The organism is Bacillus sp. CCB-MMP212 (assembly GCF_022748145.1).
Lineage (GTDB): Bacteria > Bacillota > Bacilli > Bacillales > Bacillaceae_G > Bacillus_A > Bacillus_A cereus.
This window is the reverse complement of record NZ_JALDQE010000015.1, coordinates 57,672-100,309: the sequence shown is the minus strand read 5'-3', so window position 1 is coordinate 100,309 and position 42,638 is coordinate 57,672. Positions and strand designations below refer to the sequence as shown.

The window sequence follows — 42,638 nt, the reverse complement described above, 5'->3', positions numbered from 1 at the left end:
CCAAATATGCCTGGTGCCACCCCACGTACTTCAACTATGGCGTTGGCAAATGGAAATATTGAGTATTTACTAGAAATAGCTAAAAATGGATTAGAGAATGCAATCCAAAATAAACCGGCTTTAGCAACGGGGATAAATATTTACAAGGGTACGATAACTTATGAGAATTTAGGCGCAACACTAGAGTTAGATTATAAGCCATTGAAAGAAGTGTTAATATGAGTAATGAAATTTTACCACTCAACATTGGGAATATAAAAAATGCACAAAAAATTTTAGATGGAAATGCTAGAAAAACGCCTTTGGTTAAATCTTTCTATTTAACCAGTAAAACCGGTGGAGAAATTTATTTAAAGTTGGAAAACATGCAGTTAACAGGTTCATTCAAGTTTCGTGGTGCATTTAATAAAATTTCTCAACTTACAAATGAAGAAAAAGAACGTGGTGTAATCGCCTGCTCAGCTGGAAACCATGCACAAGGTGTCGCATTATCTTCTCATTTACTTGGTATCAAAAGTAAAATTGTGATGCCAACCTCTGCACCGCAAGCTAAAGTGGATGCGACGAGAGGATATGGTTCTGAAGTTATTTTATACGGTGATACATTTGATGATGCAAAAGCAAAATGTGAAGAGATTATAAAAGAAACAGGCGAAACATACCTACATCCATATGATGATGTAGAAGTAATGGCTGGCCAAGGGACAATTGGGTTAGATATTCTGGATGATATGTGGGATGTTGATACTGTTATTGTACCTATTGGTGGAGGAGGAATTATTTCAGGGATTGCTGTAGCACTGAAATCATTTAATCCCTCCATTAATATTATTGGAGTTCAAGCTGAAAACGTACACGGTATGAAAGCTTCTTATGATGCTGGAGAAATTGTATCACATTATAAAGCTCCAACAATAGCGGATGGTTGTGCAGTAAAAATACCTGGAAATTTAACCTTTGAAATTGTAAAAAACCTAGTAGATGACATTGTAACTGTATCGGAAGAAGAATTAGAAGTAGCGATGAAAGACTTATTGCAACGCGGAAAGGCTGTCGTAGAAGGAGCAGGAGCGTTAGCTACAGCCGCTCTTCTTGCAAGAAAAGTTGATAAATATGTACAGGGTAAAAAAGTAGTAGCGGTTATTTCAGGTGGCAATGTGGATTTAAAACGTATTTCAAGTGTATGTGAGCATTTCTTTATTGCCAATGAGGTAAAATAATGATTGAGGAATGTATATAATAAGTTGATATTGCTAAAAAAGAGCTAGGATGAAACATCTTAGTTCTTTTTTGTAATATCAGGATACTCTTAAGGGGTACAGCCACACATCCATCAAGATAAGACAAACAAATACCCCAAAACGAGAAAATTGACATCTTCAGGCGAAAATGGGCAATTTTTTTGTTTTGGGGTATTATAAAAATCTTAAGTTGATGGGCATGGGGTAGCGTCAGGAAAATGCGGATTTACAACGTTAAGGAAATTTCAATATTAAAAAGCCTAATTTCTCAATTTAATGTGAAGAAATTAGGCTTTTTTTCTTACTCAATTAAAGCTCCCTATTGTTGAATAATGTTCAATTTCAAACAAATAAAGCCATTAATATTAAATCTTGATAGCCGCCATCCAATTTTACACCCTTTGCTTTTCTACCCTCTTCAAAAAAGCCTAGATTCTTATATAACTGGATTGCACCTAGATTATCTTCCATTACCTCAAGACAGACTTTCTCAATCTTACTGTTATTTTTAGCCCAATTGATTAACGTTTCTAGAAGAGATCTTCCAATACCATAATTTCGATATTCAGGTAGTATGTTCATCGCAAAAGCCCCTTGATGACTAATTTTTTCTTTGTTTCCGTTCTTAAAATCTATTGCACCGACTAACTTACCATCAACTTCAGCAATAAACTGTACATAATTTGGATTTTCATGATAAGTTTTTAACGTTTTTTGAATAACATCAATACTCACCTTTTTTATATCCTCAACCGTACTTAGCATATATGGAGCGTTTATTAAAGCTTTTGAAGCAGAATCTAGCATTCTTTCCGCATCCTGTTCTTTAGCTTCTCTAATTATTATTGTTTTTCCATCCTTAGATTTATAAGTAAAAACATTAGTTGATAAGATTTTACACACACCCTTTCGGAATATAATTAATCGGATTTTTTAATTATTCCACAATTCTTAAGTAAGAGAAAGTCGTATCACTTTTTTCTGCAATCGCTCACCTTCAACTTAATAACGATTATTTCAAAAAATTCTAATTTTGACAATAATTTATTCTGTTATATAGTCCTTTAACGGAATAAGGAATGATTATTGTTTCCCTTCTGATAGCTTTCTATATAATGAAGCCTTAGACACCTTTACCATTAGTACGGCAATCAAGAGTCCAGTCATGAAAAATAACAAAATTATTATCTTTAGTTGGTTGAACATCAAACTCTACTAGATCAGCCCCAGCTTTAAATGCTGCTTCCATAGATGGAATTGTATTTTCTAAATAAGGATATTCAGGTTTATTTATACGTTCAGCTGTACATGTATCACCCTCAATCCCTTCCATGCTAAATGTTTGCGAAAGCCCTCGGTGAGCAAGAAGAAGAGGAGTCCCATCGGCCCTCTCAGCAAAAAAAGAACTGTTATTTACATAAACAAATACAAATAGAATAAGAATTATCCAAGTCGTTTTACGTTTTAGTAACCTTTTTATTTTATTCATTGTATGTTCCTCTTAAATATTAGTTGAAATGATTTAAACAATGTTCGTTAATTAAATACTGGTAGATGTTACAACCTATCATATTTTATTGCAATGGATAGATTGGTAATTGAAGGTTAGTACTTATATATCAATATAGCTCTTCAGCGAATAAAGATATTTCTTTTTTTATCCAGATTCATAAAAAGCAGTTCACATCCTTAAGTTGATGGATGTGAACTGCTTCTATAGGGGCGTAAAGTACTCAAAACTATGAACGTTTCCGCAACATTCTCCTTTGCCTCTTTCGAATAAAATTTATGCCAAGATATAATAAAAGTATAACGATATAAGGGGCGTCTTTTATGAGAAAAGAGAAAAGACAAAGGCTAATTAAACAAGCGGTGAGAGAGCATGAAATAGATACACAAGAAAAGTTAGTAGAGCTGTTAGCAAAAAAGGGGGAAATTGTAACACAAGCTACTATTTCGCGAGATATTCGCGAATTAAATATAATAAAGACAGTTTCTTCAAACGGTTTAACAATATATAAAAACTTCACAGGAGATAATATACAAACTGATATGATGTTAAAGAAAAAGTTGGGAGAAGTTGTCGTAAAGATTGATTATATAAATCAATTAACCATTATTAAAACTTTACCGGGTAATGCACATGTTATAGGTGTGTTATTAGACTCTGTAGAATGGAAAGAAAAAGTAGGGTGTATTTGTGGAAATGATACATGTCTTGTAATTTCAAAATCACAATCAGATAGGGAGATTCTAGAAGAGAGATTAAAATTAATTATGTAGATAAAAAAACTACTAATACAGGATTTTATTTCGGTACAGAAATAAAGCAGCTTTTCCGGAGCCTTGGTAATAAATTAAACTTTTAATTGGGATAATTTACGGTATATTGAAATTAATTGTCTTCTTAGTTGCTGAAGATACTTAATATAGAAACGATGTTGGAGTATCGAGAAAAATAATTAATTCTAAATAAGAATTTTTAACGTAAGGTAACTAAAATTTGAAAATGAGTATAATTAATTGAAATTGCTAGTTATAAGAGAGGGTAAAAGTATCTTGTAAAGTAATGCATATAACATAGAAAGATATAAGAGATAGGTGAAATTTATGAATACAAGACAAAAAGAAATTTTATTTCTACTATTATCTGAATCTAACGACTATTCATTAGTACAAGACCTTGCTGATAAGGTGAATTGCTCTGAAAAAACAATTCGTAATGACTTTAAAATAATTGAGGAGCACCTTGCGAATTATTCAAGTGCGATTCTTGTTAGGAAACCGGGATTAGGTGTGTACTTAGAGATTGAGGAATATGAGAAGGTGGACTTGTTTAATAAACTTTATTGTATTAATAATCGCACAAAGTATGAATCAGATGAAGAAAGAATTCTACAAATTGCATACAACTTATTAATGAATGTAAAGGCAGTTACTGCACAGGATATGGCATCCCAACATTTTGTAAGTCGAACGACTATAAAAAAAGATCTAGATAGAATTGAAAAATGGTTACATCATTTTGATTTAACCATTGTTTCAAAACAGCGAGTTGGACTTATTATTGATGGAAATGAAAAAAAAAAGAAGAGCATTGGCTAGATTATCAGATTTGATTCGTAATTCTGATCTTACGAATCAATTTATTAAAGAACAATTTCAATATCATGAGGTTGAATTTGTTACGAACGAATTGAAAGCGTTACAAAAACGAAATGCATTGTTTTTTACAGATGATACATTTGAAAGTTTATTAGTGCATACATTGCTCATGGTACGGAGAATGAAACTTAAACAACCTATTTTAAATGCTGAAAAGGAAATTAAAATACTGAAAGAAACAAAAGAATATATATGGACATTGGAATTTTTAAAACAGTTGGAATGTGTTTTTTCAGTTCATTTTACAGAAGAAGAAGTTACGTATTTAACAGCTCATATTTTAGGTGGGAAAATCCGTTATCAAGATAAACCAATGCAGGATAGCACACTTACTGAAAGTAATCCAATCCTTTCTATGGTTATTCAGCAATTAGTTAAACGTATGTCGCAGTTGTATGAAATTGATTTCAGTAAAGACAAAATTTTAATTGAAGGGTTAACGATTCATCTATATACCGCATTGAATCGCCTAAGCTATGATCTTTCTGTCTCTAATCCGATGTTACACGATATAAAGAGAATGTATCCCTATGTGTTTAATGTATTGATACAAGTATTAGAAGAGATAAATGAATCTCAAAATATATATATTCCAGAAGAAGAAGCGGCTTATCTTACTCTACACTTTGAAGCATCTGTTGAACGGTTAAATTACCAGGAAAAATCTAAAAATGTAATTATTGTTTGCCATATGGGCATTGGCATGTCGCAGTTGTTACGTACAAAAATTGAGCGTAAATTTCGTCATATCCATGTGATGGACTGTATTTCAAAAGCAGATTTACAAAGTTATATAATGAAACATCGTGATGTGGATCTCGTTATTTCAACTACTAGTCTTTCAAGATTAGACATTCCTCATATAGTAGTATCCCCATTATTAGAAGGGCCAGAAGAAAAGAAGCTAGGGGATTTTATACAAAATTATGATGAGCCAAGTTATAAAGAACAAAAAGACTTTGTTATGTTCAACTATACATCTCCATTTTTAGTGTTTTTACAACAGGATATACAGCACCCATATGAGCTAATTGAAAAGTTAGCGTATGCTTTGCATAGTAAGGGGTATGTAGATAAAGAGTATGCAGAAAATGCAATCATAAGAGAAAAAATGTCAGCAACAACGATTGGGGCAGGAATCGCGATTCCTCATGGCAATCCAAAATTTATTCAAGAATCAGTAATTGCAATTGCTACATTAAAGGAACCAATTGATTGGGGAGAAGAGAAGGTATCACTTGTATTTATGCTAGCAGTTAAAAGTGATGGACAAGAGGTAACGAAACAATTGTTTCAGGAACTATCCTTTATAAGTGAGCAACCATCCTTTATTCAAAAGCTTACGAAAGAAACAAACGTAATGAAATTTTTGTCCTTTTTACATAATTAACCGAAAAGTGGAGAATCAAATAACCCGTTTTTCGCTTGGGTAAAAGGTTTATTTTTCCGGAAGTTACGGTAAAAAATGAAACTTTTGACGTCGTAATATTAATTTATAGTAAGTGTAGGCGCTTAGTAAAAAGTGTGAGGAGGATTAAGAATGAAATTGTTAGCGGTTACATCATGTCCGAATGGGATTGCCCATACTTATATGGCAGCTGAAAATTTGCAAAAAACAGCGGATAAATTAGGAGTCCAAATGAAAATTGAAACCCAAGGTGGAATAGGGGTAGAAAATGAGTTGACGGAACAAGATATTCGCGAAGCAGACGGCATTATTATAGCTGCAGATAGAGTCGTAAATAAAGATAGATTTGTAGGGAAAAAATTGTTGGTTGTTGGGGTACAAGATGGTATTCGTAAACCAGGAGAATTAATTCAGAAAATAATCAGCGGGAATGTACCTCTTTATCATTCACAGTCAAAAATAGTAGAAAGTAACCAACAGGAAAGAAAGCAAAATCCGATATATCGTCATTTAATGAATGGTGTATCTTTTATGGTCCCATTTATCGTAGTCGGGGGATTATTAATTGCTATTGCGTTAACACTTGGGGGAGAAAAAACTCCTGGGGGTTTAGTGATTCCGGAGGGTTCTTTCTGGAAAACTATTGAACAAATTGGTGGTGCATCATTTACGTTCATGGTTCCAATACTAGCTGGATATATTGCATATAGTATAGCGGATAAGCCTGGACTTGTTCCTGGTATGATTGGTGGGTATATTGCAGCAACAGGAAGCTTTTACGGAAGTGAAAGTGGTGCTGGTTTTCTTGGTGGTATTATCGCTGGTTTCTTAGCTGGTTACATAGCGTTAGGAATCAAAAAATTAAAAGTTCCAAAAGCGATTCAACCAATTATGCCGATTATTATTATTCCGGTATTTACTTCTCTTATTGTAGGTTTAGCATTTGTATTTATTATTGGTGCCCCTGTCGCACAAGTTTTCGTATCATTAACAGCTTGGTTAGCAGGTATGCAAGGGTCAAGTTCAATTCTCTTAGCATTAATTTTAGGGGCAATGATTTCATTTGATATGGGTGGTCCGGTCAATAAAGTAGCATTCTTATTTGGTTCAGCAATGATTGGAGAAGGAAACTATGAAATTATGGGTCCAATTGCTGCAGCAATTTGTATTCCACCAATCGGGATGGGACTTGCTACTTTCATAGGTAAGGGGAAATTCCAAGATTCAGAGAGAGAAATGGGTAAAGCATCATTCACAATGGGGCTATTTGGTATTACGGAAGGTGCGATTCCCTTTGCAGCACAAGATCCACTTCGGGTTATTCCAAGTATAATGGCTGGTTCGATGATGGGTGCTGTGATTGCGATGATCGGTCATGTAGGAGACAGAGTAGCACATGGTGGTCCAATTGTTGCAGTGTTAGGGGCAGTAGATAATGTGTTTATGTTTTTTGTAGCTGTAATTGTAGGCTCTATTGTGACAGCTGTTGTAGTAAATGTATTGAAAAAAGACGTTTCAAAGTTAGAAAAACAAGAAAATGAACAAATAAAAGAAGTATCAGCAACAATAGAAGTGCAACAACTGGAACGAGAGACTCAAGTAAGAGGCGAACAAGTAGACAAGGTAGAAATTAAAAAATTAACAGATATTACAAGTTTAGAATTAATTGAAACGGACTTAAAAGGGGAAACACGAGATGACATCATTGATGAAATGATTCAAAAGTTAAAGCAGGTGGGTGCATTACATTCAGTGACAGAATTTAAACAGGCTATTATGAACCGTGAGCAAGAAAGTACTACAGGTATTGGTATAAACATTGCGATTCCACATGGGAAATCAGCTGCCGTTAGGAAACCGAGCGTGGTATTTGGAATTAAACAATCGGGTATAGATTGGAACAGCCTTGATGGAACGGAAGCAAAGTTAATATTTATGATTGCGGTACCAAAAGGAAATGAAGGAAATGAACATTTAAAAATCCTTCAAATGCTTTCTCGAAAACTAATGGATGATAGTTATAGAGAGCGGTTATTATCTGTTCAAACAAAAGCAGAAGCATACAAACTACTAGATGAAATTGCATAGAATGGAGGATTCAAATCATGACTGAACCATTATTTTTTGCACCTGTTTTTAAAGAAAGAATTTGGGGTGGAACACATTTAACTTCTTTTGGATATGAGATTCCATCAAATCAAACTGGAGAGTGTTGGGCTTTTGCTGCACATCAACATGGACAAAGTATTGTTAAGAACGGAAAGTATAAAGGGCTATCTTTGGGTGAATTGTGGGATAACCATCGAGATTTATTTGGAAATATGGAGGGGGAGCGTTTCCCTCTTCTTACAAAAATTTTGGATGCCAATCAAGATTTATCTGTTCAAGTTCATCCCAACGATGAGTATGCCAGCGTACATGAAAATGGAGAACTAGGAAAAACAGAATGCTGGTATGTAATCGATTCCATAAAAGACGCGGAAATTATTTATGGACATCATGCGAAAACAAAAGAAGAATTCATGGCTATGATTGAAAAGAAAGAGTGGAACCAACTGTTGCATCGCGTGAAGGTGAAACCTGGAGATTTCTTCTATGTGCCGAGTGGAACTGTTCATGCAATTGGTAAAGGGATTTTAGTATTAGAAACACAGCAAAACTCTGATACAACCTATAGATTGTATGATTATGATAGAAGAGATTCAGAAGGTAATTTACGTGATCTTCATCTTGAAAGCAGTATTGATGTAATAGAAACTCCATGTATTTCGAATCAGTTAACATTTAAAAATGAAAAAGTAGATGATTTGAGTATAACTAATTTTATTAAATGTCCGTATTTTTCAGTGGAAAAATGGGAGTTAGATGGATCAGCTAGTTTGGAACAACAAAAAGCCTTCCTTCTTGTTAGTGTAATACAGGGAGAAGGTGAGTTAATTAAAGAAGGTGAGCACTATTTCTTTAAAAAAGGAGACCACTTTATAATACCTAATTATTTTGGAGGATACGATTTGGTAGGTAACTCTATATGTATTGTTTCAAGTATATAATAAATTTTATAATTTTTATATAAAGATTATAGAAAATATTATTTAAACACAAATTAACCAGTTCCTGATTTTACGGATCTGGTTAATTTGTGTGAAGTGCATCAAGTTTTGAGGAAGTGCTTGTGAACCGTAGCATAAATAAATGAGGTTTTGTATGTTCGATTTTTAAATAATACCCAAGAAGGAGTGGATTGCAGTTATAGTAATACTCTATTTTTGTATTTCTATAATAGATAATCTTTAAAAAAAACAGAATTATCTTGACAGTCATTGAATGGATTGATAAGGTTATAAAAAAATATTTCTTATCCAGAGAGGTGGAGGGACTGGCCTTATGAAACCTCAGCAACAGGTCTGCTTAAGTAGACACTGTGCTAATTCCAGCGGGTGATAATCCTGATAGATGAGAGCTTCCGTTTTTATTTGTCAGTAGCGCCCTCTTTTTTAGAGTGCGTTTTTTGTTTTTTCTGGGTAATAACTAAAGGAGAGTAGAAATGGAGAACAAAAATGGGCAAGAATTTCAAAGGAAAATGCAAGCACGTCATTTAGTCATGCTATCACTTGGTGGGGTGATTGGAACTGGCTTATTCTTAAGTTCGGGTTACACTATTCAACAAGCTGGCCCATTTGGAACAGTTCTATCCTATCTGGTTGGTGCGCTAGTGGTTTATCTAGTTATGCTATGTTTAGGAGAACTTTCCGTACATATGCCTGAAACGGGCGCATTTCATAGTTATGCAGTTAAATACATTGGACCGGGTACAGGGTATACAGTAGCCTGGTTGTATTGGTTAACTTGGACTGTTGCTTTAGGTTCTGAATTTACAGCCGCAGGATTACTTATGAAGCGATGGTTTCCATCGATTAATGTTTGGGTATGGAGTGCTCTTTTTGCCATTTTGATCTTTGTATTAAATGTCCTGACTGTTAAATTTTTTGCCGAATCCGAATTTTGGTTTTCAACGATAAAGGTTATAGCTATTGCGATTTTTATTGTTTTAGGAGTAGCGGCAATGCTAGGGTTTCTTCCGATGACTCATTCAAAAGCTGCACCATTCTTTTCTAATTTTACAAGTGGAGGTTTATTTCCCCATGGTGCTACGGCCATTATGATGACCATGCTTGCGGTTAATTTTGCTTTTTCGGGAACAGAATTAATAGGTATTGCAGCTGGAGAAACAGCGAACCCGGAAAAAATGATACCGAAGGCAATTCGAACTACTCTGTGGAGATTAATCATCTTTTTTGTAGGAACGATTGTTGTTTTATCTGCGTTATTGCCTATTTCCGATGCGGGGGTATTAGAGAGCCCTTTTGTTGCAGTTCTAGAACGAATTGGGGTGCCATATTCAGCTGACATAATGAATTTCGTTATCTTAACAGCTATTTTATCTGCGGCAAACTCAGGCCTTTATGCCTCTTCTAGAATGCTTTGGTCGCTTGCTAATAAGAATATGATATCCCCAATTTTTAGGAAAATGACGAAGCAAGGTGTTCCAATCAACGCCGTCATTTTCAGCATGGTGGGTGGAGCTTTGGCTTTGCTCTCGAGTATTGTGGCACCAGATACTGTCTATATCGTACTTGTTTCCATTTCCGGTCTAGCAGTAGTTGTAGTTTGGATGAGTATTAGTGCTTCGCAGTTCCTATTTCGCAGACAATTTTTGAAAGAAGGAAATTCTGAGAAGGACTTGATTTATCGCACACCACTATATCCATTAGTACCAATTGCTTCTTTTATCCTTTGTCTGGCATCGTGTATTGGAATTGCATTCGATCCAACACAGAGAATTGCCTTATATTGCGGCATACCGTTTATTTTGTTTTGCTATGGAAGTTATTATCTAACAAAAAATCTAAAAAAGAGGGGCGTAGATTATGTCGAACAAAATCAACCCAATTGAAGCTATTTTATCCCAACATTCTATTATGATTCTTGACGGAGCATTAGCTACAGAATTGGAGGCGCATGGATGTAATTTGGACGATCCTCTTTGGTCGGCACGAGTGTTACTAGAAAATCCGGAACTAATTTATCAGGTTCACTCAGACTATTTTCGTGCTGGAGCGGACTGTGCCATAACAGCAAGCTATCAAGCTACTATTAGCGGTTTTTCCAAGCGTGGAATACAAGAACAGGAAGCTTTGGAATTAATTAAGAAAACGGTGTTACTTGCAAGAAGGGCAAGAGATGATTTTTGGAAGGAAAATACGCAAACGAATAGGCCTAAACCATTGGTTGTTGCATCAGTTGGGCCGTACGGGGCTTACCTTGCAGATGGTTCAGAGTATGTAGGCAACTATGGTGTGACAGATAAAACATTAGCAGACTTTCACCGTTCGAGAATGTCTGCGTTAATCGAAGCAGGTGCAGATCTATTGGCATTTGAAACGATCCCTTCCCTGCAAGAAGCAAGAGTATTAGATACATTATTGCGTGGGTTTCCAGAAACATATGCGTGGCTTTCCTTTTCGCTAAAAAATGAGAAAGAGATTAGTGAAGGTATGAAACTCGTGGAGTGTGCACGAGCTTTTGAGAAAAGTGAACAAATTGTAGCGATAGGCATCAATTGTGCGCCAGTAACCGTTGTGACTGGTGCAATCCAAGAGTTGAGGACAAACACCAAAAAACCGATTATTGTTTATCCAAACTCTGGTGAAACTTATAATCCAGAAACAAAAACATGGCATGGTCATGAACAATGTAACGCGTTGAATATTCAATCTGAAGAATGGTACCAAGCAGGTGCACGTTTAATAGGTGGATGCTGCAGGACGACACCTTATCACATTGAGGAGATATCGAACAAGTGGCGTTCTTCCGAGTTTTTCTATACAAACGAAGCAAAACAGTAATGTAATGGAAGATAATCTATCTTTGTGTGTATTTTCATGATTTAGCTTGTTCAGGAATCTACAGTTACGTCTAGTGGCACAAAATGTGGATGGTAGCCTTGGGAATCCAGTGGACTTTTGGGTACCTTAGGAATGGAAAGGAATCAGGGAAAATAAAAACCGCTAGTTTAATAGATATGGTAGATAACATGCTGAATCTTTTAATGAAGATGTATTTGATCCAATTTAAGGTGAAGGGAACCATTTATTTGTAATTAAAGTTAACGAAGAGGTTAATTTAGTTATTTAAAAAATAGTTCAATAACTATATGAAAATTTGTTGTGGTATAAATTCTTGTTGTAGTAGTAAATATGGTCATATTGTTGTAAAAAAGGATAGATGTAAACAGGTATACGCTCCTGTTCATCTATCCTTTCCTTTTAATAAAACCATAGGGTTTATTTGGTATGCGTATTATTAAGAGTATGCTTCTATTTTAGGAATGCTTTACCCCACAAAATGAAAGTACACCTTGTTTCCATTCTTAAGTTAATAGATGTGTGGTGCCCCCTGTAAGAATGTAATTGTATTGTAGAAAAATAAAATAGAAGGATTACTTACCTTTGGTAAATATGAGAAATTTACATTTTTATTATTTACGATTATATAATATCAGACCTCAGATATACATTCGCTCAGTTGTACATTAGGATATATAAAAATCACGCAAACTCCAGATGAACTTCACACTCGAATAGAAAATCCGTTATATAATAACTATAGAATTTATTAATGTTACATTAATTTTTATCTATTGAGATATATAAAATATAAAATTTTGATACGGAATACTAGGGTAAATAACTTCTTATAAGAAAGTAATAAAGGAGAATAGCTATGACAAGCACCGTACTGGAATCAAAAAAAACTAATATTACTGAAGAAGATGTTGAAATTTTAAAAATAATGGCGCATCCAATTCGTTTACGTATTGTAAACGAGCTAAGCAAACATAATACTTTTAATGTTTCGCAGCTAACAAAAATTTTAGAGATACCCCAATCATCTGTTTCACAACATTTATCGAAAATGAAGGGTAAAGTACTAAAAGCTGAACGTAAAGGCTTAGAAATTTATTATTCCATTCGTAATAACAAAGCAACTCAAATTGTCGGCATACTTGGATATTAAACCATATATACAATTGCGTAAAGATAGAGTAGTACCTAAAAAGGGTGCTACTCTTTTTGGACTCTATAAATACAACATGACAAATGTTACTTTTCCATAAAAGAACAAGAACAAACTAGGAATTATGTTTTCCTACATCGAATTTAAACGTACATGTCATTCAAAATAGATGCCAGACACCTGGATGTACATAGCTAAAAGCAACTCATCAAACGCTGGAGGGATATAATGCCTTATAAAACGATTCATACCGATTTTCGAAATGACTATACAAATGCTCGAGATGCCTTGTTAAATGAAGGGATTGTTGAAATTGGCCATGTTCAATATGAAAGTCAAAAAGGACTAATCATACGTCCTGCCTACGAAATAGAAGGAGAAATTTATTTTTTCTCGGGAATGAAAGCAGCGGGAGATACGATATACAGTGTACAATTACGCCCTTTTAATGAGCTAAAAGAGGCGGATTACATTCCGTTAGAAGAAAAATCTTGTATAACTGTGTAAATGAGAGAGGTATAGTTATCAGCTAGGAAAAGGAGGGCGAGATGGATCAAGATGATCGGTATTATCTTTTACAAGAACGTGTAAGTTTGCAAACATACTTACACTCCTTAAACCCGAACGTTTCTGACAACTACAACAAAGAACGAAGTATGAACGAGCTGCAAAATCAAAGTCTCATTCGATAACATAAATCAGTTCTTGGTAAAATACTACCTAATCAGTATTTGGAAGGGAAGCAGCATGTATCTTGATGTACTGACCTTAGAAGAATCTCGAACAGTATTAGATACGAAGGTACAAGCTCAGTTGACGATACTTAAACTACACGATATATCAATTTAATTCAGCATACATAAGAAATACATCTAAAAATATCAAATTTCATCTCATATCTCAAAATCCAAGAATACTTTTTATTTTGAGATATGAGACTTTTTATAAATAGATTACTAGAAGTACAGAACCTAGACTGATACGTAGATAAATCTTGTGTTAATCAGAGCATCATTCGGTCCAACATACTGTATTTACTCATATAATATGGAATATCTATATTTGATCAATACTATTCTATTTTTCGTCTCAATAACATAACAGAACTTTTGTTTTTGAGACATAGTATTTTTGTTTTTAATGACTACCTATAATAAAGGTTATGTAAACTAACTAAAAGTAAGTTTATAAAATGAACTTTATATTAGGGATTTTTCAGAGATATACCTTTCCCTACTTTGCTTCTTTACAGTACAAACTCATGCTATATTTTAAATTGATTCAAATTTGAAAGTTCACTAGATTGGAACATTTATTTGAATCCAACTATGCTAAAATTGTAAATGTAAGCGGTCAACCTTTCAGTAAATGCGTAACGAATTGTATTTCAATTTAGTGTTTGATCTTCATTACCCACAAAAAAGCCATTACTAAAGTAAGCGGCTTTTTTGTTTTGAAGTTAATAATTTGAAAAAGATAGAGTTAAAATAAATTAATATCTAACTAATTTAAATGATTATCTATTATTTTATTACTCAGTATTCTCTTTTATTTCATTTTCATATTTTAAAGGCTCATATTTTTATTAAGTTAAATAGAAAATGAGCCTCATCTATATATTTTAAAGCTGTAAATCTAGTTGTTTATGTTTTAGATTTTCTTTAATTAATACAGGTTGTACAAGATTATTATTTTTATCATATACTGAATAAGGTTCTTTAATAAGTACTTTGTTGAGTAACTCTACTGTATCAGATGAATACCTATGTTGAGGCTCGTTGTCTACTACGCTAATATCAAAATGATATCTATTACTATTTTCTTTAATATTAACACCAGTTTGTTGTGCCACAGTTTCTATAAGTTGGTTAGCATAAACCCAATGTGTTAAACCCAGTTGTTTTGCAACAGCAGAAAGCCTAAAAGGAAATTTCAATTTTATTTGTTCAGGGTCAGACATTACTCCAACACCAATAACGGACACATTTCTGGATTCTTCTTCGTAAGTTCTATCTGTTCTTTGAAAACCTAATGCTCTTGCTAATGATTCTTCATCATTAATGTGCTCCATTGTCAAATAATTTACTCTTAATTCCGATATTGATTTACTTTTGACAATATTGTAAATTCTATCTTTAAATTCCCCATAATATTAATAAAGCAAAAGGACTAAATTTTTTTATGCGCTAATGCAATTCTATATTAATTGGTCTTTACCTATTTAAACAGAAAAAATCAAAAATCATAGCTATTTTAAATATATGTATGCCAGTATCGTAGATAATCCACTACCAACTACTGCTCCTATTAACGCTGCAGATAAAGGAAACCAAAACGTCTGCCTAAATTCCTTTTTCTGCTCCCTCTGGTTTTGTATTTTTTCCCTTTGTTCCTTAAGCACTTCATCCCTTTCTCTCTTAAGGATTTTATAATTCTCTGAATTTATCATTGCATTCTTCAAACCTTCATATGATCTAAAGATATCTTGTCTTAAAAACTCCTTATCTTCATCTTTCAATTTAAATTCACTTGAAAGATCTTGTCTACTTGCAGCGTTCTCATTTTTCCCTTTTGTTGCAGGAGTATATAAATAACTAAGCATGATTGAAACAAATGTTTTTCCGATAGTAATATCTTTTGGCTCTTTGGTGTGATTATGAACAGCAATTAAAGATAACCCTAGCCATTGAGGATCTAATGTAGTAGAAATATGTCCTAAGCCTGTTGAAACTTGCGATACTTTAGAATGATAAGTTCCACCAATTCTTCTTGAGACCCAAAAAGATTCCTCAGTATAAATACAAACAGTTTCATTAGCCGGTATTATAATTTTATTATTTATTACAGCTGAATGGCCATCTGAAACCCTCCAAGCATATTTACTCGCTGTTAAATTTATAGAGCTGCCTTTGATATTTTCCAATTTCAAAGGATAAATCATTAAATTTTCACCATCTATAAGCTCATTCTTTATATCAACATCACTTAATAACACATTAGTCCCCCCTAATATATCATACCTAAAATTTACCACAAAATCCCGGTTATTAACAGCGCTTTCATGTCTGGATTTTTATCCTTTTTGTTTTTTCATCAAACTGAGTTTGAAAGTTCACTAGATTGGAACATTTATTTGAATGTAAATATGCTAAAATAGTAATTGTACTGTTAATCTTTCAGCGAATGTATAATGGCTTTTGTTACAATTTAATGTATAGTTGTAAAATAAAAAACCACTACTTTAAGTAGTGGTTTTTTATTTTACAGTTAATACTTTGTAATCGAAAAAATTTCTAAAAATTTAAGATGATTATCTACTATTAAATTGTTCCTTATACTCTTTTAATGCTTCTTTCCAATGTCTTAATGGTTTTAATCCATTCAGGATAATGCAATCTTTGCTTAACACTGAATATTTAGGTCTATTGGCTATTTGCGGGAATTCTTCCGTCGTTAAAGGAATTATATTGATGTCTTTATTAAAGTCTTTAAAAAATTCAACTGCAAACTCATACCATGAACACATTCCTTCGTTTGTCACATGATATAATCCGTATTGATCCGTCTCTATTAACTCTGCAATAAAATTTGCTAAATCTAGTGCATAGGTAGGTGAACCAAACTGGTCAGATACCACGCGGACTTCACCGTATAGATTTGCTATTTTTCTTATCTTAGCGATAAAGTGACCTTCTCCATTTCCAAATATCCACGAAGTTCTAATAATAAAATGATTATTCGTGTATTTTGTTACTAAATGTTCTCCAGCCAATTTTGTTTCTCCATATATATTTAATGGATTAGGACGATCCACAAGATTGTATGGTGTATGCTTTTCACCATTAAACACATAATCCGTACTAATATATACAAATTTACATTTTATTCTTTCTGCAGCTTGAGCAATATACTTGGTACCTAATACATTTACTTCATATGCCAGTCCTTTATTTTTCTCTGCCCCATCTACATTTGTAAATGCTGCACAGTGTACAATTACATCTGGCTTTAAACTATCAAGATAAGAGCTAACTCTTATTTTATTTGTAATATCTAACGTGGTTCGATTCACACCATATAGCTCATGATGTGTTCTGCTGAGAACTTGTATTAAAGTTTGTCCTAGTTGCCCCTCTACTCCCGTTATCAGTATCTTCATTTTAAAATTCCTCGTTTAACTTATGTAATTTTTAACTAATAAAATTCATTCCCACCACGTACGGTTATCTATATACCACTTAATTGTTTGAGTGAGTCCATCATCAAATAGATATTGTGGTTTCCAACCTATTTCTTCTTTCAACTTAGTAGCATCCATGGCGTAACGTCTATCATGTCCTAAGCGATCTGAGATAAATGTAATTTGCGATTGATCTTTATTTAGGAATTTGAGTATTTTTTGTACAATATCTAGATTTGTATATTCATTATCTCCTCCGATATTATAAATGTGCCCATCTGCTCCACCATGCAGAACTAAATCAATAGCTACACAGTGATCCTCTACATGAAGCCAATCTCTTATATGTAATCCATCACCGTATAGAGGAATATTTTTATTATTTAATGCATGAGTTATTGTTAATGGTATTAATTTTTCCGTGAACTGATAGGGACCATAATTATTGGAACAACGAGTTATATTCATAGGTAAACCGAATGTCTCATGATACGCTCGTACCATTAAGTCTGCACTAGCTTTACTTGCACTATAAGGACTATTAGGAGCTATTATTGTATGTTCTGTAAATGCACCCGTTTGAGATAATGTCCCATATACTTCATCTGTAGAAATTTGTACAAACTTTTTCACTTTTGTTTTATATGCTGAGTGTAATAAGGCTTGTGTACCTAATATGTTAGTTTGGACAAATATATGGGGAGTTTTAATACTTCTATCAACGTGAGATTCTGCTGCGAAATTTAATACATAATCAAATTTCTCTTTTTTAAATAACTTATCTATGAATATTTCATTTGAAATATCCCCTTTGATGAATTTATAATTTTGATTTAATGATACTTCCTTTAAATTAGATAAATTTCCTGCATATGTTAATAAATCTACATTTACAATTTGGTATTGAGGATATTTCTTTAACATATACCGAATAAAATTACTACCAATAAATCCTGCCCCACCCGTTATTAATAATTTCAATTAAAATCATCTCCATAAACAAAGTTGATATTAGTATCTTTTAAACTAGGTAGTTTTCTATCTTTTTCTGATAAAATTGGTTGATTAGTTGGCCAAAAAATCCCTATCGTTTCATCATTCCATAGAATTCCGCCTTCATGGTTAGGTGAATAATACTCATCTACTTTATACTGGACAATAGTATTAGGTTCTGTAGTACAAAAACCATGTGCAAACCCTTTAGGAACGGTAAGTAGACGGTTATTATACTCACTTAAAATTGTTCCGAACCATTGCCCATACGTTGGAGAGCCTTTTCGGATATCTACCACTACATCGTAAATAGAACCAGAAATGCAGCTCACTACCTTCATTTGGGCTTTAGGATTCAACTGATAATGCAGCCCACGTATCGTGCCTGTGTGAACAGATAATGATTGATTATCTTGTACAAAGTCTCCCTGTAAATCTAAAAGTTCAAATTTTTTCTTGTTACATGTTTCTATGAAGTAACCACGTTTGTCACTGCATTTATCAAGCTCTATAATAAAAACACCATCTAATGCTGTATGAATTTTACGCATTCTTCTCTCTCCATTCATTTAAATGCTATTGATGGGCAACACTTAGTAAATATCGGCTGTATTGATTTTCCTTTACCGAATTTGCTATTTTTAATAGTTGTTGCTTGGTTATATATTTCTTTTTAAATGCAATTTCTTCTAAACAAGCTACTTTTAAACTCTGTCTTTTCTCAATTGTTTCTATAAATTGTGCTGCTTCTAATAATGATTCGTGTGTACCTGTATCCAGCCATGCATAGCCTCTTCCCAATAATTCAACTTCTAATTCTCCCATTTCAAGATATTCTTTGTTTATATCTGTTATCTCTAATTCCCCACGATTAGATGGTTTAATGTTTTTTGCTATTTCTATCACACGTTTATCATAAAAATACAGACCAGTTACTGCATAGTTTGATTTTGGTTCCTTTGGCTTTTCCATGATATCAATCACATGCTTTTTAGAATCAAACTCTACTACCCCAAAGCGCTCTGGATCATTGACATAATAACCAAAAACTGTAGCTCCCCTAGTCTTCTTAACAGCCTTTTCTAGTAATTCTGTTAGTCCATGACCATAAAAGATATTATCGCCAAGGATTAAAGCTACATTATCATTTCCAATAAACTCCTCAGCTATAATAAATGCTTGTGCTATACCTTCTGGATAAGGCTGAACAGTATATGAAAGGGTAATTCCATATTTTGAACCATCACCTAACATTTGCTCAAATTTATTAATATCTTGTGGCGTTGAAATAATTAGTATCTCTCTTATACCCGCCAACATTAGTACTGATAAAGGATAATAAATCATGGGTTTATCATAGATAGGTAATAATTGCTTTGATACAATTTGGGTAAGGGGGTACAATCTAGTACCGCTCCCACCTGCAAGAATGATACCTTTCATGGCATTGTGCTCCTTCATAGTTTTTCTGATATGCTCAATTAAAAGCTTAAGCTTTAAAAACTATATAGCTTTTTATGCAGGAGACCGATACTTACTTGATAAAAGTGGCCTCCTACATAAATAATTAATTTAAATATTTTCCTATTACAACAGAATTATAATTACCACCATAAGAATATGTACTAATTAAGGCATTGCTCACCGGAGCCTTACGAGGATTTTCTGTGACGAGATCTATTCTTCCTCTATGACTCTTTACATTTTGCGTAGCTGGTATTTCACCATCAAATGCACATATTACACTAATGAGAGAAAGAAGCCCTGCAGTTGCATGAGTTTCCCCAAAGATAGATTTTGTGGCACTAACAGGAGCTCCGTTTCCGAATATACGTTCTATAACTCTCTCTTCAATACGGTCAAAATATTTATGACCATTGGCAGCTGCACAAATATATTCTATCTCTCCTGGAGAAATCATCGCCTCTTTCATTGCTAAACGCATAGATTCCTCCCATGCCTTTCCTAGATGATTTAAGTCCCCTATTTTACTATCATCAGATGTTAACCCAAAACCTTTAATTTCAGCTAAAATATTACCATTTCTTTTTAACGCTGCCTCCTCACTTTCTACAATAAAGGCAACGCTCCCTTCACCAAGTATGGTACCGCTATTATTACAATCAAAAGGACTTATATTCTCAGTTGTTAAGTATCTTTTTATTTTTGAGTGTCCCTCTATTATTGGATTATTTACTTCATCTGCCGTTACCACAATGAATGTGTCATAATCACTAGATTGAATCATGGCATAGGCATAGTATAGTGCACTAATACCAGAAACCCCGCCACATGAAATAGTTGAAGTAGGCCCTTTTATTTTAAAGTTTAATGAAATATGTCCAGCTGCTGCGTTCATAACTGTGTTTGGAAATAATTTAGCATTGGCGGCCTTAACACCCTCTTGGATAATAATTCGGTTAAATGATTCTACCGTTCCAACTGGTCCTGTACCAGTTGCAAAAATAATTCCTATCTTGTCCCTATTATTTTTATCTATCTTTAAGTTCCCGTTTTCTATAGCCATTTTCACTGACAATACTGCATGTTTGCTAATTGAATCCATCTTCCTTAATAAATTAGGATGTATTAGCCTTCGATAGTTTTGTTCTGGTATTTTCCCGGCTTGTATGCACTTAGCATTGTCTTTCCACTGTTTAATCTTTGAGGTACCACTCTTTCCCTTAAACATACAATCTTTAATTTCTTGAAGGTTTGAAGAATTCCCAGCAAGTCCCCCTACACCAGTAATTACGACTTTTTTTTCTTTAATTAGCTTTTCCTTTGCCGCTGATAACTCAAGGTTCTCATTGTACTTACAGAATAAGATACTTGCATTGTTTCCACCGAAAGCAAATGAATTTGATAGTACATAACTCAAATCACTTACCCTACCTATGTTAGGTACAAAATCTAGATTAAACTTTTGACTTTCAACTTCAAAGTTTATAGTTGGAGGTAAATATCCATGTTGAATAGCAAGAATACTTGTTACCGCTTCCGCCGCCCCTGCGGCTCCTAACATATGTCCTATCATTGATTTAGTTGAAGAAACTGGTGTCTTATTTTCAGTAATTAATGTGCGAATTGCTTTTGGCTCTGATACATCATTTGCTGGTGTACCTGTACCATGTCCATTGATATAGCTTACTTCCTTAGCATCTATATTGGCTTTCTTTAAAGCACCTCGCATGGATCTCAAAGCACCTTCCCCGCCCGGATCTGGTGCCGTCTGATGATATGCATCTGAAGATAAATCGTAATCCACTACTTCAGCTAGGATATTTGCACCTCTTTCAACCGCATGATCTAAGGATTCCAAAACAAGAATAGCTGCACCTTCTCCGATTACCACGCCATTACTCTTGCTATAGGGCGAAGGAGGCGTTGGTGCTAGTGCTTGTAAACTATTAAAACCACTCATTGACAATTTAGATAAGGGATCTACACCACCGGTTATCATGATATCTGCTTTGTTATTTCGAATTGTATCTAGCGCAAATCCAATTGAATTTGTACCAGCGGCACATGCATTCGAAATAATCATTTTTGGCCCTTTTATTTTTAAGTCTCGAGTAATATTGTCACAGGGAGTATGGATTGGATACTTAAAAAGTAACGTTCCATCTGCTTTTTCAATTCCATCTTTAATCCACTGATTATGAAATTCTTCCCCGCTCAACATGCCTCCTAAAGATGTGCCTAATGATATTCCAATTCGGTATGGATTAAAGTTTTCTATTTTTAATTTTGCGTTTTCTACCGCTTCTCTTGCCGCCATGACACCTAATTTTCCACAGCGATCCATATCCTTTATTTCATCCTTAAAGAAGTAATCATCTACCTGAAGGTTTTCAATCTCTCCACCATAATCTGTTACCATTTCAGCCATATCGATATTTTGGATTACTTTAATACCAGATTTCCCAGATTTGATATTATCCCAAAATTCTTTTACACTATTTCCGTTTGAACAAATAATTCCCATGCCAGTTACGACGATTCGTTGATTATTCATGTTCATATGCCATCACCTTTACAGTATTTTGATTGACCATGATTTAGGTAGAATATATGGTGAGGACTGAGTATGTGCCTCATATAAAGCATTTTCTTTATTTTTCACATAAAATCCAATTCCTGAAACAGCAAATGGTTCCTCTAATAAAGCAATCCCGAGTCTCATGTTTAATACAGGACTTTCTTTAAGTTCAATAACTTTACCAATTAATTGTTCTTCTATAAAAATCTCATCATTAACTGTAATTTGACTCTCTATTCCTGTCGTGAATCCCAAAATTCTTTTATTAACTCCAGCTTCCGATTGCTGTTCTAAGGATTCTCTACCATAAAATTCATCTTTATAAAAATCAATAAACCATTCTAAACTAGCTTCGAAAATATTTAGTTCTTCTAAATGTTTAAATTCAAAATATGGATGTCGAATTTCTAACATTAACGTCTCTAATGTTTCCCAATCCACTTTTTTTAAGTTAATATCGTCATCTTTAAAAGAATTTATGGTTTCAACCACTATTGGTTCCAAGTATTTTTCAAACAATAATTGATAACCATACTCTGCTGTTACACCTGTTCTTGCCAATAGAATTTCCTTTCCAAATAATTGATTTAACACAAATGATTGAAATGGTAGTGATGATATTTCGAAATCTAAAAATTGTTGAGCTAATCTCCATGCATAAGGGCCTTCAAATCCAAGGAGAGAATGTGTTTGACTTATATCTATAATCTCAATGCCGTTCGTCTTTTGATCTTCTAACCAAGCTAGTACAGTGTCCTTTTTATGCGGTGTAGTAATAACTGTAATAGAATCCTCATTTTTAAATAGATTAATTAAATCGATTACAGTCCCATCTTCTTGTAACAATAAGGTAAAGAGTGTAGTTTCTTCTTCCATAAACATAATATCTTTCGTAACTAAACGATCTAGGAACTCTACATGGTCCTCCCCTTTTACAACAATTCTTCCTGTTGCTGATAAATCTATTACACCAATTCCGTTACGTACTGCATCATATGCTTCATTAGTTTCTTCTTGTACATTAATTTGATTACTCATGATTAAGCGCCCCCAATTCTCTCTTTATCACATCTTTAATTGTCGGTAGATTACATACATTATTTATATACAGTTGTTGCATTTTCTTTAATTTATCAATCTCCGTTTTGCTATACAGCATATTAAATATGGTTTGACTAGTTTCTTTTAAATCAAACATTTCACAAGTATGCACACATTTAAAATAATCATTTTGCTCCATCAATGGTGCTAATTCTTTATGCCATCCATTTGGAAATACAAGAAATGGATAAAGTCCATTAGGTATTATATAATTCCATTTTTCTATAATGCTTCTTAAGGTAGGATTATGGCTATCTCTTTGAGTCTTTAATTCTTCATATTCCATATGGTTTACCAGACTAATTACAGGTATTTTTCCAAATACCGCTTTTCCCATTGAGCAGGATGTAATATTATCAGTGATAAATAAATCACATGATAATATTAGTTGCTCATATTCTTCCAAATGAAGAAATGGTAGTGAAACAAATTCTATTTTTCCTCCATTTTTCATAGAAACAAATTTGGTCTCATCTGAAACCCCAATTAATTTAATACATGTATCGCTTGGAAAGTCCTGAAGATATAGGCTTAATAGTTCTTGTAATATATATTCATAACTAAACCTTGCATCATTGTACTGTTTCTTCTCCATGAGCCTCATTTTTACTAATAGGTTGGCCCATGATGATTTCGCAATCATAATTAATTTATCTTGTTCCCTACAACCTAGTTGTGTTCTTATTTTCATTCTTATTTCTTCATCTATTTGTAAAGCCTCTTTATATAATTTGACAGAAATAATATTCTCACTATCTTGTTTATAACTATTCACTGGACATGTTCTAATTAGCTTAAATTGAGAAGGGATTTTAGGTAGTTCTATCAATGACCTTTTTTTTAAGCTATTGTAATTCGCATTTTTAAAAAGTTTATTTTCTAATAATCGATCCTCACTACCCCAAGCTAAAGAATCAATAGAGAAACAAGGTATGTGGAGGTTTAATAGATAATCAAGATCAATAATTGGAGACTCTAAAAACAAATTATGGTAATCAGCTAGAACAATAGCATCAGGCTGAAATGAATTATTGATTTGTTTAATAACCTCTTTTTGTCTTAGCCCCTTTGTTAGCGATGTAACATTGGCTACAGATTTACTGGCATACCATGAGAATTTTTCGCTTGTTAAAAAATAAACTTCCCCATCTTTTTGAATTTGTTTAGCTAGACATAAGGCATTATGCAACTCACCAATGCTAAAATGACTAGGTGCAATAAACAATACTTTCATGTCTTATTCCCCTCTACTAAAATTTGCGAAAAGTATTCACTATCAAGTAAAGTTTCTCCAACTGCAATATTAAAGCGAATATCTCCATCATTAAATTCATTCTGATTACCATATATTCCGATTTGTATCCCTTTTTTGGGCCATTCGTATATAAAACATTTTGTACTATGTGATAATGCTAAAATAGATACAAATAACCCATTAGATAATTCGAGAATTACCTTATTATCTAAATAAATCTTTCTTTGTTTGCCATTTGGTATTAATGTGTTTTGCTCTCCATTCTGCCAATAATACATCTTTTTAATTTTTGTTTTTCCTTTTTTCTCCCAGAATAAGTGAAAGACACTAGTTTTCATTTTATCTTTCTGTAGACTTTTCAATTGTATTTGTAAGACAGGTAGATCATATACAGTTGTATATTCAACTTTCCACTCATCAGATTGACAGAAAATCCGATTAATAAATTCCTTATATGTATTTTCCGTCGCTACTACTGATTGATTACTTTTATTGAGATATATTGAATTAATGCTCAAATCTTTCCTACAATCTGGAGTATAAGAATTAGCTGTTGGTATCATTACACCGGGTAAAAAATTATAAGAACTTAATACTGAGTTTTCTTTTAAAATCTCTTTATCTTTATACATAAATTCTGTTATTTTACTACTTTGGTTTACTTTAATCTTTAAATTTAGTACATTATTTTGAACTAGATATTCTTGTTTTTTTTCGCTATATGTTAATTTATTTCTTCCTTTAAGGAATAGATATATTTTTTTAGTTATCGCATTTCTATTTAATTCATCTTGATACGTGAGTACGGCATAATGTGCTTTTGACCAATTGACCTTTCCACTAAATTCAAAATTAAAATTGCTTATAGATTCTATGTCTTGTATAAACAATTGTTGTTCGTAAGATGTCTGAGGGAAAAACAATGTTAATTTCCCCTTTAATACGGAAGAAAATAAGTTTTTTAGACTTCCATGAATATGAAATTCCCCGTTTTCATCTATAATATGAAATTGGTCAGTCTCAATTGAGTACGGAATCTTATTAGATATAAATTTGGATGTATGATTAGTAATATCGTTATAGATTTCTTCCACTTCATCTTTGCTATCACGAGAACATAAAGTATAATAGTGCGTTTTTGTTATACATTTTTCTTTATCATTCCGTTTAAATATTACCGCTGGCATCCATCTTAATCCAAATAGGATACGCTCTATATTTCCTTTCCATATGAATCCAATATTAATATTTTGCGATTCAAACAATGTATAATTTCGCTCATACATGTTTGGATGACTAGGTAGATCGAATTGATTTACAAATTCATAGTCATGTAGTGCATATGGATACTCACCATATACCATAGGTTTAGAAACTAACCCACTTTTTAGTGGTACCGTCATCTTCGCATCATATAACATGCACCAAGGATATATCTTTAAATATTTTCCTTCCTGTGCGAAATCATTTATTTGAACTATCTTATCTGACAAAAAACAAATGCTTCTCTTTAATCTTGTGGCCTCATGAATAATTTCAAAACATGAATCAGATTTTATTTCCCATGACAGCTCATTTAATTTCGGTTCTTTTACTGCATTTAAAAATGGATAGTCTAAATCTGGCCATGCTTCTTTTACCAATAATTGCTGCTTTCTAAGGTCATATATATATAAACAACCAGTACTTTTACTTATTTGTACAGTTATATACAGATTTTCTAGAACTAAGTATCCTTTTGTTTCATAAACATGATTTTTCCCATGCGCATGAATCGGAATTATTTCCTTTAATTCCCCAATATTCTTATTTTGATGACTAACAGCCGAAAGTGTCATATTAGTGATACCAATTTTTTTAGGATTCAATACAATAGGATGATCCTTTATTTCACCCGGCTCTATGATACAGATTTGGTGTTTTTCTAGCGGTTTAAAATCTAGTATTTTCGAGTTTCCTTGTTGAATAAGTAGTTTGTAAATTAATCTATCTAAAGAATTATTTTTTACATTAACGATGCATGCAGATTCTTTTCCATTAATTAACTTAGGATAATTAGCAACATTTATTTCTAACGGATTTGCTATGGTTACTCCAAAATGAACAGTTAGTTCTAGTTCTTTTGTTTTTAACTTAGTAACAAGTTCTCCCTCAATTTCCTTAGTTACTGTTATAACTTCTTCCCACTCGTACTTTTTATTTGGGTAAAAAGTTTTCTTTAAATCAATTAAGTAATCTTCCCCTATCCTCGATGTAATACTAGCTTCAATGGGATTTGGAAAATGGTTTTCATATACATAACAGATGCGAATCTTTTCTCCAACAATTAAATTGTTTCCTTCTAAAATATAACTAGTAAATCGTACTTGTTCTGTTTCTACCTCAGTAATTTTTTCACTTTTTATATCAACCCAACAATTCACATCTTTTGCTCCAAGATTAATAGCATACTTTACAACTTCAATTCCATTTCTTGTTATGGCGTTACTCTGAATAGAACGTAGGGATTTCAATCCCCTAACTGTTTTCCAGCCTCTAGATAGCCATATATCTTGGTCACTTTTTGAAATAATTGGTTCAAATGCATTTAATAGATAAGTAATAACATAAGGTAAATAACTTCTTAAATTTAAGTAGCCATCATAGTCTATATACGACCTACTTGTTTGATATAACCCCACTCTTTTATAGAGAGCCATGGCTACTTTATCTTCCGGATTCACTTCTGTATCAATATACTTAATATCTTGTTGGATAAGATTTTTAATCGCATAAGCAAATAATTTATCTGGTATATTTCCCGAACGAAATTCTGGGTGAATTAAAAAGAATCCTGCCCAGGTTCCATCTGGAGTTGATGCTCTTTGACCTGATAAACTAGAAAATAATAAGCTGGCTATAATTTCATTTTCATATTCAGCAATTAAATATAGCTGTATCTTCCGCTCTCGAAATAATTGCTTAATATCTTGCTTATTTAAGGGATACCCATATTTAATGGGACCATATTGATATTTGTTATAAAAGTGGGCTAACTTCTCACTATCTGCCTCTGTACACTCACGAACTTGAACATCCATACCATGAATCATATTTCCTCAACTCTTTTAGAAACTTGAATACTGCCAGTAGCAACTTTCTTTTTATCTACATAAGCCGAGATTTCCACTTGTGAGATTAATCCAAGAGACCTTCCAATTTGGACATGTAATTCTAGCTGGTCTCCTGGTACTACAGGTTTTAAAAATTTCATATTACGTACAGAAACTAAATAACCCACATATGAACTCGGATCTACTTTAGGTGAACATGCACCATGTGCATCTATTTTTGCTAGTTCCCCTGTAACATAAACAACAGCAGTCATTTGTGCCAAAGCTTCAATAATTAACACTCCAGGCATAATTGATTCATTTGGAAAGTGCCCTTCAAAAAAAGGTTCACTTACTGTTACATTTTTAATACCAATTCCACTCTTTCCTGGCTCAAGTTGAATAACTTTATCTAAGAAAAGGAATGGCCATTTATGCGGTAAGATATTTCGGATTTGATCTGCATTTAATATCGGTTTCACTGCACATCATCCTCCCTATTTTCTTCAATAAAATCGGCAATTTTATTAATAGAACCCAGTACTGCCATATTTTCGTCATATACCGCAACGCCAAATTCCTCTTCAATTGCCAGAAATAGCTCTAATGCATCCAAGGAGTCAACCCCTAAGCCTCTTCCGAATAATGGCTGATCATCAGTAATGAAATGCGGTTCGATTTCTAAATCTAATCTCTCAGTAATAATTTCTTTAATTCTAGTAGTTAATTGTTTTCTTTTTTCAGCAATAATTCTTGTTTCTACATACGTAAACATCTGTTTTCCCCTTTTCCTTGTTTAACTCAAAATTCGCCATTAAATCCTCTATTGTTTAGCCATTAACTAATCCACCATCCACCGTAAAAACTTTCCCGGTTATATAACTTGCATAGTTAGAGGATAAAAATGTTGTTAAATGTGCTACCTCTTTAGGATCCCCAATTCTGCCAAGCGGCACTAGCTCTAACATCCTTTTTAATGTCTGTTGATCCATTCCTTTTGTCATATCTGTTTGTATAAAACCAGGTGCAACAGCATTAACCCTAATCCCGTATTCCCCACCTTCTAATGCTAAAGTTTTGGTTAAGGAAATAACCCCACCCTTTGAGGCAGAGTAATTACATTGACCTCTTGCACCCGTTATTCCACTTGTCGACGTAATATTTACAATAGAACCTCTTTTCTGTCTCATCATTATTCTTAATGCTTGTCGGCAACAAAGAAATGTTCCTTTTAAATTTAAATCAACCACATGATCCCACTTTTCCTCGCTCATCATTGCAGCAAATCCATCATTTATAACTCCTGCATTATTTACTAAAATATCTATTCTTTTTTCCTTTGAGCGTATGTGTTGAAACAATTTATGAATAGAGTCTTCATTTGTAATATCAACATGCATAGGAAACGCTTTTCCACCTTTTTCCTCTATAGTATCTGCTATTTCATTTGCTGATTTTTGATTACTTTGAAACGTAAAGTAAACAGTTAAGCCCTGTTTGGCTAGGTCCATTGTTATTGATTTACCAATGCCTCGTGATCCTCCGATAACTAATGCCACTTCGTTTCCATTAAACATAGACCCGTTCCCCCTTAAATTCTTTCTCTATTGTAGTAAGGCTTCTTTTTAAATACATCGGTGTTTCTGTAGAGGATACAGATATGTTCTGCTTAAAGGAGCGACATAACTTGGTTAAAGTATTTCCGGGACCTACTTCTATAAAGTGTTTCGTACCATTATTCAATAAAGTGTAGATAGTGTCTTGCCACATAACTGGATCTACGCATTGTCTTTCTATATCTTGTAAAATATTGATTCTATCTGTATTTGGTTTTCCTGAACAGTTTAAAACAATTGGTATTTGAGTATTTTTTAACGAAAATAAATTTAAATACTCCTTAAACTCAAGAACCATTTCTCCCATTAAACGTGAGTGAAATGCATGACTAGTTGAGAGTATTTTAGTTTTTATACCATTTTTTTGATTTAGTACCTTTTGAAATTTAAGAATGCTCTTACTCTCGCCAGAAAATACAACCTGTGTAGGGGAATTATAGGCAGCAATATCAATTTCATATTGTTTAGATTCCTCTACAACTTCAAATAATGTTTGATATGTGTTTGACACAATTCCTAACATACACCCATCTTGCTTTACATTACTCATCAGCTGACCACGCTTCCGTACAATGGATAATGCATCCGAAAATTGTAAAGATCCTGCTTCTACCAGTGCAGAGAATTGTCCTAAGCTATGACCCGCCACTTTAGATGGCTTTATACCGTACAAATGTAAAATTCGTGATATCCCTGTGCTTACCGTAAGAATAGCTGGTTGTGTAACACTGGTTTCTATTAATTTTTCACTTGGCCCATATAAACATAGTTGCTTTAAATCAAATCCTAGCGTATCATTTGCTTCCTCAAATAATGGGACAAATATGTTTGGGTATTTATCTAAATACCCTTTACACATCCCTACAGATTGAGACCCTTGTCCTGGAAAAATAAATGTAATCATATGACACCCCCGCTATTTTCAAATTGAATCTTTTCTAAAATTTCTTCTGGTAATCTACTGATTAATTGATTATTCGACCGTGTTAAAACATGTTTCGAAAATCCTTCCGCTAACAAAACTCGGCATCTCTTGCGGAATAATTTATAAACAAATTCTATATAAACTTTACTTTCATTCTTAAGATAGGTTTCTACAATTAAGTCATCTTGAAATTGAGCTGATTTTTTATAGGTACATCCTATATCGATTATTGGAAAATATAATTTTTCCTGTTTTAAATATCGGTTTATTCCAGTCATATCCAGTATTTTAAACCTACCCAGCTCAAACCAGTGAAAATAATGAGAATGGTGAGCAATTCCCATGGGATCGCATTCCCCAAAACGAACATTTACCTCATTTTTTACTATGTACACTTATTTCACCTACTTTTCATAAGAACGTCGAAATTTTTGTATGGCGATTGTTAAAAATAAAATTCCCATGCCAATTAATGCAGCTGATGGAATAAGCACAGAGGAGAACTCCTTGTTATATACTAATAAATCGTTAAACCCTCCCATTGCCCAGGCTGTAATCGTAATATGTGCTATGTTTTGCATCCATTCCGGCTCTATATAGAGTGGCCACCAAGACCCACCTAAAGCAGACATAGTTAACACGATTAAAATAGAAATACCATTTGCTTGTGATCTTGTTTGACATATAGAAGCTAGTAAAATTGCCAAGCTTGAAGCTGCAAATGCAGTACATATCACTAGTAACATAATTCCTAATACACTTTTTCCAAGCCACATTCCAAATACAAAATGTCCTACGCTAAAAAGGACTGCACATTGAACAATTGCTGTTATAAAGCATGAGAGCATTTTTCCAAAAATAATTGATAATGTATTAATAGGTAAAGTAAGGATTTTTCTTAACGTTCCATTCTCTCTCTCTTCTACTAATGCACCTGCAGCTGCAGCAGTACCTAAGAGTACAAACATTACAGCATATCCTGGTACATTAGATTCAAATGGAGTAGGTTTATGTTCATTATCTGATGCTAATTCTTTAAACTCCACTTTCACATTTACTTCCATTTGGGCAGAGGCTTGTTTTACAATCTCTTTAGTCATATCTCTTTGTATTTCTGACACAATTTGAGTTACAGCATTTGAAACAACACTTGGAATAATACGATCAACCTTATCTTCTATGATGATGACTTTAGCCTCTGTCCCTGAATATACATTTTGTGTAAAATCCTTAGGGATAACGATTGCCGCTTTTTTAGTTTGAACTTCCTTTTTCGCCTGTTCTTCTGTATAGGCTTTCTTTTTACCATTTAATTCATAAGTTTCTTCTAGCTCAAGAGCAGGTATTTTTTTTAACTCTTCAATAACCCTTTTAGATAGTTCTCCATTATCATTTACTACTATAGGAATCTTGAATTTTTCTGTCTTACTATCAAATACATTGGATAATGCAAAACTAGCAACTGCTATTACTATAATGGGTGTAATAAATAAATAGATTAGACCAGGAATATCCTTTAAAAGAATAAGCAGATCTTTCTTTGCTATATACCAAGATTTCATGTTTACCAACCCCTTTCCATTTACGACCTTAAGTTTTTCCCCGTTAAATGTAAAAATACATTTTCTAAATTAGAGTTTTTAACATTAAATAAATCGATCTTCAGATTATATTTTTGAATCAATTTCATAACTTCCCTTGTAACATTAAAGCTATCTACACATTGAATGATGATTTTTTTATCTACCAATGTGCAGGACTTCACATCTGAAATCATTTTTGTTTTATGTATAAATTCTTCTGGAATATTTGATATTACAATCTCTAAATAATTTTCCCCATATTTTTTTATTAAATTTTTTGGGGTGTCAACATCTAATATTTCACCCTTATCATAAATTGCTACACGATGGCATAACATTTCTGCCTCTTCCATATGATGAGTTGTATATATGACAGTGATTCCTAGTTCTTCTACGAGATGGCGAATACAATTAAAAATATGGTTTCTTGATTGTGGATCAATGCCCACTGTTGGTTCGTCTAAGAAAATAACTTTTGGCTTATTTAACAAACCGACCACTAAATTAATTCTTCTTTTCATACCACCTGAAAATGTATCAATTCTCTTATGTGCCCAATCCTCAAGCTGTGCGAATTGCAAGGCTTCTTTTATGCGGCTTTTTTTCCTATTTCCCTTTAATCCATATAAATCGGCATAAAAAGATAAGTTATCATATGCAGTTAAAGTCGGGTATAGCGCTAAATCTTGAGGTACTACACTCACATTTTTTTTAATCTTATTCCGTTCAGTATACAAGTCGTAGTTACATACTGTACCATGCCCTTCATCTGGCAGAGTAAGAGTAGATAAAATCGATATAAGTGTTGTCTTTCCAGCTCCATTCGGTCCTAGTAATCCTATAATTTCACCTTTACAAATATCTATGCTTAAATTCTTAATAACTGTATAATCTCCATATGATTTCTTAATGTTTCGAATGGAAATCATAGTATTTATATCAGTCATAATGTTTCCCCCTTTTTCTTGCTGTTACAATTTATTAGAAGTGACTCTTCTTTATCTCCATTAAAGCTTCAAGGTATTTATATCCATACTTTTCATCTGGTTCTAGGTATGTGCCTTCTGCCCACTCATTCCAAGCATTAATAAATAAAAAATCAGTGTCCTTACTATGTTGTAAAAGATACTTCTTAAACTTATCGGGATTAGCCCCTTTCATAATTAAAGCGCTTTCTTTTTTTCTTGGAGAGTTATCCCAATCTACAAAAGCTCCTTTATATATGTTTTCACGTTCTTTAATTTGACGGTTTAATATTCTTTTCCATACAAAATCATAACTTAAGTGAAAATCTTTTTTTTCTTGATGTAGTGAAGTTGTATTACCTATTAGTTTTTTTAAAGTGTACATAGGTTCAAACTCTATAGCAGCATCAAAAGGAAAGTCTGATTTATCTTCAAAAATTGTTAACATTTCTACAAAGTGTATCCCTTGAAACCCTTCAGATTGAGCCCATTCATTCCATAGACTCAACATTTTATTTAGGTTTGGTATAGAAGCTGGTCGGTAAATTACAAATATCGGTTTATCTTTAATATTTAAATAGTTTTTGTTTTTAAAGAATGGCAATAGATAATTAAAGTGTTCTTTCCAATCAGACTCATCCCCATATTCTTGTCGCATTAATACTTCTTGGTCTTTCCCATCCCAAGATCTTGTCCAAGATTCATTTGCCCAACATAAGCAATATGGGAAATCAATTTCCTTACATTGATTTCTCAATTCTATTGGTTTTTCTAGTAATGTTTTCCCTTTGAACCAATAGTGATAATAGCAAAAACCATCTAAACCATACTGTTTTGCTAAATTTATTTGCCACTTATGTACATCTAAATCTAACAAATTGTAATAATAATCCCTTAATGGAGCCCTAGGCTGATAGTGTCCCAGAAAACGTGGTTTTGCTTTTTTTACATTGGTCCATTCTGTAAAACCCTTTCCCCACCATAAATCGTTTTCAGGTATTTCATGAAATTGTGGTAAGTAAAAAGCAATAGTCTTCATTAGTAAGGACTTCCCCCTTCCCCATATGCAATGACTCACTTATTGATAAAAAGCAATTACACAATATAAAACTCTGCTTTTTAACATGAAACTATTTAATCTGATGTTAAATCTTGTCACAAAATAAGGCAAAAAGACCCTAATTATTGTAATTTTCACACATAAAAAACTATATTTTTAATTTTTTTTAGAAAATTATTCAAAAAAACACTTTAAATACAGTTAAGTATTGTATAGTTTTATATTATAGGAGGGGAAAAATATGTCGTTTTTTGGCGAAAAATTCACAAATTTATTGGTAAATTTAGATGTAGCAAGCCTAATTGGAAAAATAAAGCAATACCAAGGGAGATTGGAGGTCTATGAGAAGGAATTTCCATGTACATTAGAAAAGTTGCAAATATCTACTCAACTTCAACATACCAAAGATTTTGTCGCAATGTATAAAAACTTAAAAATAACAAATAAAAGGTTAAAAGAATTAATTACATATGATCTGTCGCCAAAAACAATGATTGAAGATGAAATATCTTGTTACGTTGATGCGCTATCACTCATTCATAATAACTATGAAAGGCTTACTATTGATCCAAGTACAATCTTAGAAATACATTTTCAACTTTTTAAATATGCTACTTCGGATAGTGGAACGTGGAGAAAACAGGACATCTTACTTGAAGAACATGAGCAACTTAATTTCTCATTTTATTGCTATCGCCCTTTAACAATTAAAGAAATCCCAGAAGCAGTAAAAAATTTATGTGAGGAATATAATTATTTATTAAATCAAAAAGATATTGATCCACTAATTTTAATTTGTAATTTTGTACTTAATTTTATATGTATTTTTCCTTTTGAATCTGGAAATGGAAGAATGGTACGTCTACTTATATCTTTATTACTATTACAAAGTAAACATTCACTAGTGAAATATATTTCACTAGATAAAATAATAAAAAAATACGAGAGAGATTATTATGATGCCCTATATAAATCTTCAGCAAATTGGCATTTTCAAGAGCACAATGTATCCTTTATATTAAAATGTCTATTACATATTATTCTAGAAGCATATAAAGAACTAGACGTACATATTACAAGTTACCAACTGAAAGGGAACAAAAGCTTTAAAATTAAAGAGTATATATTAAAACAAGAACTCCCTTTTACAAAAGAAGCAATACGGATGGTATTTTCAGATGTTTCACCAAGCACGATCAATAAAGCATTTGCATGTTTACAAGAAGAAAAATTAATTAAACTAATATCAAAAGGCCGTAATGCAGTTTGGACTAAAACAAAAATATAAATAATATCAAAAAATATAGGGTAATTTTTTAACATTAATAATTAAAACATACATATAAATTTATTTCACATACACAATAGATATTTCTACATAATACATAAAGAGATAATTTGTCGCTACATTATTCATACAACTATTTTTGAATTTTTTCTTTCCTTCTATACTTCCGAAAGTCTGATAACAGACTTTATAGGAAGTATTAAATATATAAAAACTACATATTCAGTTTTTATATCCCAGCTATTAGTAATAGGAACTTAGCATTTGTTCCGTTTCACCTAAAGCATTTTAATAAAAGTAAAAGAGAAAATACCTAGATTTAACTTTAATTCATTAAAAAATTCGATTTCACTTAAGTAAGTGCCCATTAATCTTGTCTCTAATAGCAATGGCTATAAATTCTTCAATAGAACTATTTGTTTCATTCGTAATTTCTTTCAAGTATTTGTATTCCTTACTTGTAAGTATGACAGACTTCGTTACTGTATTACTATCCAAATATACGCTATGATTCATTCTTGGAACAATTTTCCCTTCTATTATATAAGGCGTTAACTCCTCAATCCATTCCATTTGAATTTCTGGTGGTAATGTAATTAATGATTGACGAATCTCAAAATACCAAAATGTTTCTTCTTCTAAAATCTTTATATTTCTTGGAGATACGTACTGTAATATATTATCGATTATGTGAAAAATATTGTTTCGTAATTGCGCAGATTTAGGAAAACGAAACTTAACAAACCTTTGATGATGACTTCTAGGTTTATCCGACAGTTTATAAGCGGACTCATATCCTGCTTTTAATGCCTCACTAAGTGTCATATTAGTTCCAAATTCATCAAGAACTATAATATCACCACGTTTTGGAATAGAAATAACACGTGCCAATGTATTGCCTTTTACAAACTTTTGAAATAATACTACATTATATTTCTGCGAAAATGTATATATATGATTAGCTTGTTCTACTTGCTGAACAAGTTCACGAACATCCTCCTCCTTCACAAATTTCGTTTGTCGATTACGATGTTCTATTAAAAAATATACTAACTTTCCTTCTTCTATCCATTTTTCAAGCTGGTTCATACTAATATGATACTCTTTACTTGCTTGGTATAAAGTAATCCCCTCAATTTTACGTTCTTCTTTTACTTTTTCTACTTCTTCTCTACTAAATAAAAAACTACCATCTAAACGCCACGTATCCTTATTGATTGATGTTAGCTTTCCTTGCTTCATTAAATTATTAAAAATAAAGTGACTTATATCTAAATAATCTTTTACTTCATTTGTAGTCATAGTCATTTCATATGCGCTAATCATTCTAATTCCTCCTCACACCTCGTAATTTACATAATAATATTATGTAAATTAAAATTCATAGTATTTACATTTTAAATAAATTATAACATATATCAATATATACATTGGATTGTAATTTGCAATAATGTTTGATTTAGTTTTCTTTTAAAATTATATTTTATTAATGATTAAATCATATGACAAAAATACTGTATTTAAAATTAAATAATAACTATAGAAAATGGGAGATTTTCTATAGTTATTGCATATTAATATTTTATAAAATTTAATCTTAATATGTAATTCATTTTCTAATTGATTAAGTTATAATATTTTATATAAAAGGAATTTATAAGGAGTTGAATAACATTGAAACTTGAACTAGATAATCTTCATAGTGAGACTTCTTTAGAAAACATAGAGAAACAAAAACAAAATTTCACAAACATAATTGCATTATGGAACCATGATTATATAAATGAAGCGGAATTAAAAAAGGAAAATAATGAAAGAGAAGATTCATATACATATGAAGGGTTTTCAGATGAAGAGATATTGTACTACTACTTGAATCGACAAACACATTTTGACCAAGAAAAACGGATTAAGGATGCATCAAGAACCCTATATGCACGTGATCTAAGTCAGTTTTATTTCTTTATTAAACAAAGTGCGGAATTTCTACAGAAAGATGTAAAAGATTATAAAGTTGGTCAAGTCTGGAGAAACCTTAGAAAGCGACATATCCGTAATTATCAGAAATGGTTGTCTCAAGAGGCAATCTCCTATCAATCTAAAAATAAATACAAGCCATCTACAATTAGTAGAAAGCTTGGTGTTATTCGTTCCTATTTGAAATGGCTATATGAAATCCAATATATTCAGGACCCTCTACATGTTGAGATACTAAGTACAACTGTAAATAAACAACATAAACCTAAACGGGAGTTATCATATGAGGAAGTAAAACAGTTGCTTCATTACTACAAGGATAATGAAATCAATTACGCTTTATTGTCAGTCCTAGCTACTACAGGGTTACGTGTTGCAGAAGTCGCACATGCAAAGTGGGATGATCTTGAATATGACGCTATACGAGGACGATATTATTTAAAGGTTGATACAAAGGGAGATAATGAGCGGATTGTTTCTATTAATAAGGAAATTTTCAATCGGATTGCCGCATTTCGAATGCGGAGAAGATTACCTATAGACATTGGGAATAGAAATGGTGGAACAGTATTTCAAACTAAAAACCATACTGCTTATAGAGAGAATTATTTGTCACAATATATTTCTAAAATTATTAAAGATACGCAGCTACCCTTTACAGAGAATATCGGAATTACTCCCCACTTCTTTAGACATTTTTATGTACAGTACTTATATGATTACAAAGGATTACCACCTCATATTATCGCGGCTGCAGTAGGTCATAAAAATGATCGTACTACGAAAGAAAATTATTTGAATCAGCGATTGACGAAAGATAATGATGCCGGTAATCTAATTTTGGAAGATGAATTTTAATTTAAACGCTCTATAATTTATTAGTTTATAGGACTTAATCCTGTTATATTTAGATGTGTAATTTTTATATAATTAAAATTGATTTTTAAACCATTTTTCATGTTTATCATTACAGTTTATTCATAAATTCTCCGCCAAGTTTCTTTGATAATTTAGCCTATCTATAGGGAACCTTGTTGTGATTTGTTATAAAATACTTGCAAAAAATTCACATCAGAACTTTTTGCAAGTTAAAAGTTGATTTTATTTAGCAGTGTTAATTTATTAGTTGTAAATAATTTATAATCTATTTTTTTTGTTCTAATAACAACTATTTCTGAAAATTCAAGCTCTCTACCGACCGTTACCACTTTGGTAGTGTTCGTAATAGTATTATTTGTATTAACCTCAACGATATCCTCTAAAGAAATATTGATTATTGCGCTTTGCCATGTAATGGTTAGTTTTTCTTTTGATTTAATAATTTCTATCTCTGCCATATTGCTAGTAACTCCCTAATCTATTTGTATTTTATCTATATAATACAGTATATGTCTAGAATAGAAACCAGCCAATTTCATATATATTCACACAGCCATTGTGTAAATAGGTAATTCTAGTATAGAGGTTCTTAAAAGATAAAAATTTAGATTAAGCGCTATTAAATCTTATTTATATATATAGATTGAAATGATTCAATCCCTTTAATTTGAGTAAGATGCTATTTAGAATTTTTCATCTATCTTTATATAATTAGTACTAAAAACCTAAAAGATACTCCAGCATTCTTTTAAGGAAAGTAGCTCTAGTATTTTAATACCAGCTATACTATTTCCATTTGCATCTAGAGCGGGACCAAAAATACCAATTCCCATTTCTCCTTTTACGCAGCCGAATATTCCACCGGAAACACCACTCTTCGCGGGAATCCCTACGCGAATTGCAAATTCACCAGATTCGTTGTACATACCACATGTGACCATAAAGGTTTTACAAATTTTTGTTATATGTTTCGGAACAATTTGTTTTTTTCTATATGGATCATATCCATCCATTGCAAAAATTAAACCTATCCGTGCTAAATCAATACAGTTTACCTCAATTGCACATTGTCTTGTGTATAAATCCATTAACGCCTCCACATCTCCATGAATAATATCATTTTGCTTCATGTAGTAACAAAGAGAGCGATTTAAATACGCTGTTCCTAATTCAGAGGCGGCTACTTTTAAAGAGTAATTAATGGTAGGATTATCCGTAATATCACGCACAAAGGAAAGAATCCGTTCCATCTTCTCGTCATTACTATCCCCTGCTAGTATACTTGTAATTGCTAGTGCTCCTGCGTTAATCATTGGATTGAGTGGTTTAGAGGGGCTAGCTGTTTCTAATTTAATAATAGAATTAAATGGATCACCAGTTGGCTCCATTCCAACTTTAGAAAATACATACTCTTCGCCGCATTCTAAAAGCGCAAGTGCAAGCGTAATTACTTTTGAAATACTTTGAAGTGTAAAGAGCGTTTCTGAGTTACCGGCATGAATATAATCTGTCTCTTTATGATAAATTGCAATCCCTAAATCATCTAGATTCGCATTTCCTAGTTCTGGGATATAAGTAGCCAGTTCCCCTTTTTTTGTATATGTTTGTACTTGCTCTAACAATTGTTCTAGGTTATTTGTTTGAATGCACTGCATCACTAATACGTCCCTTTCCTCATTATTAATTGTATTCTAATTATCAAAATTCTCTATTTCCTCAACTTGATAGCTGTGTTCATAATCTGTATTTAATAAACGACCTGAATAAAAGTGCGTCTTCAGAATCCTAGAAATTGACTCCTCTGTATTTAAGTAAATATCTTTGTTAACCAATCTTTTGTTTGGTTTTTTCGTTGTTCCAGCATTCAGTATTCTTTAAATTAGGAATATTATTTGCATAGAAAATCGGATCTTTTCCAGCTTTCTTTTGTCTTATATAATCTTTGAGTGCAGAGAAAGCATATTTTCCAAGGAAAATAATTGCAATGAGATTAAAAATGGCCATAATCCCCATGAATAGATCTGCAATATCCCATACAATTTGAATTGTAGCTATAGAACCGAGCATTACCATACCAATTACTGAAATACGATATATCATTAATAATGTCTTACTACCACTTAAAAACTCAATGTTTGTTTCACCATAGTAATAGTTCCCAACGAGAGAACTAAAGGCAAATAGAAAAATTGCAACCGCTACAAAGGTAGGTGCCCATGGACCGATATGGGTTTTTAATGCTTCTTGGGTTAATTGAATTCCATTCAAGTCTGTAGAATTGTGCATATCGGATAGAAGGATCATAAATGCAGTACAACTACAAATTATTAGTGTATCAGTAAAAACACCAAGCGTTTGAATAAATCCTTGTTTAACAGGATGAGTAACATTGGCAGTCGCAGCTGCGTTTGGAGCACTTCCCATACCAGCTTCATTTGAAAATAAACCACGCTTTACTCCTAGAAGAATCGCAGCACCAAGTCCTCCGCCTACAACTTCCTTAATACCAAAAGCATGCAGCAAAATTTCTTTAAATAGATTAGGAACTTGCGTAATATTTGTAATAACCACAAATAGTGCAACACCAACATAAAGAATCGCCATAAATGGTACAATCATTTCTGCAACACGAGCAATCCGTTTTACGCCTCCAAAAATAATTAGTGCGATTAAACCAACTAGTATACAGCCGACAATTTTAGGCTCCAGATTGAATGCGCTTTCAAATGCTAACGAAACTGTATTCGCTTGAACAGCATTAAATACCAGACCAAAGCAAACTGTAATTAAAATTGAGAAAACAACTCCCATCCAACGTTTATTTAATCCTTTTTCCATATAGTAAGCTGGACCGCCTCGAAATTTATTACCATCTTTTACTTTGTATATTTGAGCAAGTGTACTTTCTACAAATGCAGAAGCTCCCCCAATTAATGCGATAAGCCACATCCAAAATATTGCACCGGGTCCGCCGGTGGAAATCGCAATTGCTACACCGGCTAAGTTTCCTGTACCAACGCGAGAAGCTGTACTCATGCAAAATGCTTGAAAAGAAGAAACTCCATTTTTTTCTTTTTGTGCTTTACGAGTTGAGGAACTTGCGCCATCACTAAGTAAGCGAATCATTTCACCAATATAGCGAAATTGTACAAACCTTGTCTTAATTGTAAAATAGCATCCAATCCCAATTAAAAGAGCAATTAGGATGTAACCCCATAAAAATTCATTTGTTATTCCAATGAATTTGTGGATGGAAGTGATTACATCTTTGATGAAATCCATATGATTACTCCCCCTTATTCTAATGAATATATTTATCTAAAAAAAACGTGAATTCAATTTGACAAAAAATAAGCGAAAACATGATCTTCAAATTTTTTTATTAGCACTCAGATACTATTTTGGTTTATATATTTTCTCTTTGTACACGAATCAGACGTCTTTTTAGAGTTACATTGTTCCAATGATTACAATTTCCCTAATGATCTTACGTAGTAGAAAATTGTTTATTTATTCCAGAAATCATCAAACCGATCAAACCACCAAGTAAGGCTATTAAAACCCATCCCATTCCTTCATTATATAAAGGAACATGTTGCATGAAAGTAAGCAACGAGTCACTAGCAAGTTCTGCTGTTTCTAATCCTTGTATTATACTAATCAGTAATGCTCCTAAAACTGATCCAACATAGACAGCCTGCTTATCTTTTATAAAACGATCAAAAAAAGCGAGGATAATTAACACTATTGCTACAGGATAGATAACAATTAGGATAGGTAGGGAAAGTTTAATTAGCATAGACAAACCAAGGTTTGATACTCCAAAGCTAAATAAGCAAATAATTAAAATGATTTTGTTATAAGAAATCTTTGGAAATAGTGTTGTGAAAAATCTCCCACATGCTGAAACGAGTCCTACAGTTGTAGTTAAACATGCGAATAACATTGTAATTCCTAATAAGGAAAGACCATATTGCCCAAATAAATGTTGTACTACATTTGTTAATAACACACTTCCGTTTTCAAATGTGCCAAATGTTTGAGAAGTAGCTCCAATATAAGCAAGTGATATATATATGATAGATAATCCAAGTGCGGCTATAAGCCCTGCTACTATAGTAGATTTAGCAATGGATTTTTTATTTGTAACACCTTTTTCTTTTATAGCGTTAATTACAATAATTCCAAATACGAGAGCAGCAAGGGCATCCATTGTTAAAAATCCTTCAATAAATCCTTTGAAAAAAGGAGCTTCCTGATATGAATCAGAGGGTGTTGAAATAGATCCAACTGGTGAAGAAATTGCTTTAACAATAATAATACTAATCATGATTAGTAACAGCGGGGTTAAATATTTTCCAATTCTATCTACCAATTTAGAGGGATTTAAAGATAGATAATACGTTATAGCGAAATATACAAGTGTGTACAGAAGTAATATATACCATTGATTTTGCATGGTGTTACTTAAAAAGGGGGAAACTGCCATTTCATATGAAACAGTGCCTGTACGAGGAATTGCGAAAAAAGGGCCAATTGCTAAATAAATGATAAGAGGAATAATAACACCACAGGCGGGGTGAATCCTACTAGCAAGGGTACTAACATTTCCACCAAAAAGGGAAATAGCAGCGATGGCTAGTAATGGAAGTCCAATACTACTCACAACAAATCCCGAAATCGATATCCAAATATTCGTTCCAGATGAATATCCTAATAATGGAGGGAATATCATATTACCTGCACCAAAAAATATTGCAAACAGCATAAGTCCAATAGGGATTGTTTCTT

General features: G+C 32.7%; 35 protein-coding genes, 3 pseudogenes and 1 riboswitch (1 of these 39 only partly in view). Of the genes and pseudogenes, 13 read left to right on the top strand and 25 right to left on the bottom strand.

Annotation, left to right across the window (positions count from 1 at the left end; translation table 11 throughout):
• Both MRP26_RS27785 and tdcB read left to right on the top strand, forming a co-directional pair.
• Window positions 1-222 (top strand): annotated as a pseudogene (locus tag MRP26_RS27785) (alanine dehydrogenase); the annotation flags it as partial.
• Window positions 219-1,220 carry a bifunctional threonine ammonia-lyase/L-serine ammonia-lyase TdcB gene (gene tdcB / locus MRP26_RS27780; RefSeq protein WP_144488912.1) on the top strand — a complete coding sequence of 334 codons (1,002 nt, stop codon included), beginning with the start codon at window positions 219-221 and terminating at the stop codon, window positions 1,218-1,220. The pseudogene MRP26_RS27785 and the gene tdcB, both read left to right, overlap by 4 nt.
• Before the next feature lie 363 nt (window positions 1,221-1,583).
• Here tdcB and MRP26_RS27775 read toward each other — a convergent pair whose 3' ends face one another.
• The gene (locus MRP26_RS27775; RefSeq protein ID WP_242807266.1) at window positions 1,584-2,144 is read right to left on the bottom strand and encodes a GNAT family N-acetyltransferase; all 561 of its coding nucleotides are present in this window, start codon (window positions 2,142-2,144) and stop codon (window positions 1,584-1,586) included.
• 223 nt (window positions 2,145-2,367) lie between these two features.
• Window positions 2,368-2,730 (bottom strand): annotated as a pseudogene (locus MRP26_RS27770) (glycerophosphodiester phosphodiesterase family protein); the annotation flags it as partial.
• 344 nt (window positions 2,731-3,074) lie between these two features.
• Between MRP26_RS27770 and MRP26_RS27765 the strand changes: the two are divergent.
• The 9 genes and pseudogenes from MRP26_RS27765 (at window position 3,075) to MRP26_RS27725 (ending at window position 13,583) form a co-directional block, all read left to right on the top strand.
• Complete coding sequence (locus MRP26_RS27765; protein ID WP_097892248.1) at window positions 3,075-3,524, top strand: arginine repressor; 450 nt, start codon at window positions 3,075-3,077, stop codon at window positions 3,522-3,524.
• 327 nt (window positions 3,525-3,851) lie between these two features.
• Window positions 3,852-5,796, top strand: a pseudogene (locus MRP26_RS27760) (BglG family transcription antiterminator).
• A gap of 150 nt (window positions 5,797-5,946) precedes the next feature.
• Window positions 5,947-7,902 (top strand): PTS fructose transporter subunit IIABC, encoded by a 1,956-nt coding sequence (locus MRP26_RS27755; protein WP_242807264.1) that lies wholly within the window; start codon window positions 5,947-5,949, stop codon window positions 7,900-7,902.
• Window positions 7,903-7,919: 17 nt separating this feature from the next.
• Window positions 7,920-8,864 (top strand): mannose-6-phosphate isomerase, class I, encoded by a 945-nt coding sequence (gene manA / locus MRP26_RS27750; RefSeq protein ID WP_242807263.1) that lies wholly within the window; start codon window positions 7,920-7,922, stop codon window positions 8,862-8,864.
• A gap of 302 nt (window positions 8,865-9,166) precedes the next feature.
• Window positions 9,167-9,274: riboswitch (SAM riboswitch) on the top strand.
• Between the two features lie 84 nt (window positions 9,275-9,358).
• Window positions 9,359-10,768 carry an S-methylmethionine permease gene (mmuP, locus tag MRP26_RS27745; protein ID WP_242807262.1) on the top strand — a complete coding sequence of 470 codons (1,410 nt, stop codon included), beginning with the start codon at window positions 9,359-9,361 and terminating at the stop codon, window positions 10,766-10,768.
• Window positions 10,743-11,720 (top strand): homocysteine S-methyltransferase, encoded by a 978-nt coding sequence (gene mmuM, locus MRP26_RS27740; RefSeq protein ID WP_242807261.1) that lies wholly within the window; start codon window positions 10,743-10,745, stop codon window positions 11,718-11,720. The genes mmuP and mmuM overlap by 26 nt, the downstream gene beginning before the upstream one ends.
• Before the next feature lie 877 nt (window positions 11,721-12,597).
• Window positions 12,598-12,891 (top strand): ArsR/SmtB family transcription factor, encoded by a 294-nt coding sequence (locus tag MRP26_RS27735; protein WP_000204906.1) that lies wholly within the window; start codon window positions 12,598-12,600, stop codon window positions 12,889-12,891.
• A 228-nt stretch (window positions 12,892-13,119) separates the two neighbouring features.
• Window positions 13,120-13,398: a hypothetical protein gene (locus tag MRP26_RS27730; RefSeq protein ID WP_242807260.1), complete on the top strand. Its 279-nt coding sequence runs from the start codon at window positions 13,120-13,122 to the stop codon at window positions 13,396-13,398.
• A 41-nt stretch (window positions 13,399-13,439) separates the two neighbouring features.
• Entirely contained in the window at window positions 13,440-13,583 is a 144-nt protein-coding gene (locus tag MRP26_RS27725) for a hypothetical protein (protein ID WP_242807259.1), read from the top strand.
• A 929-nt stretch (window positions 13,584-14,512) separates the two neighbouring features.
• Here the strand turns inward: MRP26_RS27725 and MRP26_RS27720 are convergent.
• From MRP26_RS27720 to MRP26_RS27635, 18 genes are all read right to left on the bottom strand, one after another.
• A complete protein-coding gene (locus tag MRP26_RS27720; protein ID WP_242807258.1) occupies window positions 14,513-14,968 on the bottom strand; it encodes a hypothetical protein in 456 nt (151 codons plus the stop codon).
• Between the two features lie 171 nt (window positions 14,969-15,139).
• A complete protein-coding gene (locus MRP26_RS27715; protein ID WP_242807257.1) occupies window positions 15,140-15,886 on the bottom strand; it encodes a hypothetical protein in 747 nt (248 codons plus the stop codon).
• A gap of 315 nt (window positions 15,887-16,201) precedes the next feature.
• Window positions 16,202-17,050 (bottom strand): dTDP-4-dehydrorhamnose reductase, encoded by an 849-nt coding sequence (rfbD, locus tag MRP26_RS27710; protein ID WP_242807255.1) that lies wholly within the window; start codon window positions 17,048-17,050, stop codon window positions 16,202-16,204.
• Between the two features lie 45 nt (window positions 17,051-17,095).
• Entirely contained in the window at window positions 17,096-18,052 is a 957-nt protein-coding gene (gene rfbB, locus MRP26_RS27705; RefSeq protein WP_242807253.1) for a dTDP-glucose 4,6-dehydratase, read from the bottom strand.
• Window positions 18,049-18,615 carry a dTDP-4-dehydrorhamnose 3,5-epimerase gene (gene rfbC / locus MRP26_RS27700; RefSeq protein WP_087965097.1) on the bottom strand — a complete coding sequence of 189 codons (567 nt, stop codon included), beginning with the start codon at window positions 18,613-18,615 and terminating at the stop codon, window positions 18,049-18,051. Before rfbC ends, rfbB begins: the two co-directional genes overlap by 4 nt.
• A 25-nt stretch (window positions 18,616-18,640) precedes the next feature.
• Window positions 18,641-19,507, bottom strand: a complete 867-nt coding sequence (gene rfbA / locus MRP26_RS27695) for a glucose-1-phosphate thymidylyltransferase RfbA (RefSeq protein WP_098210630.1) — start codon at window positions 19,505-19,507, stop codon at window positions 18,641-18,643.
• Window positions 19,508-19,631: 124 nt separating this feature from the next.
• On the bottom strand, window positions 19,632-22,088 hold the full coding sequence (locus MRP26_RS27690) for a beta-ketoacyl-[acyl-carrier-protein] synthase family protein (protein WP_242807251.1): 2,457 nt from the start codon (window positions 22,086-22,088) through the stop codon (window positions 19,632-19,634).
• Between the two features lie 12 nt (window positions 22,089-22,100).
• Entirely contained in the window at window positions 22,101-23,144 is a 1,044-nt protein-coding gene (locus tag MRP26_RS27685; protein ID WP_242807249.1) for an aminomethyl transferase family protein, read from the bottom strand.
• Window positions 23,137-24,441, bottom strand: coding sequence for a DUF6365 family protein (locus tag MRP26_RS27680; protein WP_242807247.1), 1,305 nt, complete (start codon window positions 24,439-24,441; stop codon window positions 23,137-23,139). The genes MRP26_RS27685 and MRP26_RS27680 overlap by 8 nt, the downstream gene beginning before the upstream one ends.
• Window positions 24,438-27,554: a GNAT family N-acetyltransferase gene (locus MRP26_RS27675; RefSeq protein ID WP_242807245.1), complete on the bottom strand. Its 3,117-nt coding sequence runs from the start codon at window positions 27,552-27,554 to the stop codon at window positions 24,438-24,440. The genes MRP26_RS27680 and MRP26_RS27675 overlap by 4 nt, the downstream gene beginning before the upstream one ends.
• The gene (gene fabZ, locus MRP26_RS27670) at window positions 27,551-28,036 is read right to left on the bottom strand and encodes a 3-hydroxyacyl-ACP dehydratase FabZ (protein ID WP_242807243.1); all 486 of its coding nucleotides are present in this window, start codon (window positions 28,034-28,036) and stop codon (window positions 27,551-27,553) included. The genes MRP26_RS27675 and fabZ overlap by 4 nt, the downstream gene beginning before the upstream one ends.
• Complete coding sequence (locus tag MRP26_RS27665) at window positions 28,033-28,329, bottom strand: acyl carrier protein (RefSeq protein ID WP_061660225.1); 297 nt, start codon at window positions 28,327-28,329, stop codon at window positions 28,033-28,035. The genes fabZ and MRP26_RS27665 overlap by 4 nt, the downstream gene beginning before the upstream one ends.
• A 55-nt stretch (window positions 28,330-28,384) precedes the next feature.
• Window positions 28,385-29,131: a 3-oxoacyl-[acyl-carrier-protein] reductase gene (fabG, locus tag MRP26_RS27660; protein ID WP_205190565.1), complete on the bottom strand. Its 747-nt coding sequence runs from the start codon at window positions 29,129-29,131 to the stop codon at window positions 28,385-28,387.
• Window positions 29,124-30,074 carry an ACP S-malonyltransferase gene (locus MRP26_RS27655; protein ID WP_242807241.1) on the bottom strand — a complete coding sequence of 317 codons (951 nt, stop codon included), beginning with the start codon at window positions 30,072-30,074 and terminating at the stop codon, window positions 29,124-29,126. The genes fabG and MRP26_RS27655 overlap by 8 nt, the downstream gene beginning before the upstream one ends.
• On the bottom strand, window positions 30,071-30,490 hold the full coding sequence (locus MRP26_RS27650) for an acyl-CoA thioesterase (protein ID WP_242807239.1): 420 nt from the start codon (window positions 30,488-30,490) through the stop codon (window positions 30,071-30,073). Before MRP26_RS27650 ends, MRP26_RS27655 begins: the two co-directional genes overlap by 4 nt.
• Window positions 30,491-30,499: 9 nt before the next feature.
• Entirely contained in the window at window positions 30,500-31,657 is a 1,158-nt protein-coding gene (locus tag MRP26_RS27645; protein WP_221826626.1) for an ABC transporter permease, read from the bottom strand.
• 20 nt (window positions 31,658-31,677) lie between these two features.
• Window positions 31,678-32,625: an ABC transporter ATP-binding protein gene (locus MRP26_RS27640; protein WP_242807237.1), complete on the bottom strand. Its 948-nt coding sequence runs from the start codon at window positions 32,623-32,625 to the stop codon at window positions 31,678-31,680.
• A gap of 34 nt (window positions 32,626-32,659) precedes the next feature.
• A complete protein-coding gene (locus MRP26_RS27635) occupies window positions 32,660-33,682 on the bottom strand; it encodes a glycosyltransferase WbsX family protein (RefSeq protein WP_242807236.1) in 1,023 nt (340 codons plus the stop codon).
• A 262-nt stretch (window positions 33,683-33,944) separates the two neighbouring features.
• On the opposite strand from MRP26_RS27635, the gene MRP26_RS27630 reads away from it, so the two are divergent.
• Window positions 33,945-34,991: a Fic family protein gene (locus tag MRP26_RS27630; RefSeq protein WP_000007498.1), complete on the top strand. Its 1,047-nt coding sequence runs from the start codon at window positions 33,945-33,947 to the stop codon at window positions 34,989-34,991.
• A gap of 348 nt (window positions 34,992-35,339) precedes the next feature.
• Here the strand turns inward: MRP26_RS27630 and MRP26_RS27625 are convergent, their stop codons facing one another.
• Window positions 35,340-36,317 (bottom strand): DNA-binding protein, encoded by a 978-nt coding sequence (locus MRP26_RS27625; protein ID WP_242807234.1) that lies wholly within the window; start codon window positions 36,315-36,317, stop codon window positions 35,340-35,342.
• 348 nt (window positions 36,318-36,665) lie between these two features.
• Between MRP26_RS27625 and MRP26_RS27620 the strand changes: the two genes are divergently transcribed.
• Window positions 36,666-37,826: a tyrosine-type recombinase/integrase gene (locus MRP26_RS27620; RefSeq protein WP_242807232.1), complete on the top strand. Its 1,161-nt coding sequence runs from the start codon at window positions 36,666-36,668 to the stop codon at window positions 37,824-37,826.
• A gap of 230 nt (window positions 37,827-38,056) precedes the next feature.
• Here MRP26_RS27620 and MRP26_RS27615 read toward each other — a convergent pair whose 3' ends face one another.
• From MRP26_RS27615 to brnQ, 4 genes are all read right to left on the bottom strand, one after another.
• Window positions 38,057-38,305, bottom strand: a complete 249-nt coding sequence (locus tag MRP26_RS27615) for a SunI/YnzG family protein (RefSeq protein WP_095691593.1) — start codon at window positions 38,303-38,305, stop codon at window positions 38,057-38,059.
• Between the two features lie 267 nt (window positions 38,306-38,572).
• On the bottom strand, window positions 38,573-39,502 hold the full coding sequence (gene glsA / locus MRP26_RS27610) for a glutaminase A (protein WP_097861640.1): 930 nt from the start codon (window positions 39,500-39,502) through the stop codon (window positions 38,573-38,575).
• Window positions 39,503-39,671: 169 nt separating this feature from the next.
• Window positions 39,672-41,129 (bottom strand): alanine/glycine:cation symporter family protein, encoded by a 1,458-nt coding sequence (locus tag MRP26_RS27605; protein WP_242807230.1) that lies wholly within the window; start codon window positions 41,127-41,129, stop codon window positions 39,672-39,674.
• A gap of 205 nt (window positions 41,130-41,334) precedes the next feature.
• Window positions 41,335-42,638, bottom strand: partial view of a branched-chain amino acid transport system II carrier protein gene (gene brnQ / locus MRP26_RS27600; protein ID WP_242807228.1) — the 3' portion only. The gene runs 22 nt beyond the window's last position; the window shows 1,304 of its 1,326 coding nt (coding positions 23-1,326); the start codon falls outside the window, past its right edge; it ends in the stop codon at window positions 41,335-41,337.

Coding starts and splice junctions, on each gene's coding strand:
- MRP26_RS27645 (WP_221826626.1), bottom strand. CDS start 31,657: ATGAAATCTTGGTATATAGCAAAGAAAGATCTGCTTATTCTTTTAAAG.
- MRP26_RS27640 (WP_242807237.1), bottom strand. CDS start 32,625: ATGACTGATATAAATACTATGATTTCCATTCGAAACATTAAGAAATCA.
- MRP26_RS27725 (WP_242807259.1), top strand. CDS start 13,440: ATGGATCAAGATGATCGGTATTATCTTTTACAAGAACGTGTAAGTTTG.
- rfbD (WP_242807255.1), bottom strand. CDS start 17,050: ATGAAGATACTGATAACGGGAGTAGAGGGGCAACTAGGACAAACTTTA.
- rfbC (WP_087965097.1), bottom strand. CDS start 18,615: ATGCGTAAAATTCATACAGCATTAGATGGTGTTTTTATTATAGAGCTT.
- MRP26_RS27630 (WP_000007498.1), top strand. CDS start 33,945: ATGTCGTTTTTTGGCGAAAAATTCACAAATTTATTGGTAAATTTAGAT.
- MRP26_RS27690 (WP_242807251.1), bottom strand. CDS start 22,088: ATGAACATGAATAATCAACGAATCGTCGTAACTGGCATGGGAATTATT.
- MRP26_RS27675 (WP_242807245.1), bottom strand. CDS start 27,554: ATGATTCATGGTATGGATGTTCAAGTTCGTGAGTGTACAGAGGCAGAT.
- MRP26_RS27685 (WP_242807249.1), bottom strand. CDS start 23,144: ATGAGTAATCAAATTAATGTACAAGAAGAAACTAATGAAGCATATGAT.
- tdcB (WP_144488912.1), top strand. CDS start 219: ATGAGTAATGAAATTTTACCACTCAACATTGGGAATATAAAAAATGCA.
- MRP26_RS27605 (WP_242807230.1), bottom strand. CDS start 41,129: ATGGATTTCATCAAAGATGTAATCACTTCCATCCACAAATTCATTGGA.
- MRP26_RS27615 (WP_095691593.1), bottom strand. CDS start 38,305: ATGGCAGAGATAGAAATTATTAAATCAAAAGAAAAACTAACCATTACA.
- MRP26_RS27735 (WP_000204906.1), top strand. CDS start 12,598: ATGACAAGCACCGTACTGGAATCAAAAAAAACTAATATTACTGAAGAA.
- fabG (WP_205190565.1), bottom strand. CDS start 29,131: ATGTTTAATGGAAACGAAGTGGCATTAGTTATCGGAGGATCACGAGGC.
- manA (WP_242807263.1), top strand. CDS start 7,920: ATGACTGAACCATTATTTTTTGCACCTGTTTTTAAAGAAAGAATTTGG.
- MRP26_RS27655 (WP_242807241.1), bottom strand. CDS start 30,074: ATGATTACATTTATTTTTCCAGGACAAGGGTCTCAATCTGTAGGGATG.
- MRP26_RS27755 (WP_242807264.1), top strand. CDS start 5,947: ATGAAATTGTTAGCGGTTACATCATGTCCGAATGGGATTGCCCATACT.
- MRP26_RS27765 (WP_097892248.1), top strand. CDS start 3,075: ATGAGAAAAGAGAAAAGACAAAGGCTAATTAAACAAGCGGTGAGAGAG.
- MRP26_RS27680 (WP_242807247.1), bottom strand. CDS start 24,441: ATGAAAGTATTGTTTATTGCACCTAGTCATTTTAGCATTGGTGAGTTG.
- MRP26_RS27625 (WP_242807234.1), bottom strand. CDS start 36,317: ATGATTAGCGCATATGAAATGACTATGACTACAAATGAAGTAAAAGAT.
- glsA (WP_097861640.1), bottom strand. CDS start 39,502: ATGCAGTGCATTCAAACAAATAACCTAGAACAATTGTTAGAGCAAGTA.
- MRP26_RS27665 (WP_061660225.1), bottom strand. CDS start 28,329: ATGTTTACGTATGTAGAAACAAGAATTATTGCTGAAAAAAGAAAACAA.
- mmuM (WP_242807261.1), top strand. CDS start 10,743: ATGTCGAACAAAATCAACCCAATTGAAGCTATTTTATCCCAACATTCT.
- mmuP (WP_242807262.1), top strand. CDS start 9,359: ATGGAGAACAAAAATGGGCAAGAATTTCAAAGGAAAATGCAAGCACGT.
- MRP26_RS27730 (WP_242807260.1), top strand. CDS start 13,120: ATGCCTTATAAAACGATTCATACCGATTTTCGAAATGACTATACAAAT.
- rfbA (WP_098210630.1), bottom strand. CDS start 19,507: ATGAAAGGTATCATTCTTGCAGGTGGGAGCGGTACTAGATTGTACCCC.
- MRP26_RS27635 (WP_242807236.1), bottom strand. CDS start 33,682: ATGAAGACTATTGCTTTTTACTTACCACAATTTCATGAAATACCTGAA.